This is a genomic window from Candidatus Phytoplasma solani (assembly GCF_040126175.1).
In the GTDB taxonomy this organism is placed as follows: Bacteria; Bacillota_I; Bacilli_A; order Acholeplasmatales; family Acholeplasmataceae; genus Phytoplasma; species Phytoplasma solani_A.
Window position 1 is genome coordinate 1 of sequence record NZ_CP155828.1, and the last position, 57,671, is coordinate 57,671.

Genomic DNA, 57,671 nt, shown 5'->3' on the forward strand with positions numbered 1-57,671 from the left:
TTATAATAATAAAATAATAAAATAATAAAATAATAAAATAATAAAATAATAAAGGATTTAAAATGAAAATAAATTCTTATATTAAAATATGGGAAATAATTTTAGAAAATTTATCTAAAATTTATAGTGATGAAGTTTTTAAAGAAACATTTTCTAATATTGAAAAAATTTATAACGAAAACAAAAAAATCATTATTTTAGTAGAAACAGATTTTATAAAAAATAAAATTTATAAAATGTATTTTAAAAAAATAAAAGAAATAATTAAAAATGAAATAAAAGAAAAAATTGAAATTGAATTTATTTCTAAAGAAAAAAACCAAAAAACAAATTTTGAAAAAAATGAAAACATAGAAATTGAAGATAGAAAAATAAATTTCAATAAATATAATTGTGGAAATATAAATTCTAAATATAATTTAGATAATTTTGTAATTGGTAAAAGTAACAAATTTGCATTTCAAATAGCTAAAAAAATAATAGAAGAAAATGAAATTTCAATAAATCCTTTCTATATTTTTGGAAAAACCGGAATTGGAAAAACTCATCTTATTCAAGGAATTGGAAATTATATAATAGAAAAAAAAGAAAAAAAAATTTTATATGTTAAAGCTGATGGTTTTATTGAAGAATTTACTAATCAATTAAGAAAAGCTAAAATGGAAGATTTTAATGAAAAATATCGCGATATTGATGTTTTATTAGTTGATGATATTCAAATTATGGCAGGTGCTACAAGAACCCAAATGGAATTTTTTAAACTTTTTGATTATCTTTATTTAAATCAAAAACAAATTATTATTACAAGTGATAAACCAGCTTCAGAATTAAAAAATATTATGAATAGATTAACTTCACGTTTTGAAGCAGGATTGATGGTTGATATTCAAAGTCCTGATTTTGAACATAGAATTAATATTTTAAAAAAGAAAATATTAGAATTTCAAAACAAAGACCCTTTAAAAGTCAAAAAAGAAGTTTTAGAATTAATTTCTTTTACTTTTGTAAATAATATAAGAGAGATGGAAGGGGCTTTATTAAGATTATTAAACTATGCTAAAACATTTGGTTATGAAATTAATTTAAAAGTAGCTAATGAGGCTTTAGAACCTTTAATAAAGAGTAAAAAAAATATTTCTTACGATGAAGATATTTTGGAAAAAATTAAATTAATAGTTAGTAAATTTTTTAACATTAGTATTCGTGATTTAATGGGGAAAAAAAAACAACATAAATATACTTTACCAAGGCATGTTGCAATGTATTTAATTAAAGAGTTAAAAGGAATACCTTATAACATTATTGGAAGTTTTTTTAAAAGAAATCATTCAGCTATTTTTAAAGCTTATCAAAAGATTAAAAAAACTTGTGAAAATGATTGTGAATTAAAAAGATCAATTGAACTTATTTTAAAGAAAATAAATTCTTAACCTTGAAGAAAAAAAATTAAAAAAATTAGGAAGGAAATAATTTGTTTTAATGTATTTAGAAATTAATAAAGATGTATTTTTACAACAACTTTTAAAAATACATAAAATTTTACCACAAAAAAGTTTTTTCCCTATTTTTAATGCATTAAAAATAACAGCCCAAAAAAATATTTTAACTTTAGAAGTTAATAATGGTAACATTGCAATTAAAATAACAATTCAAGATCAAAGTTTGAAAATCAAAAAAGAAGGTCAAATTGCTTGTTTGGGTAAATATTTTATTGAAATAATTAAAAAAATTAATGATTCTTTAATTAAAATAACAGTTACAGAAAATAATTTTCTAGTAATTCAAACTAGTTTTTGTGAATATAAATTAAAATTAATGGATGTTTTAGATTTTTTGTCGCTTAATTTTAATTTTCAAGAAATAGATTTTTTCAAGATCAAAGTTTTTTGTTTTAAAAAAATGATTAAAGAAGTAAATATTGCTAGCTCTAAAAGTGAAAAAAGACCTATTTTGATGGGTTCTAATTTAATTTATGAACAAAAAAACTTAAAAGCTTTGGCAACCGATTCTTTTAGAATAAGTCGCAAAAAGATTGAATTAGACGTTTTTTATCGTGATTTTGATATTGTTGTCCCTAACAAAAGTTTAGAAGAATTGATTAAAATATTAGAATATTATGAAAATGAAAATTTAAAATTTTATTCAAATAATAAAAAAATTTTTTTAGAAATTGATAATTTATGGTTTTGCACTTCTCTTTTAGAAGGTAATTATCCTAAAATTCAAGAATTTAATTTGCAAGCTTTTCCTTCTGTTATCCATTTGAATAAAGAAGAATTAATAAAGATTTTAGAAAGAATTTCCTTATTTTTTTCAAAAGAAGAAATAAATAATAATGTTATTTTATTTGAATTAACTAAAGAAAAAATAATTGAAATATCGATTTCAAATGAAAATTTAGGGACAGCTTTAGAAAAAATTATTCCTTTAAAAGTGGTTTCCAAAAGTTTTGGGATAACCTTTAATGCTAAATATTTAGAAGATATTTTAAAAGTTTTAACGGTTTGCGAAATTGTTTTTTATTTTGAAAACTCTTTAAAACCTTTTGTTGTAACTACTTTAGAAAAAGAATCTTCAATACATTTTATTTTCCCAATTCCAAAAGAAAATGATTAATGTTTTTTAAATTTTGTTTGGTAATCAAAAAGATTAAATTTTCAATGAATATTTTTTTATTTGTTTAATTATGTTCTTTTTTAAAATTTTTAATTTTGATATTTGCAATTAAATTTTGTAGGAAAATTAAATATTTCTTTTTTTCATATTTAGAAACTAATACATTTGTTTTAATTTGGTTTCATTTTTTTAAAATTTTTAATATCGGATTTAATTAATAGTTTTTATGATTTTTTTGTTTAATTGTTTAACTAAATTAATTCGATTTGTTTTGTTTTTGAATATTTTCAGTCATTGTTAAAAACAAAGTTTTTGTTGTGTTAAAATCGTTTATAATAATTTTATTTTTTAAAAAAATATTGTCATTACACTTGCAATAAAACTATCTTTTTAAAAAAAATATTTTTTTATGAAAAATTAATTTCAAAACAAACTCTTTTTAGTTATAATAAATATAGTGAAACTTTTCAGTTATTATTTTTTTATGTAATTTTTAAGAAAATGGGGATTTTAAATGTTTCAATGGTTTAAAAAGAAATTTTTCCAAAACAAAAATAATGATAAATATCAGTTAGGGTTAGGAAAAACAAAAGATATTTTTACTAATTTTGAAATTCTTTTGAAAGAATCTAAAAATATTGAACACTCTTTGTTATCCGCTTTAGAAAATATACTCATAACAAGTGATTTTGGTGTCAAAACAACTCTTTTTTTAATGCAAACTATCAAAGTTGAACTTAATCAATCAAACATTAAAGAAACTCATAAATTACCACCCATTATTATAGAAAAAATGCTGCAATTATATCAAGATAACTCAAAAGAATTTTTAAGTGAAAATATAGTAATTGATGATTCAAAAATTCATCAAAATTCCTTAAATCAAAAAATACCTCAAATGTATTTATTTGTTGGTATTAATGGAGTTGGAAAAACTACCACTATTGGCAAAATGGCTACTAAATTTAAACAAGAAGGAAAAAAAGTCCTTTTAATTGCAGGAGATACTTTTCGTGCAGGAGCAATTGAACAATTAAAAATTTGGGGAAAACGTTCCAAAACTCAAGTTTTTGAAAAAATTGGCTCAACTAGTCCATCAAGTGTTATTTTTGAAGGTTTACAATATGCTAAAAAAAATGATTATGATGTTATTTTATGTGATACTGCAGGTAGATTACAAAACAAAACTAACTTAATGCAAGAATTAGCTAAAATAAAAAGAGTTATTTTAAAGCATTTACCTTTAAAAAACTTGCAATCTTTTTTAGTTTTAGATGCTAATACAGGACAAAATGCCTTAAATCAAGTCGAATTATTTAATGCGGCAGTTCCTCTGATGGGGGCAATTCTAACTAAATTGGACGGCACTTCCAAAGGTGGTATTGTTTTTGCCATCAAGCATTTATATGGCTTATCAACTAAATATATTGGTTTAGGAGAACAACCAGAAGATTTAATTGCTTTTGATATTCAAAATTATCTTTTTCATTTATTTCAAAATTTTTTTCCTGAAAAATATTTACAATAAAATTATTTATCTTTAAATAATAGATATTATAAAAACAAAGGAGTAAAAGCTATCCCAAATGAGCATATTAGGAGATGGATTACAAAAAATTATTAATAAGATCCAAGGAAAAACAATCATCGAATCCAAAGATATTGAAACTATTATGCAAGAAATTCGCCTATCTTTAATACAAGCTGATGTTAATATAAAAGTAGTAGATAAATTTCATGATCTTATTAGTCAAAAAAGTTTAAAACAAGAAGTTTTAAAAGGTTTAAAACCGAAAGAACACATCATCAAAATCATTAATGAAACTTTAACTCAAATTTTAGGTTCGACCCGAGCTGATTTGATATTAAAACCCAAACCTAATTTAACTACTATTATGTTAATAGGATTGCAAGGCAGTGGCAAAACTACTACAGCGGGTAAATTAGCACTTTGGTTAAGAAAAAAAAACAATAGAAAAGTTTTGTTAATTGCTTGTGATGTTTATCGTCCAGGGGCTATCGAACAATTAAAAACCATCGGTAAACAAATTAAAATAGATGTTTTTTCAAATGAAAATCCTAAAGTTGTAAATATTGTTGATGAAGGTTTGCAATACGCTAAAAAAGAAGGATATGATGCAGTAATTATCGATACTGCAGGAAGATTAAACATTGATAAAAAAATGATGAATGAACTACAAGAAATTAAAACTAAATGCAATCCTTCGGAAGTTTTGTTAATTATCGATGCTTTAACAGGACAACAATCAGCTCATAATGCTCAATCTTTCCATCAACAAGTTGGTGCTACTGGTATTATTTTAACCAAAATGGACGCTGATACCAAAGGAGGTGCTTCATTATCTGTAAGAACAATGACTCAATTACCTTTAAAATTTATTTCCTCTTCGGAAACTATTGATTTTTTAGAATCTTTTAATCCTGATAGAATGGCATCACGACTTTTAGGAATGGGTGATGTTTTAACTTTAATTGAAACAGTTACTGACAAAATTGATCCTGTTCAAGGTAAAAAAATGATGGATCGCTTTTTTGATAATAATTATAATTATTATGATTTTCAAAAACAATTAAAAACTTTAAAAAAAATGGGTTCTTTTAGTAAAATATTAAGTTTTATTCCAGGATTAGGTAATAAAATAAAAAACCTTTCTGCAGATATTAATGATGAAAACTTAAAAAAATTTGAAGTTTTAATTCAAAGTATGACCAATAAAGAAAGAAAAAATCCCCAATTAATTTCTTTAAGTGGAAAAAGAAGAGTTCGCATTGCTGTAGGTTCTGGTAATAAATTAACTGATATTAACCAATTAATAACTCTATTAGAACAACAAAAAAAATTAGCCAAGCAAATGAAAAACTTTAATGACCAAGATTTTACCAAATTACAAGATGACCCTTTGTCCTTTTTCAATAATTTAAAATAAAGAAAAATATTTAAAACTAAAGACAAAATAATTAAAACAATATTCCAAGAAAGTTTTTTGTAACTTTCTTTTTTTAGCATTAAATCACCCCATCACTTAAAAAAATATTAATTTATCTAGGAGGAAAAGATGCAACATTTGGTTTTAGTTGATGGAAATTCGCTACTTTTTAGAGCATATCACGCAACAGCTAACAACGGTACAAAACTTTTACAAAATAAAAAAGGTGTTTATACTAACGCCCTTTTATCTTTTATTAAAATGTTTGAAAAAATTTTGCAAGAAACACAAGAATACATATTAGTAGCTTTTGATACACATCATCCAACCAAAAGACATCAAATATACAGTGATTATAAAAAAGGTAGACCTGCTACCCCATCCGAATTAATTAGTCAAATCCCCTTAATTAAACAATATTTAACTTTAATTGGGGTAAAACATTATTTTCAAGATGAATATGAAGCAGATGATATTATTGGTACTTTAGCTAAAAAAGCGAGTGACAACAAGATTAAAGTTTCTATTTATTCAAGTGATCAAGATTTATTACAATTAGTAGATGCAAACATCAGTGTTTATTTAATTAAAAAAGGTTTAAAAGTTATTAAAAATTATTGTCCTCAAACTTTATTAGAAGAATACGGCTTAAAAGAAAATCAAATGATTGATTATAAAGCTTTAGTTGGGGATCCTTCTGATAATATTAAAGGAGTTGCAGGCATTGGGCCTAAAACAGCGCAAAGATTATTACAAACTTACGATAGTTTAGATAATTTACTTAATTGTTTAGAAGAAATTAAACCTAGTTTAAAAACTAAAATTAATGATTCTATGGTAAATTTAGAATTATCTAAAATTTTGACAACCATTGATACTAAAATTCCTTTACCTTTTGAATTGTATCAAACTAAAATGCAAGAATGCTCATATTATCAAATTCAAACTTTTTATGAGGAAATGGATTTTAGAAGGTTAAAAATTACTAAATATGTTAATTTTAAATCAGAAAATTCATCTTTAGAAAATAGCAAAAACAATAATAATCAAGAATTAAAAGATCCCTTTGCTTATCAAATAATTAACCAAAATGAATCTTTAAATAAAATTATAAAAGAAATTAAACCTGATCAAACTTGGACTTGTTATTTTGAATTTGATGCTAATAGCATTAACATGTTAGGAATTGGTTTTTCCGATGGAACTAAAAAGTATAATTTTTTTCTAGAAGCAAATATCGCTTTCAATAATCACCTTTTTATCAATTACCTCAAAAATCCTCTTTTTCATAAAAATGTTTTTAATGCTTATCAAATACAGTTGTTTTTTAAAAAAAAAGGAAAAATAATTGATGGAATTAATTTTGATTTGTTAGCAGCAACTTATCTTCTTTTCCCTTTAGAAAGTTTTAAGATTGAATACATCTTTGCTAAAATAGATCTTTTAAATCAAACTAATTTTGCTAATCAATTGTCACAAAATGATAACTTAGAAAAAAGTTTATCTTTAAAAGCTTTTTTACTTGCAAATATTAAAGAACATGTTCAAAATCATCTCAATTTAGAAAAGCAATTATTTTTATTCTATGAAATAGAATTACCTTTAACTTCAGTTTTAGCTCAATTAGAACATCAAGAAAAACAACAAGAAAATGTTCATAGTCAAAAAATATCTCAAATAAAAAATTTAGAAGTTTTTTTAAGTCCAAAATATTATCTTGTAAATACAATTTTTAACAATAATATATATATTTTAAGCAATTTCCCTGTAATAACGTTAAAAACATTAGCTATTTTAGGTAATATTATCAAAATAAAAAATTTTTTTAAATTTTTAAACGATACAACACAAGACCAAGAAAAATTAGCTTTTTTTGGGATTGTTCCAAAAGTAAAAAATAGCAAGGAAATGATTGAAAAAAACAATGAAACTCATCATCTATCTTACAATATCGTAAACAATATTGCTCAAGAATTAAAGATTTCTCCTATTAATGCAACTATATTTGTCGATCAATATTTAAATGTTGATAGCCAGATATTAGATTATCTAAATAAGTTGTTGCAACAAATCAAAGAAAAGCAATATTTAGAAACTTTTTTAAAAAGAAAAGTCTTTTTACCTTCTTTATTGCTTTTAGAAAAAAAAGATCATCGTTTATCTTTTTTATTTTTCTTTTTACAAGAAAATATTTTAGATCTTCAAAAAATAACTCTTTTACAATTATTTCGTCATTTGAATAAAAGCGATAATACAAACAAAATCACTTACTCTTTCTTAAATCATTGTTTACAAAACGATATAGATTTAATGGCTAAATATTGCAATCCTTTTTTAAATATTTTTGTAAATAAAAAAACTCAAATTGAAAAATCATGATAAACTAATTTGTTATATTAACGATATAATTGCAAGGAGTCAATAATTATGCCAGAATTACCCGAAGTTCAAATTATTGTAAACATTTTAAAATCTCAACTAATTGGTAAAAAAATTATTGGAGTTAAAATTTTTTATGAACCAATTGTTAAAAATATTAAAGAATTTAAACAAATAAAAGGGGAAGTTATTTTAGATATCCAAAGAAAAGGAAAATTTTTATTATTTTTTCTAACTCAAAAACTCGTTTTAATCGGACATTTAAGGATGGAAGGAAAATTATTTATAAAACCATCTAACAATAATCATGAAAAAAACGAGCATTTTGTTTTATTTTTTGATAATGACAATTCTTTAAGATATTATGATATTCGTAAATTTGGAAGATTTGAAGTTCACCATCAATCATGTTTTTTAACCAAAACAACACTTCATCAATTAGCTTTAGATCCTTTTGAAATTAATCTTATGGATTTTTATCAAAAAATAATCAAAACCAAAACTGTTTTAAAAAAGGCTTTGTTGAATCAAAAAAATATTTCTGGTTTAGGTAATATTTATGTCAATGAAATTTTATTTTTAGCAAAATTACATCCTGAAACAAAAGCTTGCAATTTAACTCTAAACCAAGTTCAAAATATTTTACAAATTTCTAAAAAAGTTTTAAAAAGAGCAATTCATTTCGGAGGTTCTACCATTAGTACTTTTGAATCAGAAGAAGGAACAAAAGGTTCTTTTCAAAATTATCTTTTAGTTCACGGTAAACAAAATCATCCTTGTATTGAATGTATGTCTAAAATTATTAAAATTAAGGTTGGTGGTAGAGGGACTTATTTTTGTCCCTCATGTCAAAATCATATAAAAAATTAATTAAAGAAGAAAGGAGGTTTAAAATGATTAACAATCGTTTTAACTTGTTTAAAATAGAAAATCAAATCTCTTTATCGTTTGAAGATCATAAAAATCTTAATTTGCTTTATCAACCATTAATAGGCGCTCAAGCTTTAGGAATTTATTATATTTTGTTATCTTTAAAATCAAATTTCGAATATCAACATCAATTTTTATTTGATCTTGCTGGCATTTCTGAAGATATTTTTTCAGAAAGTAAAGAAAAACTAGAAGCACTCAATTTATTAGCTACTTATCAAAAAAATAATCAAAAAGAAAAGATTTATTTAGTTATTGCCCCTTATAAAGGTAATGATTTTTTACAAGATCCTCTTTTAAGTAACTTTTTATTAAGTGAAATCGGTGAAAAAAATTATTTTAATTTACAAAGCCATTTTTTAAGAGAAACTATGCATTTAGAAGGATTTCAAGATATTAGTAAAAAATTTGACGAGATATATCAATTTCAAAAAATTAATTTTAACAAAAATCTTGATCAAAAAAAATTTATTGGACTTTTTGATAAAAGTTTTCTAAAAAATAATTTTAATTATGAACTATTTTTAAAAAACTTACCAGAGCGTTTCAAAAAACCCTTTTTAGTGGAGTTCAAAACAATGGATTTTATTCAAAAATTAAGTTTAGTCTATGATTTATCACCTCAAATGATGGCAGAAATTTATCAAAAAAGCTTTCTTAACCCTGATGATATTGATTTGTCAAAATTGCGTTTAAATGTTAAAAAAAATCATCACCAAAACAATAAGAATAAAAAAATTGTTTCTTCTAAAAAAATAGAAGATGACGAAGAAAAAATGATTTCTTTTTTAAAAAAAGCTGATGCAACCCAAAGAATTATTAAAGATTATTGTCAAAAAAATAATCAAGCCATGGCAAGTGATGTTGTTTTTCAGTTATTAGAAAGAAATGATTTAGAATTAGGGTTAGTGAATGTATTATTAATTTATATTTTAAGGTATCGCGATGGTATTTTACCTTCGGTTGTTTATTTAGAAAAAACTTTAAAATCATGGGCACAAAAAGGCGTTGTAGATGTCGAAACAGCTTATGATTTTTTAACAGAAAATAAAACTCAAAATCAAAACAATTTTAAAAAATCTCAAGATAAACCGAAATGGATAGATGAAATTAAAAAAAAATGGCAATCATAAATTTAAATAAAATAAAAATCAAATATTATTAAAGGAGAAGTTAAAAATGGATTTATTAGATATCAAAACCAAAATAAGAAAAATAATTGCCCAAAATCCAGAAACTAAAGATTTAATTATTGCTGACGATGATTTATTAACTTACTATCACTATTATAAAAATAAAATGAAAGAAAATGAAGATGGTTATCGTCAAGAATTAAAAAAAACCCCTTTTATTAGGGTTGTTTGGGTGCCTACTTTACAATCTAGCAAAATTAAATTTCAAGAAAATTGCAAAAAAACAAATGCTTTGTTTGATAGTGAGTTTGAATTAGAACAATATTCTTTTAATAAATTAATTATTGATAGCGAAAGTAAAAAAAAAGTTTATAAAGAAATGCAAAAAATAATTAAAAATTTTAGAAAAACAGACAAAGGTTTTTATCTTTGTGGTTCTTTTAAAACAGGTAAAACCTTTTTTTTAAAGGCTTTAGCACAACAATTGATTAAAAAAGAAATACCTGTTATGTTTCTATTTATGCCTAATTTAACACGTAAATTTAAAAGCTTTTTATATAATAATTTATTAGAAATTAGATTTCAACAATTAAAAAAAATTGATTGTTTGATTTTGGATGATTTTGGAGCTGAAAACGTTAATCCTTGGTTTCGTGATGAAATTTTATTACCTCTTCTACATTATCGAGCTGAAAAAAAATTACCTCTTTTCGTTAGCAGTAATTATAATTTTTTGCAATTAGATAAACATTTAATGGGAAACACTAATGATAACAATTATGTTAAAATACATAAAATAATTGATAAAATTAATGAATTAACACAATTTTATGATTTTTCCAAAAAAGAAACTTCCTAGAAAAATTCTTTTTGGGAAAAATAATTACTATTTTTTTTTTTTTTGGTGGAGATGATGGGATTCGAACCCATGTACAAGACCATTTTAATTTATATGCTCTACATATTTAGTTTATTTTAAGATTTTTATAATTTATTTATAAACAAACACAAAAAATAAATTATTAGTCTTTGTTAAATTTGCTATCAATAGTCAAAGACAAACTAATGAAGCAAGCTTACTTTAAAAAATAGGATTAATAAAAATATGAATATATAAAAAAGAGTCTATAAAGTAATTATTTAATATAACTCACAAAACCAAATCAATCGATTTCAATTTCGGTGGCAAAACAATTAAAAAATGTTTGACTATACCACTCAAAAATTAGGAGCTATATATAACGCTCAAGAATTAAAATACCCAGTTTACTATTTTTTAAGCAAAAGCTAATTGTGAAGAGGTACTGAAAGAAGATGGAATCCAATTATTAATAATTGGTTCTGCGTTTGAATGTTTTCCGGTTATTATAAACCTCGACGTTTTTACTTGCGTAACCAAGATATGCCATATAAACTTTCATGATCCTGGCAAATCCAAGAACATCCCCATACTTTTATTTTAACTTATTAATGTTGATTTCAAAACATTAATAAGTTAAAAATGCGATTAACGCAATAAAAAAAGAATTAATTTTCTTTTTTTATTAGTTTAGTAATGTTATTCGTTAATTATGATAACATCTTTCGCTTGAGGTCCGCGGTCGCTTTCTTCAATACTGAATTCAACTTGATCGCCTTCGTTTAATGTTTTTCTTCCAAGCATTTCAGTTAGGATAGAACGCCAATGTACAAAGATTTCCTTTTGATCAGATGAAAGAATAAAACCAAAGCCTTTATCTTTGGCAAACCATTTACATGTTCCTCGGTGTTTTTTATCTTGCATTATTACTAATAACTCCTTTATTTAAAATATTTCGGTTTTAATAACCTACTAACTATTATAACTTATTTATCTTTTTAGTCAAGTTTTTTAATTAATTTTTTTGTTTTTTTAGTGATAAAATTATTTCAATAAAATTCTTTGTTTGAAATTAAAAACTTTATAATTATAAAATTAATGATATAATAAAATATGTTAAGCCCTTATAGTTTAATGGTAGAACGTAGCAATGGTAATGCTGAAATACAAGTTCAATTCTTGTTAAGGGCACCAAATTGTAAGTTTCTTAAAAAAAATGTGGGTGTCATATAGTGGTTATTATACGTGCTTGCCAAGCATGAAACGGGGGTTCGATTCCCCTCGCCCGCTCCAAATCAATATTATTTTTTTATAAAATTTATTTTATTTAAAAAAATATTTTATAAATTTATATAATAATCATTTAAAAACAAAAAGAACAATCTTTTATTTTTCAAAAGATTGTTCTTTTTGTTTTTAAAAATTTAAATTGGTGCGGATAATGAGATTCGAACTCACACAAGAAAATTCTTACATGCCCCTCAAGCATGCACGTCTACCATTCCGTCATATCCGCAAAAAACATAAAAATGATCTTTTTAAAACCATTTTTATTCTAAAGATAAAATATAAGGAGCACTATCGTTAGCATTTTCAATTATTTCTAATTCTAAATAATCATAATTTTTTTCTAAATATTGTTCAATTTTAGCTAATTCGTTAGTATCTGAAATAGAAGCATTATAAAAAATAGTTAAAAAACTTTGATAAGGTTTAATCATTTTAGTTAAAAGAGCGCTAATAGCTTCATATTTACTTGGTTTAATAGCTATTATTTTACCTTCACAAATTGATAGATAACTTTCTTTTTGAATATCGGTAATTCGTTTATCAATAATAAGATTTTTATTGATTTGATTAGCGGCAATAATTTCACCTGTTTGAATATTTTTAATTGTGTTTTCAATAATTTCTTTGTTTTGATTCCAATCCAATGATTGATCAAAAGATAAAAGAGCGCTGTATGTTTGAGCAATGTTTGTAGTTGGTAAAATAATAATTTTTTGTTCTTTATGGGCGGGAATAACGCTTTGAGATAACATATTTAATATTTCTAAGCTATTAGGAAAAATAATAATATATGGAGAATTAATATTGCCAATTAATTTAAAAAAATCTTGTTTTATAAAATTAATTTCCTTTATAATGTGGTTTATTTTAAAATCAACTAATAACTTTTCAATTTTAATATCTTTTGCAAAAACAATTAAATAATATTGAATTTGTTTTGACTTTCCTATTTCTAAAACTTCGTTTTTATGATCATAAATGTAATTTTCATTGATTATTTTTTGATGTTGTTCTTTCATGTTATCAATTTTACTAATTTGTAAATTACCATATTCTAAAAGTTTTTCTAAAATAGCACCAGGTTGATTAGTGTGAATATGTATTTTTAAAATTTCTTTGTCTTGCACTAAAACCAAAGAATCGCCTTTCGTTGAAAAATCACTTTTGATTTTTTCAATATTAAAGTGATTAATGTTTTTTAGTTGAAAAACATATTCAGTGCAATAAATATATTTAATATCAACTTCACCTAAATGATGAATATGATATGTATTTATTTGTGTTTGTAAAGATAAATCTTGCATTTCAATCATTTTGTCTTCTTTTAAAAATTGCAAAATTCCTTTTAAAATTTCAACAAAACCAGCTCCTCCGCTATCAACTACTCCAGCTTTTTGCAGAACTGCCAATAAGTTAGTAGTTTTAGCTAGTGTTGTTTTGGCGTTGGTTAAAAAACTTTCCATTACATCAATAATGGATTTAAATTTATCTTTTTGCTCTATTGTTTTTTCAACTGATTCACGAAAAACAGTTAAAATAGTTCCTTCTGTTGGTTTAATAATAGCTTGATAGGCTTTTTGATATCCGTTTTGCAAAGACTGAATAAATTCTTCAAGGTTAATGGAAGTTTTTTGTAATTTAGTAAAAGTTTCTGTCATTCCCGAAAAAAACTGCGACAATATAACTCCCGAATTCCCTTTAGCCCCAAACAATAAAGCTTTAGATAAAACTTGTGAAACTTCAACAATAGAATTACTTTTTAAAAATTTGATTGATGCGACTCCTGACATCATAGTAATTTTCATATTAGTTCCCGTATCTCTATCAGGAACAGGAAAAACATTTAAATTATCAATTTTATGATAGTTATTGTGTAAATTGATAGATCCATTGATAATCATGTTTTTGAACAATGTGCCATCAATGTTTGCAATGATTTTTTTTTTATACATAATTTTTTCGCCTTTCGTTAAAATTTTTCAATTTTCATTATTTTTTATTTAATTTATAATAAATTCAAATAAAGGTTTATGTATTTTTTTTTAGACAGTAATTTTTTTACGAAAAAGGTTTCTTGTTAAAGAAAAGAAAACATTAATAACCTCTTTTAATTATAACACATTTTATTTTTTTGACATTAAAACAAAAAGATAATTTTTTTATAATAAAATAAGATAGAAAAACAAAAATAAAAAACTTTTAAAAAATAATTAAGCTAACTATAAAACTTAAAAAATAGTATAATGAAAGCATTAAATTTATGTATTCAAGAGGAGTTCGAATTATTCCAAAACTCTAAAACTTAGATAAAAAAACTAAAATAATTTTTTATTCATAATTTTAACATTTTTTTTATTCATAAATATTTTAAATCCAAATAAAAACAATATAAAATAAAGAAATCTATCAAAAAATATCTAAGAACTATAAAAATATTGTAAATTATAACTTAGAAAAAAATGGATTCAAAAGAGTTTTATATAATATTGTTTCAACCAATTTATTTTATTCGTTTACAATGGACTTGTGTTCTTATAGTCAAAATTATTAAAAGAAATTAATTATACTTATAGGGTGTAAAAAGATTTTTATTTTACCGACAAAAAAAATAAAAGAAAAATTTGGAGCAAAAAAATGTATTTTTTATTTTAATTTTATCTTTAAATAGATAACCAAACACAAACAATCCTTTCATGCCATCCAAAAATAAAAAAATAAAACAATTAAAATATTTGATTTTATCATTAAAAATAGTTATAATAGTTAAGTAGTAAAGTTTTTTAAGATAGGAAACTAAATTTATGAATTTCAAAATTAAAAAAATATTTTTGATAGGAATATTTTTAAATATATTATATTTTAGCTTTTTAATCTTTTTTAATCTTTTTAATTTCACCACTGTGGTTTTTAAAAGTAAAAATGTAGTTTATGGTTCTTCAGAATGTGACACAACTGTTGAAATTGCAAAAGAAAAATATGAAGTAGAACAAGAAATGCAAACAATAGAGAAAATTAAAACTCAAATCAATAATTTAATTAATATTAATGAAAAAACAGAATTAACGAGTTTTTTAGAGAAAAACACAGCTTGGTTAGAAGCTGAAAAAACATATAAAAAAATCCAAGAATACCAAGAAAACAATGGATTTTCAAAAGCTTTAGAACTATTAAAACCTCATCAAAATTGGAAACAACATATTTTATCTTTTTTTGTTACAACTAATAATCTTAAATTAAAAGAAGTCTATCAAGCAATATTAAAGGATGCGCAAACAAAAATAAAGCAAATTCCAACATTAGTACAAGAACCAAACAACAAGATACTATCAAAAGAAACAAAAAGCTGGTATGATAAATTTAAAAATCAAATTAACAATTTATGGCCTTCAGTTGAAGCTCATTCTTCTTTGTCTGAAGATGATGATCGAAAAAACACAATTTCAGGAGTTAAAAAGTTTTTGGAAGAACACCCTTTTTTCACTAAAATATTAGCTATAGCTTTAGGTGAAAATTCTAGAGATTTAGATGCAATTATCTCTAAATTAGCTAGAAATATTTTTAATATCTCAGCAAATCAAGTTAAAAAGGAAGCAGAAAAAGCAAAAGAAGAGGTGCCTGAAAAAGCTAAAAAAGCTATTTCACGATTTATTACAGAAATTATTATCGCATCTGTGGCTGTGACTACTTTAGTTATTACAACAATTTATTACGTTATCTATAAAATAAAGAATAATAAAACTTCTATCAAAACTAAAAAATAAACTTATGGTTTTAAGAATTAACCATTTTTTTATTTTTGTGTTTTTTTGATTTTGATAATATAAAATTAAAATATTAAAAAAGAGAGATTTAAAATTAATTTATGCTAAAAGTTAACCATTTATCTAAAATATTTTCTAATATTTCTATTTTAAAAGATGTTTCTTTTGAGTTGCCTAAAAAAGGGTTAATTTTTCTGACTGGTAAGTCTGGTTCTGGTAAATCGATTTTATTAAATCTTTTAGGTGGTATAGATAAACCTAGTCGGGGAACTATTACAATTGGTAATCAAGAGATTCAAATATTATCGAATCAACATTTGGATATTTATCGTAATTATTTTTTAGGTTTTATTTTTCAAGAGTATAATTTATTAGAAAACTTAACTGTTTTTGAAAATATTAAAATTATTTGTGAATTACAGTCAAAAAAGTTTGATGATGAACAAATCTATCAAACCTTAAAACAAGTTGATTTACAAAATTTAGCAACAAGATACCCTTATCAACTTTCTCTGGAGGACAAAAACAAAGAGTAAGTATAGCCCGTGCTTTAATTAAACAATCTAAAATGATTTTAGCTGATGAACCAACCGGTAACCTTGATGAAAAAACGAGCGAAATTATTTTTGAATATTTAGAAAGAATTACCAAAGAAAAATTAGTTATCGTTGTTTCTCACGACACCCAAAGTGCTTTAAAATAATGGACTACGTATTATTGAATTACAAGAAGGTCAAATTATCAAAGATTGGACTAAAAAAACACCAACAAAAAATATTACTAAAGAAAAAAATCCTCTTTTAAAAATTTATACCGAAGTAGAAGTTAAAGTGTTATTACAACAAAAAACTAATTTTTTGATCCATAACTTTTTTCCTACTCCCGCTAATTTAACTTATGACAATAATTCTCAGATTTTAGATTTCAGCCACAATAATTCTTGCATCTCTAAACAATCCGCTCTTTTAATAACTAAAAATATTTTTCAAAATAATAAAAAACTTTACAAAAATTATCTTAAATACAAGTGTTGCTGTTTTTTTTACTAACTATTACTCTTTTGATTTGTTTAAATTTATTAATGTTTGCTGTTATTAAAAACAAGTTTGATTCTGGCATCATGACTGCATTAGGTTCACTTTTATTTATTCACCTTTATTATTTAAGTTTTGGTTTGTTTCAAATAATTATGCGGATGAAACATGTTATAGTTTTAAAAAACAAAGATATCGGTATTTTAAAATCCTTAGGAGCTTCAGACAAAGATATTGCCAAAATATTTTATTTGTTAAATTTTAAATTAAGCAAAATACAATTTTTAGCATCCCCAGTTTATGGATTATTTTTGCTTTTCCTTGTGTTTGTTTATTCTAAACTTGCTTCTCTTTATTCTAGTTATACTCCCCAGAATAAAACTTCGTTAAATTTTTTAAAAATATTTTACAATAAAAGCTCTCTAATATTTTGCTTAATTATTATTAATATAATTCTTTTTTTTGCATTAGTTTTGGGTTATCCTTTGTTTTTAAATTATATAGCCATAAAAAGACAATTAAAAAAAATTCTCAATAATAATCCTTTAAAGATTATTTCAAAACCAGAAAAATTATAATAAATTACTTTAACCCTATTTATCTTTTTAGAATAATTTAAACTAAAAGTAACAGTAATAATCAAAAAAAATCTTTTTTTACCACTTAAAAAAATTTACAAATAATATTTATAATTTTGAATTTTCTTAAAAAAATCAAATCCTAAAAAAACCATTTACTTAGATGAAAAATAAAAAAATTAACATTTATTTATTGACTTTTAAAAAATCATTTAAGAAAAGTCAATTGATATCAAAAAAATCCAAATTTATAAAATAAAAAAACCATCACTTTGTTTAAGTGATGGTTAATTTTTTAATTGTTTGTATTTTTGTTGCATTAATGCTTTGTTAATGTGTAAAAAATCTTCTGGATGAACATATAATATTTTATCATTTGAGTTGTAATGGGTTTTTTTTGTGTAATCTTGTAAAATTTCAAATTGCATTTCTTCGACATTTTTTAATTTTTCTAAAATTTGTCTTAAAGTGTTGGGAATTTCATCTAAAAAACCTTTTGTTTTTGGTTGAGTAATTTTAGTTTGTTTTTGCCCCTCTTCTAAGTCTTTAATTTTTTGTTTCATTTCTATTTCAAAAATTCTTTGATTAAAATATGTTTCTAACATTTTTTGTTTCATGTCTAAGAAATCAGTTTGCAAACGATTGTTATTATCTTTTTTTTCGATCATTTCCATTAATTTTAAATTAATTAGACAATTAGAATCAAAATCCTTATTATTGATTAAAATATTTGGTAAATTATCTTTATTATTGTTTTTTTTGGTTTTTTTAGAATTACTAAAAAAGTTAGCAATATGAAAATTTATATAATAAATCAATAATAATAATTTAATAAATGCTTTTATAAAAATAAATATAAAAACTGGAAAAACAATTAAAATAATTCCACAAATAATAGACGCGCAGTAAATGTTCTTATTAAAAAAATTAGTAATTGGAAGAAATATGTCCAAAAATAATTGCCTCCTATTTAAAAACGCTTATCATACTTACTTTATTTTAATAGATTAATTATCTTATAATCAAAATAAAACACATCTTTTCAAATAAATAAAAATTAATTATTTTCATTTTTTTTGACTAAAAAAACTTTCAATCTACAACCTTATTTAATCAAAAAAAAGTTAAAATGTCAATCATTTAATAAGATAATTTTTTTGTTGATTTTTTTATAAAAATCAAAAAGTTTCTACAAAAGAGAAACTTATCATATACAACTTTGTTATTTTATTGAGTTAATTCTTCGATAAAATAAAAAAATAATCCTGTCTTTTGTTAAAAAAACAAACAATTTAAAATGGCAGGGATATCAGGATTTGAACCCGAACGAGCGGTTTTGGAGACCGTTATGCTACCATTGACATCATATCCCTTGATATAATGGTTTCATTGGTACGGGTGACAGGATTTGAACCTGCACGCTAAAGCGCTAGATCCTAAATCTAGTGCGTCTACCATTCCGCCACACCCGCTTTTAAATTTTTTTTAGGGTTTAAAAAAAATGGCAGACCCAGCTGGATTTGAACCAACGAATCACGGAGTCAAAGTCCGTTGCCTTACCACTTGGCTATGGGCCTTAATCTTCAATTTATTGTTATTTTATTGGGGCGGCTGATGGGAATCGAACCCACGCATATCGGCGCCACAAGCCGCCGCGTTAACCACTTCGCCACAACCGCCAACTAATAATAATTTTAATAACACAAAATATTATACCTAGAAATTATGAATTTGTAAAGTAAAAAAATTTATTATAAAGTTTTTTCTAAAAAAAGAGCCATATTTAATTTAATTTACGGTTTTTATAATAAAATGCAAATTATTATTTTTTCTTAAATGTTGTAAAAAATTTATTTTTTAGTTATTTTTTGCTAGTTTTATTTTTTTTGTTTATAAAAAAGTATTGATTTTTTTGTTTTTTGGCGGTATTGTAATTTATTTAGGTTCTTTTTTTGAAGAAAGTTTTCTTATTTATTTTAATAGACTGCAAAAAATCATTAAAATTTTATTTTTTCTTAATAGTTGATATAATATTTTTCCTTAATAGCTGATATAATAAGAATAGTATATTAAAAATATCTTAAAATTTAAAAAAATATGTAAAAGAGAATTAAATATATATTTTTAATTTATATTTAGACAACTTTTTTATTTTTTCTTTTTATTTGTTTTGCAATTGATGCCAAAATTAATTTTTTTCTTCCAATTAAAATTGAAAAAATACTTATGATAATAAAAAAATATTGACATGAAAAAAATATTTGAAAGTAGGTTTTTTGTGTTTCCTTTGTTTGCTAATTTACTTACTATTTTTCGTATTTTATTAATTTTTGTTCTTGTGCCTTTGATGTGTTTTGATGATTATGATTGGGTTTTTGTTTTGACTTTTCAAATCATTTTTGTAGCAGCTGTGATCACTGATTATCTAGATGGTTACATCGCTAGAAAATACAAACAACAAACGGTTTTTGGTAAATTTTTTGATCCGATTGCTGATAAACTACTAGTGATTATTGCTCTTTTTTATCTTTGTCAATTTCGTTTTTGCTCTAAAAGCAAACCTGATGATTTTATCATTCCTAAACATTTTTTCCCTCCTATTTTGATGGTTATTGTTATTAGAGAGTTTTTAGTAACTGGTATTCGTTTATTATCTTCTAACAATGAAGTTGTTGTTGAAGCTTCTTTTTGGGGAAAAATCAAAACAGGTTCTACTTTTTTAGCTATTTTTTGTCTTTTTTTTGGTTTATATTTGCCTTATTTTCCTAAGGTGGAAAATCAATATGTTCACAACTTATTTATCCATATAAATCGCATTGGAGATGTTTTTTTATTTTTAGCCGTTTTTTTAACTATTACCTCAGGGATTGATTATTTTTTCAAAAATTATCAAATTATTGTTAAAAATTTTTCACCTAAATAAATTTAAAATTTATGAATTTTGGAACTAATTGCTTTATTTTTGATTTGATTTTTTGATAACTAACAAAATAAAAAAATTACCAACATCTAAAAATAATTGATTATCAATTTGTAAAAGCAATAAAAACTCTTAAAAAATTTAATTGAATGTTTTTTTCTTTTTCAAAATTATTATTAACGTTTAATTTTTGTATGTTAAAATTTATCAATAAAGTAATAATTTTTTGCAACATTTATGATTATTTTTTATGCTGAATTTTTATATTTTTTAAGTATAAGTATATATAATGTTTTTTTAAAAAAACATTGAAAACTATTGAAACAATTTTAAAAGTAAATATGATATTTATTATCAAAAACATCACAAATACAATTAAAAATCAAAAAAATCAAAGGAAAAAAGAGAAAATATGCAAAATTCATCAAATAAAAATACTTTAGAAGAAACTATTAAGGAAATTGAAAAAAAATTTGGTAAAGGCAGCATCATGAAACTCAATGATAAAGGAATTAAAGGGATTGAAGTGATTTCAACTGGTTCTTTATTGCTTGATATTGCTTTAGGTGTTGGAGGTTATGCTAAAGGTCGCATTATTGAACTTTTTGGTCCTGAAAGTTCTGGAAAAACAACTTTAGCCTTACATGCTATTGCAGAGGCTCAAAAAGCTGGTGGTAACGTTGCTTTCATTGATGCTGAACACGCCTTAGATCCTACTTATGCTAAAGCTATTGGGGTTGATATTAATAAGTTTTATTTATCGCAACCTAATTCAGGTGAACAAGCTTTAGATATCGCTTTAAAATTAATTTCGAGTGGTAATATTAGTTTATTGGTTATTGATTCTGTGGCAGCTTTGGTGCCTGAAGCGGAACTTGCAGGTGATATGGGAAGTAATTATATCGGTTTGCAAGCAAGAATGATGGGACAAGCAATGCGCAAACAATCAGGGATTATTTCCAAAACAAATACAATTGTAATTTATATTAATCAGTTAAGAGAAAAAACAGGAGTTATTTTTGGCAATCCTGAAGTTACTCCTGGAGGCAAAGCTTTAAAATTTTTTTCTTCTATCAGACTAGATATTCGCAAAACTGAAATCATTAAGGAAAATGGTGAAATGATTGGCATTCGTTCAAAAATCAAAATTCTTAAATCTAAATTAGCTCCTCCACTCCAAACAGCTGTAGTTGATATTGTTTATGGCAAAGGAATTTCTAAAGTAGGAGAAGTTTTAGAAATGGCGTCACAATTAAATTTAATTCAAAAAAATGGTTCTTGGTATAGTTATAAAGGTGAAAAAATTGGTCAGGGCAACGAAAATGCTAAAAAATATCTCGTTAATAATATCAAAATTTATCATTATTTGTTAAATGAAATTAAAAAACAATATCATATGAAAGATTAAATTTAAAAGTTAAAATATAGTTGTTTTTTTGATTTTTTATTAAATTAGTTTTTACTTTCTTTTAATATTTTATTATTACAAAAATAAAAAACTATTATTTAATGATTATGTTTTATGTTTTTTTGTATTTTTTATCTTTTTTCAAATTTTCATTCATAATAAGAACAATTATAAGTATTTCTTGGAGAAATCAACACTTGTTTTATCTTTTTTTGCTCTTTTTGGTTAGTTAAAACTTAACTTTTTTCAAATTTATACTTTCTTATAAAGAAAAACTCTTCATTTTAATTTAATCCAAAGTGATGGTAGCAAAAAATGATTTTAATGATTAAAAAATTCTTTCTTCTAATGTTTTCTTTTATTTTTAGTTGTTTTTTTATTTTTATGCTTTGGCGGTTAAAAAATAATGAATTTTTTTGCATAAAAAATAAAAAAGATTCTGTAATCTCATTTCATAATAATCCTTTATCTTCTTTAGTTGTCAAAAATACTTCTAATAGTAACAATAGAATTCAAAATAATGTCATTAATTCCACTGTTAAATTTGATCAAGTATCGGGGATGGAAACAGAAAAAGAATTATTAAAACGTTTTATTGGTTTTTTAAAAGAACCTCAAAAATATGAACAAAATGGCGCTTCTATCCCTAAAGGAATTTTATTTTATGGTCCTCCAGGAACCGGAAAAACTTTATTAGCTCAAGCTTTTGCAGGTGAGGCGGAACTCCCTTTGGTATTCTTTTGTTGGTACTGATTTTTTGCAAAAAATTCATGGTGATGGTGCTCAAAAAATTAAAGATTTATTTAATGAAGCTGGTAATAAAGACAAAAATACAAAAGGAAGTATTATCTTTATAGATGAAATTGATGCTTTTGGAGTAGCAAGAAATGAATTTAATCAGAAAGCAAAAGAAATTTTAACAACCCTTTTAACTGAACTAGATGGTATTAAAACTAAACAAAATATTCAAGAAGCAAAACCTCCTATTATTATCATTGCTGCCACTAATAGATTCGATGTTCTTGATGAAGCTTTGGTACGTCCCGGTAGATTTGATTATTTAGTTAAAGTGGATTTACCTGATTTTCAAACTCGTTACGATATTTTAAAATCATATGCCAAAAATAAACAATTTGATTCAACAATAGATTTTAAACAATTGGCACAAGAAACCCCAGGTGTTAGTGCTGCTCATTTAAAAGCAATTATTAATGAAGCTGTAATTTTGAATATCAATGAAAACACTAATAGCTATCATCTAATTGACATGAATACCATTGTTAAAGCTAAAGATAATGTTTTATTAGGTTTTGCTCAAAAAAATCATAAATATGATCAAAAAGACAAAGAAATCATTACTACTTATCAAGCTGCTAAAACGATTATCAGTCAAATTAAAAAGACTCATTTTCTTAGTTCTATTTCTTTATTGCCGCGTTTAAGTGATAATTTTTTATTTTTATCGCTTCAACCAAATTCCTCTTATTGGACATTTCAAAATGAGTTATTTCAAAGAATTATAGTTATTTTATCAGGCAAAGCAGCGGAAGAAGTTATTTTGGGAAAACTAATTAATCAAACTTGTTCTGATTTTAAAGAGGCTTTAGAACAAGCCCAAGAGTTAACTAACTTTTTTTCATATAAAACAATCTCAAATAAAGATAAAGAGGAACTTCAAAAAGAAATTTTACAAAGATGTTACAGCGATGCTAAATCTTTAGTAAAAATAAATCAAAATTTAATTAAAAATTTAGCAAAAAAGTTACAAACTAAGGATTTTTTTTCAGTTGCTGAAATAAAAACTTTTTTAAACGAGAACAAATTCCAAGAAGACATTTCCACTGAAAGGAATAACCAACCAAAGTTGCTTTTTTATTTTGCTTTTTCTTTTATCTTGGTTTTGTTTTTTTTATTATTGTTAATTATTATTATTAGAATTATTTTTTGGTTTTTAGACATTAAAATATTTGCTTTATTGTTTGCCAACAAATACTTGCTTTTTTTGGCTTTAAATATTCTAAGTTTAATTATTGTTTCCATAATTATTGTATTTTCTTGGCAATCATACTTGCCCTTTTTACCGTTGTTTCATCAGGAAGGTAAAAATCTTACGATAAATGAATTATTTTTTAAAATTGATCAATATGAAATTAAAAAAATGACTTATACCACTAAAAATAGTTGGTTAGAGGGTTTTTATCAATTGGTTAGTATAATGGATAAAAATGGGGATATTTTTTATTTCAAGTTAAAACCTTTGTTTCAAAACACTTTTGAACAAAAATTTTCTAATCTTAAAGTGAAGGATTTTGAAGTAATTGAAGAAATATATTTTGATTATTTTAATTTCTTTTTCAAATTAATTGTGTTTTTATCTTCTTTAGTTTTTTTGCTTTATGGATGTCTTAACATTAAACGGATTAGACAACAGTTAAAAAAACCAAAAGAAAATTCCTTTCCTTATTGTTCCGAAAATCACAAATAAAGATAAAAAAATGATAAAATTATTTATCAAATTATAACTTTTTTAAGTTATAATAAATTGTAGTCTTAAAAAAAGGTGTTTACCAAATGTCAACAAAAAATATTATTAATTACCAAGGACAAAATTTTTATGATTTTATTAATCACAAAGGATTAGTGCTTGTTGATTTTTTTGCTACATGGTGCTCTCCATGTCGCAAATTAGCTCCTATTTTACATGAAGTAGCACAAGAAACACAAGATATTTTTTTTGTTAAAATAGATATTGATTTATTTCGGCAATTAACTATAGAACAAAGAGTTTCTAGTTTCCCTACTCTTATTTTATACAAAGATCAAGAAGAAGTGGCGAGACGAATGGGTTTTTTAAATAAAGAAGAATTATTATCCTTTGTACAAGTTTATAAATAATGGAGTTATTTCCAAATAAAATAAATGGTTTCTTTTTGGTTGATAAAAAACCACAGATGACTTCACATGATATAGTTTGGCAAATTAAAAAAAAATTTCACTTTGATAAAGTTGGCCATACAGGAACACTAGATCCTTTAGCTTCTGGTCTTTTAATTGTTTGTGTGGGTAAAGCAACAAAGCTAGCTTTTTTGTTTAACCATTTGTGCAAAACTTACCAAGGCACTTTTGTTTTTAATCAAAAATATGACACTTTAGATGTTACCGGTAAATTAATGAATACCAAAAAGACTGTTTTAGATGAACAATTAATTCAAAAAAGTTTTGCTGTTTTTCATCAAAAAAGTTATTTGCAAACTCCACCAATATTTTCTGCCATTAAAGTAAATGGTCAAAAAATGTATTATTTAGCTCGCAAAAATCAAATTATACCCATCCCTCCGAAAGAAGTTATGATTTATCATTTAGAAGCAAAATCTTTACTAAAAAATGATCAAATTTCTTTTTTAACACGGGTTTCTAAAGGGACTTATGTTCGCAGTTTAGCTCAAGATATAGCTTCTCAAATGAATACTTATGGCGCTCTTTTATCTTTGGAACGACTTGCTATTGGTTCTTATTCGTTACAAAAGGCAAAAACAGTTGATAACTTAACTTTAAATGATTTAATTTTTGATTATTCTGTGTTTTTTGATTGTGATAAAATTATTTTAAATGATTATTTAATTAAATTAGTTAAAAATGGGATTTATTTAGATCAAAGACAATGCATCACACAAAAACCTTTTATTGTGCAAGATAGTCATAAGAATTTTATTGCTTATTATGATGTTTTAGAAAAAAATAAATACTATCCGCGATATTTTTTTTAAATTAGTATATGAATGATAAACAGTTTTTTTATTTTTTTTGAAATAACTAATTTAATTTTTTTTGTCAAAATTACAAAAGAAAGTTTTCAATATTTTTTTATGGAAAGATTACAAAAATTTCTTGCTGCTGCTAATTTAGTTTCTAGAAGAAAAGCAGAAGCCTTAATTTTGCAAAAAAGAGTTAAAGTAAATAACCAAATTGTTTGCCAATTAGGAATTAAAGTTATACCTTCTGATGTTATTACTTTAGATGATGTTTTAATTAAAAAGACCCCTTTATTTTATTATTTGCTGAACAAACCCCAAGGTTGTCTTTCTACAGCTAAAGATAACAAAAAAAGACCAACTGTTTTGGATTTAATAAAAGAGGCAAAAATTCAAAGATTATATCCTGTAGGTCGTTTGGATTTTAATACTACAGGATTACTTTTGATTACTAATGATGGCGATATGACTCAAAAATTAACTCATCCTTTTTTTGTTGTGCCTAAAGAATATCATGTCAAGATAAATGTTTTTTTAACTAACAAAGACCTTGCTTTTATTCGTAAAGGAGTTCTTATTAATAAAAATTATTTATCTATTCCTAAAGAAATTCATATTTTAAAACAACGTTATTTGCCAAAGCCTTCTACTTGGCTAAAAATCATTATCACTGAAGGAAAAAACCGTCAAATAAGAAAAATGATGAAAAATTTAGAATATCAAGTTTTAAAATTAAAACGTTATAGCTATGCTTTTCTAACTATTGAAGGGTTAAAAACTGGTGATTATCGTCTTTTAAAGATTCATGAAGTCAAAAAATTAAAAACTTTAACTAATGAAATCCAAAAATGATTTTTTAAGGAGTTAATTATTTTATATGCAAAGTTTTAAATTAGCAATTGATGGACCCGCTGGTGCCGGCAAAAGTACTGTTTGTCAAAAACTATCACAAGAACTAAATTGGAATCACATTGATACTGGAGCGATGTTTCGCGCTTTAACTTTATATTTATTAGAAAATAAAATTAAGTTACAAAATGAGCATATTTTGAATCAAGCTTTGACAAAAATTGAGATTACTTATTTGAATAATAAAATTTTTTTGAATCAAGAAGATGTTTCTTTAAAAATAAAAAATTATATTGTCGAAAAAGATGTCTCTTTAATTGCTACTTTGCCTGCAGTAAGGAATAAATTATTAATCTTACAAAAAGAAATTTGCAAACAATTACCTTATTTAATTATGGATGGTAGAGATATAGGAACTGTTGTGATTCCTGATGCAGATTTAAAAATTTTTTTAACAGCCAATATTACTGAAAGAGCCCTAAGAAAACAAGAAGAGTTAAAAAAAGAAGGTATAAAGATAGAAATACACGATATCATTGAACAATTAAAAAAACGTGATTATCAAGATTATCATCGTTTATTATCTCCTTTATTAAGAGCTTCTGATGCTATATTGTTAGATACTACTGCATTATCAATTGATGAAGTAGTTGATAAAATCAACTCTTTAATTCAAAAAAGAAGGCAAAAATGTCTTTTAAAGTAGCTATTTTAGGGCGTCCTAATGTGGGCAAATCAAGCCTTTTTAATCGTATTATTGGCAAAAGACAAGCAATTACTCATCACAAGGCAGGAATTACACGTGACCGCATTTATGCACAAACTCATTGGTTAACTCAAACTTTTGATGTAATTGATACTGGTGGGATTGAATTAAAAGCAATACCTTTTTTAGAACAAATCAAACAACAAGCTCAATTAGCTTTGGATGAAGCTGATGTGATTATTTTTGTTGTTGATGGACAAACTGGTTTAACTCAAAGTGATAGTTATTTAGCAAAAATTTTATATCAAACTAAAAAAAAAGTCCTTTTAGCTGTTAATAAAATTGATAATCATGATTTATTATCAAATACTTATGAATTTTATGCTTTAGGTTTTGATACTCCCTTTCCTATAAGTGCTTTACATGGGATTGGTGTCGGCGATCTTTTAGATCAAATTATTTTTCAATATCGTGCTTCTGTTGGGTTTATGAACGACAACAAAAATCAATTTTTAAAAGAAACATCAAATCCTTTGTCTAATTCATCGCTTACAACTCCAACAAACAATATTATTAAATTTTGTATTATTGGTCGTCCTAATGTTGGTAAATCTACTCTTACTAATTCTTTGTTAATTTCTCAAAGGATGGTAGTTTCTGATATTTCAGGAACTACTACTGATGCTGTTGATACTTTTTTCGAAAACCAAGAACAAAAATATCAAATTATTGACACTGCGGGAATTAAAAAAAGAGGCAAAATATATGAACAAGAAGATAAATATAGTGTTTTAAGGGCTTTACAAGCTTTAGCTAATTGTGATATTGCTTGTTTAATTTTAGATGCTCAAGTAGGAATTTTAGAACAAGACAAAAATATTGCTGGTCTTATTTTAGAACACCACAAGGCATGTATTATTATTATTAACAAATGGGATTTAATCCCCAAAGAAACTAACACCATAAAAGAATTTGAAGATAATATTCGTCAAGAGTTTAATTTTTTGTCATATGCTCCTATTATTTTTTTATCAGCTTTAAAAAACAACCGTATTCAATCAATATTTGCAACTTTAAAAAGAGTTTTTCATAATTATCAAAGTATTTTTAGTACTCACCTTTTAAACGATATTTTACAAGAAGCAACCCTTATAACCCCTCCTACTTTTTTTAACCAAGGAAAAGCTAAATTTCAATATATTTTCCAAATTAAAAGTAAGGCTCCAGAATTTCTTTGTTTTGTCAACGATACTAAATATGTACATTTTTCTTATGAAAGGTTTTTAAAAAACCAATTTCGCCAAAACCTTTCTTTAGAGGGGACCCCACTTAAAATTATTTTTCATAAAAAAAAATAATTTTTATTCTATTAAAGTAATATTTTATTATAGTTAATATTTAAGTAAAAAAATGATAATCTTTTGAAGATTAATTATATATTATTTTTTTATTTACAGGGTGCAGCGACTATATTTTTTTAAACTTTTTGAATGGTAAAGCTGGTAAAATATTTTTAATTCCATAAAGTGTGTTTTTTGTAATATAATGTTTAATGCTTTTTTTGTTTTGATTATTTTATCATTTTTTAAAGCAAGAATTACTTTAATATTTTATTGGTTTGTGATATAATAATAAAGAGAATTTATGATTCAATATGATTCAAAATATAAAATATTATTGTTTTAAAAACATCCGTAAAAACTATTTTTTGAATTTATACTTTATTGCGAAGAAGAGGTCGAAAAGTAATTATTAATATTAAAACTTTTGGTAAGAACTCTCGTATTATCTCTTTTTTAATTTATTGCTGTTTCTTTATTGTTAGTTTTTGTTTAATTTGCAGTGTTACTTATAAATTTCACTTACAAACCAAAAAAAGAATTGAACTTCAATTAATAAATGTAGAAAACCAAACAAAAGAAATATATAAAGAAAATCAAAAATTAAAAAATGAAATTTTGACTTTTAAATTAACACCTTATGAGTGTATACATGACAACGGTGATAAAGAATATTATTATTTTGTTAAACATAAACTAGTAAAAAATGTAAAAGCTGATGGTACTATTCAATGGCATAAACATAAAGAATGTAGTATCCAAGATTTTAAAAACTTAGGAGCAACATTAAAAGATATGGTTAATGCTGGTTTTACATGGCAAGATTTCGAAGTTGCTGGTTATAAAACTAAACAATTAAAAACTGATAATTGTACAGCTAAAGAATTAAAAGAAGCCGGATTTACCATCCAAGAATTAAAAAAGGTAGATTTTACGTTAGTAGAATTAAAAGAAGCTGGTTATGAAATCAAAGATATGAAAACTGTTGGTTATGACATCCGAGATTTAAGAGGGGTGGGTTATACAGCTAAAGAATTAAAAGATGCAGGTTGTAAAACTCAAGAACTAAAAATCGGTGGTTTTACAACAAAAGAATTAAAAGAAGCTGGTTATACAATCAAAGATATGATCAGTGCTAGTTATACAACTCAAGAATTAAAAGCCGAATTTACCATCCAAGAATTAAAAAAGGTAGGTTTTACGTTAGTAGAATTAAAAGAAGCTGGTTATACAATCAAAGATATGATCAGCGCTAGTTATACAACTCAAGAATTAAAAGCTGCTGGTTATACAGCTAAAGATTTAAAGGATGAAGGTTTAAAATTGGACGATATTATAAAAGCTAATTATACATTACAAGAATTAAAATCAGCTGGATTTCTTCTTTGTGAATTAAAAAATCGTTACTATGTATATTCTTTAAAAGAAGCTGGTTATACGTTGCAAGAATTAAAAGAAGCTTATTTTTCACTTGAAAAGATGAAAGAATTTAAAGATGTTGGTTATACGTTGCAAGAATTAAAAGCTGTTGGATTTACATCAGAAGAATTAAAAGCTGCTGGTTATACAGCTAAAGAATTAACAGAAGCCGGATTTACCATCCAAGAATTAAAAAAGGTAGATTTTACGTTAGTAGAATTAAAAGAAGCTGGTTATGAAATCAAAGATATGAAAACTGTTGGTTATGACATCCGAGATTTAAGAGGGGTGGGTTATACAGCTAAAGAATTAAAAGATGCAGGTTGTAAAACTCAAGAACTAAAAATCGGTGGTTTTACAACAAAAGAATTAAAAGAAGCTGGTTATACAATCAAAGATATGATCAGTGCTAGTTATACAACTCAAGAATTAAAAGCTGCTGGTTATACAGCTAAAGATTTAAAGGATGAAGGTTTAAAATTGGACGATATTATAAAAGCTAATTATACATTACAAGAATTAAAATCAGCTGGATTTCTTCTTCGTGAATTAAAAAAACATTACTATGTATATTCTTTAAAAGCAGCTGGTTATACGTTGCAAGAATTAAAAGCAGCTGGTTATACAGCTAAAGATTTAAAGGATGAAGGTTTAAAATTGGACGATATCATAAAAGCTAATTATACATTACAAGAATTAAAATCAGCTGGATTTCTTCTTCGTGAATTAAAAAAACGTTACTATGTATATTCTTTAAAAGCAGCTGGTTATACGTTACAAGAATTAAAAGAAGCTGATTTTTCAATTGAAGAGATGAAAGAATTTAAAGATGCTGGTTATACGTTGCAAGAATTAAAAGCTGTTGGATTTACATCAGAAGAATTAAAAGCTGCTGGTTTTTAGCAAATAAAGTCATACTTAAGTTGTTAACATAATACGGATAGATTAATTGCGTTTTATTCAGCGATTTGTTTTTGCCGTTTTATTTACAATCAACCTTGTTAAACCGTGCGAGCAAGTTTCCAAGCACACGGCTTTCCATAATCTTCGCTGATTTTCATCAGTCTGTTATTGAAATCTTCAGGGTTTAGGGTTAATGGAATCACTCTGTTTCATCCCCCAGATAACAGTTTAATCTATTGTATTTCTCGTTTCTAAGTTTGCTTTACATTCTCTCTAGATCTTTCTCCTCTTTGTGAGTCTGTTTTGTTGGGATAACCTGCTTTCCCTTCTATTGTGTTTGATGTGAAAGAAATTACTAGCTATTTTCGCCTTGTAAAGGTCGTTAACCTTCGCCCAGGTAGGTCAGTGCATTAATTTATTCCAAAATTAACTTTGAACTTTTTACGACTACTACGGTTCTGCTTTTCCCTTGAATCTACCAACTTAATGATATTTTAACTATTACCTAGTGATTTTTAGGGAGATAGAAGTTACTCTAATTTACTACCAATTACTTTAGGTGAGATGACCTTAGTTTAGGTAAATACCGTTAAGCCAGGTGAATAATTAGCTTTTTAATTGATAATTTTAGATATCGATTATCATAATATCCAAATATCTAATTCCAGAGTATTTTGCTATTATCTCTGAGCTAAAGAATTGCATTTCTTTATTCTCTTAGGTTCATTTCAGAACTTATCCGTAGGAATATCATCTTGCGGGATCATCTTAGGTAATAGCTTCCCTTCAATCCGCTTTCGATCTCTGCTATAATTTTTGGTTCTTTCGTTCCGAAAACTGAGATCGTGATGTCACATATTATCTTGTGTGTGGGGAGTGGTTAAATCCCTAGTAAGTTAGGCATCTTTCTCGCCCAACACGATAATTAGTCATCTTTTGGCGCCCGTTCTTTTTCAATTGTGTTATTTTGTTCAAAATATTTTTTGAATTTGTTCCCAAATGAAATTTCTGAAGTTATAAGTTGATTTTGAAAATCAAATAATTGTGAATTTAATTTTTGAAAATCAAATTCATTTGAGTTAAAAATATCAATTTTATTAACGTTATTTTTGAAACTTGTTAAAAAATTTAGTTTCATTTTAGTTAATAAGGTATTTTGGAAAGCTGTGTTAAATTGATTTTCAGAAATTGCTTGTGAATTTAATTTTTCTAATATTTCGAAATTGATGCTAGTTTTTGGATTTTTGAGTTTGATAATTTCAAATAAAGTTTTTGTTAACTTTGACAAGTTGTTTAATCGATTAAAAGATTAGAATATTATTTTGATTTAGGAAAATACAGTCATTAATTAATTTGATTCTATTTTTTTTAATTGTTTAAAATCGTTTTCTTTATTAATTGTAAAAATTGATAAAATTAATGTTAATTCATGATTTATTCATATTTTTTTCCTTTTTTCGGTTTTGTTTTCCAAACTACTTTTTTATTTAAAAAAATTATTTTGATTTTATTATTATCAAAATAATAATATTTTTTTCCGTTTTTTGTGACATATATTCTTGTTAGCGTTTTTTTAACTCCTTTTTTTGGTTTTATATTTGGATTAAATATTAAAATTTGATTAGAATGAACAAAACCATTCTCAATAAGTTGGTTTGAGTTGGTAAAATTGTTTCACAATTTTGGATTTTGAATTAAGGGCAAAAAAAAGACTTTATTTAATAGAGTCTTGAGGTTTTTTTGGTTTTTTGGAAAGAAAAAGACGCTAGTTGTGAGTGTCTTAAGGTTGATAAAAAGATTGTTTGAAAGAATTTTTAACAAACTGGCTTGTTATTGATTTGGTTGATTTTGAAAAATTTATTTTTGATTATATTTTTTAATAATATATAATTACCATCTTTATTTTTTTGTTTTTGGGAGGTTGCCATTTTTGGTCCGGTGCCTTTATTTTAATTTTTAAGTTTAGTTTATGGATAAAAGTAATAAAATATAATTGTAATGTTAAAAATTACGAATATTTATATTTAGAAAATAGGCCTTTTGACATTGAAAAAATTTATTTATATAGTGGTTGTAATAATAATTTTTTTTATGTCAGTGTTTTTTGTATACAAGAAAATACAAAAAATTCCTGTAAAATTAATTAATTATCCAGTAACTGCCAACTCTTTTGATAACAAAAAAAGATTTACTTTTACAAAAAGTAAAAGTAATTTATCGTTAAAACAAAATATTTTTGTTTATGAACCTTTTCAAAATCTTAATTTGAAGTTTTATGATGAAAATAATCAAGAAATTGGTAAAATAGTTGATTTTGAATCTCTTAAAAAACGTTTTCTTTTTTTGAATAGACAAAAATCTGTTTATAACAACAACCAAAATATATTATCTTCTAGATTTTTTAATCAAAATGATGAAATTAAGTGGAATGATGAGCTTACTTTTAATATAACTTACGACAACAATAACTATCCGTTAACTGTAAGATATTTTAATAATGATGGCACAGTTAATTGGCAAAATAACAAAACTTTAGATACAATTTATGATGCTAATAGAAACTTATTACAATCAAGACATTTTACAGCTGAGAAAAAAATTGATTGGGAACATCAAAATAGTTATGATGCCATTTATGATGAATTTAATGGTAGAATATCTTCTAAAAAAATGTTTAATTTTGATGGTACAGTTAATTGGTTGCATCCCGATACTTTTGAACGTGCTTTTAATTCACAAGGCTTTCGAATTAAAGAAAGACATTTTAATTCAGATGCAACCATTAATTGGACACACACAGAAACCTTTGATATTCAACGCAATTCTGAAAACCAATTTATTAAAATAATTTATTTTAATATTGATGGAAAGCCTTTAAAATAAAATATTTTTAAATTGACTAGAGTTTTTTTTATATTAAATAATTTTTTAAAGTTTTTCGAAATAAGTAACCTAATCATTTTTATAATAAAGGTTATTTTTTGTTTGTTAAAAAGTTATACCATCTTTTATTATTTGGAATTTTTTTTAGGAAAACAAAAAAATATTTTTTATATTATAATAATAATTATATTGGTTAATATATTTTGATAAATGGCAATATTTTCAAACATTAAAGGGGGATGGATGTGTCATGGGAAAAAAGTCTGAAAAAATTTATCAAGGCGCTAATTGGAATCATTTAGAAGACGGATACACTCATTTTTTTTATGAACAAAACTTAAGTCAATTTTGGCGTCCTGAAGATATTAGTTTGCAAGGAGATCTTGCTTCTTGGAATAATTTGTCTGCTGAAGAAAAAACTACATACTCTCGTAATCTTTTAGTATTAACTTTTTTAGATACTTATCAGGGTGATTTAGGAATTCCTGTGATTACGCGCTCCATAGATGAAAATCAACATCAAAAAAAAGCCACTCTTAATTTTATGGGAGCAATGGAAAACGCGGTTCACGCCAAAAGTTATTCTAATATTTTTATGAGTTATTTAAGCAATAAAGACATTAATCAACTTTTTTTATGGGGCGAACAACAAGTTAATTTACAAAATATCATGCAAATTATTTTCCCAGTATATGAAGATTTAGAATGTAATATTTATCTTAAAAAATACCAATCACCTGAATTTAATGAATTAACATATCAAAAAAAACAATGGAAAGCAATGGCAATATCGGTTTTTTTAGAAACATGGCTTTTTTACAGTGGTTTTTATTATCCTTTATATTTTTATGGTCAAGGTCGCTTAATGCAATCAGGTGAAATCATTAATTTAATTATTCGCGATGAAAGTGTTCATGGTATTTATATTGGTCGTTTAGCTATAGAATTATATCGCGTTTTTGATGTTCAAATTAAAAAAAAATTAAAAAAATGGCTAGATGATGTAATGCATACATTGTACAAAGAACAACTTTTATTAGTTAAAGAAATTTATAATAAATTAAATTATTTAGAAGAAGACGTTCAAAAATTTGTCCGTTATAACGCTAACAAAGCTTTAATGAATTTAGGTTTTGACTCTTTCTTTCCAGAAGAAATTATTAATCCCGTTATTCTTAATGGACTTAACACTGAAACTAAAACTATGGATAATTTTTCTATGAAAGGTAACGGCTATCAAAAAATGCGTGGCGAAGCTTTAAAAGATGAAGATTTTTATTTTTAATTTGATTAAAGGATGATTTTAAGTCTTGTTTTAAGTATTTTTTTATTTCTATTTTTATAAATAACAAAATAATTTGATTTTTCTTAAAAAAATGTTATAATAAAATTGTCAAAATACAATTTATTTAAAAAAACATTTGCTGTTTGGTTTTTTTGTTTTTTCATTTTTTGAGACATTTTTATTATTTTATTCATTGTTAAGGGTAAAAATGTGTTAAACAAATTGCAACAAAGTGATATTTAAACAAAATTAATGATAAAACATTTTAAAAAACTAAGAACTTGGATTTAACCTTTATGTTTTTGATGTTTAAAATTTGACAGTAATTTTATCCAATTTAAAGGAGGCTTTTTTTGGTTAATACTCAGAGTTTAGCTACAAAATCTTTAACATTCGCTCAAGGTTTTAAAAATTTTATCACTCGTGGTAATGTCATTAATTTAGCGGTTGCAGTTATTATAGGACAATTGTTTTCGAAAATAGTTAGTTCTTTAGCGGTCGATATTATTATGCCTCCTTTTTCTTTGTTGTTTAATAAGACTAAATCTTTAAAAGATTTCAAATGGCATATTAAAGAAGACATTTATATGAATTATGGTATTTTTTTACAAAATATTTTAGAATTTATAATTCTTGCTTTTGCTATTTATACTATTTTAACTATTTTTTTACGTTTCCAAAATAAAAAACAAATAAAGTCGAAAAGCGAATTGATGCTCATTTTAGAAGGTTTAAACAAAGAAATTGATTTATTACGAGAAATAAAAATCACTTTAAAACAAAACCATAATAACAAACAATAAAATAATTTCAAAAAATAAAGTTTTTGCTAGTGTTAAACTAAATAAAACAAATGAAAGGACTATTATTTAATAGTCTTTTTATTATTATATTATTTTTTATTTTGGAGATTCTACTTTTTTATGTGGTTAAATTTTTTAAAAAAAATACAAAATAGAATGAAAACATCAAAAAACTTAAAAAATTAATTTAATAAAGGAAATTATAACTTTAAATTTATGAAAATTATTTGGAAATATTTAATAAAATATAAAAACTTGCTTTTATTAAATTTAATAGCTGTTTTATTTGTTTGTTGTAGTGGATTAGGGATCCCTTTTGTTATTGGTAGATTTATTATTGATAAAAAAAAAAATTACTTGGAACCACCACGTCTTTTTCTTATTTTAATTATTTTGGCTTTTTGTGGATTTATTGGTAATTTAATTCTTAATTATTGTTCTTCCCGAGTTTCTTCTCTTTTATTTCGTGATATAAGTGTTGATATTTTTAGTAAAATACAAACTTTTTCCCCCACTGAAATACAACAATTTGGGATTGCTTCTATTTTGAGTCGTACTACTTCTGATGTTTCTCAAATTATGAATTTTATTGCTGTTTTTTACCGGACAGCTGTTGTTTCTCCGATTATGCTTATTATTAGTTTAATTGCTATTTGTTGTGTCGCTCCTTTTTTGATTTTTGGAATTCTTTTTATTTCCCCTTTTTTAATTTTGGTTTTGATCATCATTATTAAAAAATCTTATCGTCTTTCCCGAGAACAACAAAAAAAGTTAGATGAATTAAACATTATGACACGGGAAAATTTAATTGGAATTAAATCGATTAGAGCTTTTAGACAAAGTGAATATGAAACTTTTCGTTTTGCTAAAGTGAATAAAAAATATAGTTCTTTTTCCATCAAACTTTTTAATTTGATGGTTTCCATTGATCCTATTTTTTATTTTTTTCTTAATTTTACTGTTTTAATTAATTTTGGCGTTGGAACTTATATACTTATTCAAAAAAATCCTTATTACCCAGACTTTACTATTGGTAAATTATTATCTTGTATTGATTATCAATTGTATGCCTTATTTTCTATTTTAGAGTGTTTACTTCTTTTTATAATGTTTCCTAAAACTTTAGTTGCTATTAAAAGAATTGAAGAAATTTTAACTACGCATCCCGTCGTTAAAAACATTACTAATCCTTTGAGTTTGTCTCAACCCTTTCATAAAATATCTTTTGAAAACGTCACTTTTTTTTATCCTAACACCACTAAACCTGTATTAGAAAACATAAGTTTTACTGTTAAACAAGGAGAAATTGTTGCCTTTATTGGTGCCACTGGTTCTGGCAAAAGCACCTTAATCAGTTTAATACCTCGTTTTTATGACGTCAATGAAGGGGTTATTAAAATTAATGATATTGATATTAAAGAATACGAACTTAATTTTTTAAGAAACAAAATTAGTTTTATTTCTCAAAAAAATGTTTTATTTAAAGGAACAATTAAAAGTAATTTATCGTTTGGCAAGAATAACCCTCAAACAGAACAAATTTTAGAAGCTTTACAATTAGCTCAAGCGCAAAACATCATTAAAAATAAAGATTACCAATTTCAGGAAAATATTGTTGAATTTGGAGCAAATTTATCGGGAGGTCAAAAACAAAGACTTTCGATGGCGCGTGCTTTTATCAAAAAACCAGATATTTATATTTTTGATGATTCTTTTTCAGCCTTAGATTATAAGACTGAATATGAAATTAGAAAGGCTTTTTTTCAAATGAAAGAAAAAGCTTTGGTTTTGATTGTCGCCCAAAGATTAACTTCAATTTTAACTGCTGATAAAATTGTGGTTTTAGATGATGGTAAAATAATTGCATCGGGGACACATGATCAACTTATGGAAAGTTGTCCTCTTTACCAAGAAATCGCTAAATCACAAAATTTAGAGGTGACCTTATGAAACGGATTTTTAGATATTTAAAACCTTTTAAAACTAAAATTATAATTAGTATTTTTTTAGTTTTTGTGGTATCTATTTTAAGTTGTCTCATTCCTCTTTTACAAGCTAAAAATATTACTGATAAACTTCATAAGTTTCAACAAGAAAGTGACCCTTACTACTCAAATGTAAGACGCGAAATATTTATTTTTTTAGGATTTAATTTATTTCTTTGTTGTTTTATGGTTTTGTGTCGTTTAATTTTTAATAAATTCTTAATTCAATCGATTCATCAAGCAATGAGAAATTTACGACAAGATGTTCAAAACAAGATTCATTATTTACCGATAAGTTATTTTGATAGAAATACTTTAGGAAATATTATGAGTCGCTTAACTCATGATATTGAAGTGATTTCTAACTATTTGCAACAATCTTTCGCGATTATGATTGATGCTTTTTTAAAAATATTTATGATTGTTATTTTTATGTTTTATTTACATTGGTTTTTGGCTTTAATAGTGTTTATAATGATCCCTTTGTCTTTTTATAGTACTTATTGTGTTTTTAAGAGCTCAGAAAAAATTTTTATTCAAAGATTTGAAAGCTCAGGTAATTATAATGGCTTTTTGCAAGAACAATATACAGGATATAAAGAAATTACTCTTTATAATCAACAACAAAATACTATTAAAGAATTTCAAAAACATAACACTGATTTGCAAAAATTAGTTTTTAAATCTAATTTTTTATCTGGATTATCATCTCCTATTGTTAGTTTTTTTACTTATTTAACTTTTGTTGCAGTAAGTATGACAGGTTTTTATTTAATACAAAAAACAGATTCATCTCTTCCTAGATTTTTATTTAATTTAGGGTTTGGTGTTATTCAAATTGGTCTTTTTCATACTTTTGTTAAATATATTTGGCGTTTAGAAAACCCTATCATGGAGTTGGGACATATGTCAGTTCTCTTTCAATCAGCCAGTGCTGCTTCGAAAAGAGTTTTTACTTTTTTGAATGAAATCGAAGAAGCTCCTGAATTAAATAACCCGATAGTTTTAACAAATCCCAAAGGACAAGTTATTTTTGAAAAGGTCTTTTTTAGTTACAACAATAAAGATATGCTTTTAAAAAATATTAATTTTACTGTTCAAGAAGGCCAAACTATAGCTATTGTTGGTCCTACTGGTTCTGGTAAATCAACTTTAATCAACCTTTTAATGAGGTTTTATGATGTTAATTCAGGTTCTATTAAGGTTGATGATGTTGATATTCGAGATTTAAAAAAAAATAATTTAAGAAAAATTTTTGGGATGGTTTTACAAGAAACTTGGTTTTTCAAAGATACCATTTGGAATAATATTAAGTATGGTGATAAAAACGCTTCTGATGAACAAATTTTAAAAGCTTGTCAACAAGCTCAAATTAATTATTTTATCAAAAGCAAACCTTCAGAATATCAAATGGTGATTAACGAGGAATCCGATAATTTATCACAAGGAGAAAAACAACTTATTACTATTGCCCGCGCTGTTTTAAGCAATCCTAAAATTTTAATTTTAGATGAAGCCACTTCTAATGTTGATACTAGAGTCGAAATATTATTGCAAAAAGCCATTAAAGAATTAATACAAAATAAAACAGCTTTCATCATTGCTCATCGTTTATCCACTATCGTTAATGCTGATAAAATTTTAGTTTTAAATCACGGTGTTATTGTGGAACAAGGGACACATCAACAACTTTTAGCTAATAAAAACCTTTATTATCGACTTTATCAAAGTCAATTTCAAAAATAATTTAATTTTTAAATATTGAAATAAAATAGATTTTAAAATTAAAAAATCTATTACCAAAATAATCATTATTCATTTGTATTTCTTTATAAAATAATAATAAATCAAATACCCCTTTTAAAATCTTATTAAAGGGCAATATTTTTAGTTTTTAATAAACTATAGTGTTTATATATAATAATGGACTGTCAACGATTTTTTGAATTTTTTGAATTTAATTTTTTTGAAATCAAAAAGATCATCAAATACATACTTAAAATAATATTTTAAATTTTAAATCTAAAAGTTTTGTAGAAAAATAGGGTGCAGCTCGAAAATTTCTAAGTTTTTAAAAAAACAATTTGCGTTAAATAAAAATGAATCATTTTTTTGATATAAAAAAAGAAATATTTGACATTATTTTTTTTATATGCTATAATAAAAGAGCTTTGTGAATTGTTTTTAATTTTTTAATCACTTTTTAAGGAGTTTAAAAAATAGTATTTTTAGTTATTTGAAAAATTCTATAAAAAAATTTATTAAAATTATGAATTAAAATATTTATTAAGCTAATTTTCTTTCTATTTTAATTTTTTTAATCTTTGAAAACTGAAGATGATGCTTAAATTATTATTTTATTTTAATTAAAAGTCTTTTTAATTAACTAGTTTGATTGAAAAGCAAAAAAACGAAGAGTTTGATCCTGGCTCAGGATTAACGCTGGCGGCATGCCTAATACATGCAAGTCGAACGGAAGTTTAAGCAATTAAACTTTAGTGGCGAACGGGTGAGTAACGCGTAAGCAATCTGCCCCTAAGACGAGAATAACAGTTGGAAACGACTGCTAAGACTGGATAGGAGATAAGAAGGCATCTTCTTGTTTTTAAAAGACCTAGCAATAGGTATGCTTAGGGAAGAGCTTGCGTCACATTAGTTAGTTGGTGGGGTAAAAGCCTACCAAGACGATGATGTGTAGCCGGGCTGAGAGGTCAAACGGCCACATTGGGACTGAGACACGGCCCAAACTCCTACGGGAGGCAGCAGTAAGGAATTTTCGGCAATGGAGGAAACTCTGACCGAGCAATGCCGCGTGAACGATGAAGTATTTCGGTACGTAAAGTTCTTTTATTAGGGAAGAAAAAATGGTGGAAAAACCATTATGACGGTACCTAATGAATAAGCCCCGGCTAACTATGTGCCAGCAGCCGCGGTAATACATAGGGGGCAAGCGTTATCCGGAATTATTGGGCGTAAAGGGTGCGTAGGCGGTTAAATAAGTTTATGGTCTAAGTGCAATGCTTAACGTTGTGATGCTATAAAAACTGTTTAGCTAGAGTTGGATAGAGGCAAGTGGAATTCCATGTGTAGTGGTAAAATGCGTAAATATATGGAGGAACACCAGGAGCGAAGGCGGCTTGCTGGGTCTTAACTGACGCTGAGGCACGAAAGCGTGGGGAGCAAACAGGATTAGATACCCTGGTAGTCCACGCCCTAAACGATGAGTACTAAACGTTGGGTAAAACCAGTGTTGAAGTTAACACATTAAGTACTCCGCCTGAGTAGTACGTACGCAAGTATGAAACTTAAAGGAATTGACGGGACTCCGCACAAGCGGTGGATCATGTTGTTTAATTCGAAGGTACCCGAAAAACCTCACCAGGTCTTGACATGCTTTTGCAAAGTTGTAGAAATACAGTGGAGGTTATCAGAAGCACAGGTGGTGCATGGTTGTCGTCAGCTCGTGTCGTGAGATGTTGGGTTAAGTCCCGCAACGAGCGCAACCCTTGTTGTTAATTGCCATCATTAAGTTGGGGACTTTAGCAAGACTGCCAGTGATAAATTGGAGGAAGGTGGGGACGACGTCAAATCATCATGCCCCTTATGACCTGGGCTACAAACGTGATACAATGGCTGTTACAAAGGGTAGCTAAAGCGTAAGCTTCTGGCGAATCTCAAAAAAGCAGTCTCAGTTCGGATTGAAGTCTGCAACTCGACTTCATGAAGTTGGAATCGCTAGTAATCGCGAATCAGCATGTCGCGGTGAATACGTTCTCGGGGTTTGTACACACCGCCCGTCAAACCACGAAAGTTGGCAATACCCAAAGCCGGTGGCCTAACTTGAGCAATCAAGAGGGAGCCGTCTAAGGTAGGGTTGATGATTGGGGTTAAGTCGTAACAAGGTATCCCTACCGGAAGGTGGGGATGGATCACCTCCTTTCTAAGGATTAAAGTTATCATCTTCAGTTTTGAGAGACTTAAGAAAGTTTTTCATTTTTTTAAGATTCGGGCCTATAGCTCAGTTGGTTAGAGCACACGCCTGATAAGCGTGAGGTCGGTGGTTCAAGTCCATTTAGGCCCACCAAAATAGGTCATATCTTAAAAAAAGCTCTTTGAAAAGTAGATAAACAATAAAGGTTAAAAAAATCAAAGGAACTAAGGGCGCACAGTGGATGCCTTGGCACTAAGAGCTGATGAAGGACGCAATTAACGGCGATACGCCACGGGAAGCTGTAAATAAGTGGAGATCCGTGGATTTCCGAATGGGGCAACCCGTTGCATTGAAGATGCATCATCCTTGAAAAAGGAAGGAAACGCAGCGAACTGAAATATCTAAGTAACTGCAGGAAAAGAAAGTAATAACGATTCTGGTAGTAGTGACGAGCGAACCCGGAAAAGCCAGATACCATTTCTAGTTACCAAGTTTTTGTCAAGTAGAAGCTTTTGGAAAGAAGCACCAAAGAAGGTGACAGTCCCGTAAACGTAAGCAAAGACCTAGGGTATCAATAAGTACGGCGAGACACGAGAAATCTTGTTGGAAGATGGGAGGACCATCTCCTAAGGCTAAATACTACTTAGTGACCGATAGTGAACTAGTACCGTGAGGGAAAGGTGAAAAGAACCCCGAAAGGGGAGTGAAATAGATCCTGAAACTGTGTGCCTACAATTAGTCAAAGCTCGTTAATGAGTAATGGCTTGCCTTTTGCAGAATGAACCGGCGAGTTATGATATGGAGCAAGGTTAAGTTTGAAGGAACGGAGCCGTAGTGAAAGCGAGTCTTAATAGGGCGTTAAGTTGCATGTCATAGACCCGAAACTGAAGTGAGCTAGCCATGAGCAGGTTGAAGTTTAGGTAAAACTAAATGGAGGACCGAACCAGGACACGTTGAAAAGTGTTTGGATGACTTGTGGCTAGGGGTGAAATTCCAATCGAACTCAGAGATAGCTGGTTCTCCCCGAAATAGCTTTAGGGCTAGCGTTGATTTGGTTATTTGGTGAAGGTAGAGCACTGAATGAGTAAGGGCTCCACCTCGGGGTACCGAACTCAATCAAACTCCGAATGTTATCAAATAAAATCAGCAGTCAGACTGTGGGTGATAAGGTCCATGGTCAAAAGGGAAAGAGCCCAGACCGTCAGCTAAGGTCCCAAAATTGATGTTAAGTGGCAAAGGAAGTGAAGACGTTTAAACAACTAGGAGGTTGGCTTAGAAGCAGCCATCCTTTAAAGAGTGCGTAATAGCTCACTAGTCGAATGACTCTGCGCCGAAAATGTACCGGGGCTAAAACATCATACCGAAGCTACGGATTGAAATAACTTTCGAGTTAATTTGATGGTAGGGGAAGCGTTCTGACATCAGTGAAGCCATAGCGGAAGCAGTGGTGGAGAGGTCAGAAGTGAGAATGCCGGTGTAAGTAACGAAAAGATAGGTGAGAATCCTATCCGTCAAAAACCCAAGGTTTCCAGGGCCAGGTTCGTCCTCCCTGGGTTAGTCGGGTCCTAAGGTGAGGGAGAAATCCGTAGCCGATGGCAAACAGGCTGAAATTCCTGTACTAGTTAATCAACTGATGGAGGGACAAAGCAGGCTAAACACGCCCTTAATCGGATTAGGGTAGAAAAACTAAGTCTGAGAAAATAGGTAAATCCGTTTTCTCATTCAAAGATGAGGTTTAAAAGTAAAGTGATTGATGTCATACTTTCAAGAAAAGCTTCTAGGGTTAATTGATTAACTACCCGTACCGTAAACCGACACAGGTGGGAAGGTAGAGTATACTAAGACGCGCGAGCAAACTCTTGTTAAGGAACTCGGCAAAATGACTCCGTAACTTCGGGATAAGGAGAGCTTTTATTAAAACTAAAAGCCGCAGAGAATAGGCCCAAGCGACTGTTTATCAAAAACATAGGTCTCTGCTAAACCGTAAGGTGATGTATAGGGGCTGATGCCTGCCCGGTGCTGGAAGATTAAAAGGAGATGTCAGGTAACGAAGCATTGAATTGAAGTCCCAGTAAACGGCGGCCGTAACTATAACGGTCCTAAGGTAGCGAAATTCCTTGTCGGGTAAATTCCGACCCGCACGAAAGGCATAACGATTTGGGCGCTGTCTCAACAAGAGCCTCGGTGAAATCAAATTACCGGTGAAAATGCCGGTTACCCGCGACAGGACGAAAAGACCCCATGGAGCTTTACTGCAACTTAATATTGAAATTGAAAATAGGATGTACAGGATAGGTGGGAGACTGTGAACAAAAGACGTTAGTTTTTTGGGAGTCACCCTTGGGATACCACCCTTGCTATTTTTAGTTTCTAACCTGTGCAAGTGGATTGCAAGGGACAGTGTTTGGTGGGCAGTTTGACTGGGGCGGTCGCCTCCTAAAGAGTAACGGAGGCGTTCGAAGGTTCCCTCAAAATGGTTGGAAATCATTTGTAGAGCATAAAGGCATAAGGGAGCTTGACTGCGAGACTTACAAGTCGAGCAGGGACGAAAGTCGGACTTAGTGATCTTACGGTACCGAATGGAAGGGCCGTGACTCAACGGATAAAAGCTACCCTGGGGATAACAGGCTTATCGCTTCCAAGCGTTCACAGCGACGAAGCGGTTTGGCACCTCGATGTCGGCTCATCACATCCTGGAGCTGAAGAAGGTTCCAAGGGTTGGGCTGTTCGCCCATTAAAGTGGAACGCGAGCTGGGTTCAGAACGTCGTGAGACAGTTCGGTCTCTATCCGTCGTGGGCGTTGGAAATTTGAAAGGAACTGTCCCTAGTATGAGAAGACCGGGATGGATATACCGCTGGTGTTTCAGTTGGTTCGCCAGAGCCACAGCTGAGTAGCTATGTATAGAAGGGATAAACACTGAAAGCATCTAAGTGTGAAGCCTCCCTTAAGATGAGATTTCCCTATGAGATCCCTGAAAGACGATCAGGTTGATAGGCTAGGGGTGTAAGAAGAGTGATCTTTTTAGCTGACTAGTACTAATAGATCCATTGACTTTGATTTTTTAACCTGTTTATCTAGTTTTGAAAGATCCTTGGTGCATAAAACTAAGGGGCAACACCTGTTTCCATCCCGAACACAGCAGTTAAGTCCTTAGTACTGACAATAGTTTTTACGAACGAAGATAGGGAGTGCCAAGGTTTGCTTTAATAAAAAAAAGAATAAAAAAAGAGGATTAGCTCAGCTGGGAGAGCGTCTGCCTTACAAGCAGAATGTCGGGGGTTCGAGTCCCTCATCCTCTACCATCTTTTTTTATTGTTTTTTTGCCAAAATAGCTCAATCGGTAGAGCAACTGATTTGTAATCAGTAGGTTACGGGTTCGATTCCTGTTTTTGGCACCAATTGTCCCGTTAGCTCAGCTGGTAGAGCACTTGACTTTTAATCAAGGTGTCGAAGGTTCGAATCCTTCACGGGATACCATACAACCAATGACTGCCTGGATGGTGGAATCGGTAGACACGTGGGACTTAAAATCCCATGGTTTATAGCCGTGTCGGTTCAAGTCCGACTCCAGGTACCATTTTAGGGGCTTTAGCTCAGCTGGAAGAGCATCTGTCTTGCACACAGAAGGTCAGCGGTTCGATCCCGCTAAGCTCCACCAATATAAAATAAATATTAATATTCATTTTCTTTGTTAATTAATGGCGGTGTAGCTCAGCTGGCAAGAGTACACGGTTCATACCCGTGGGGTCGAGGGTTCGAATCCCTCTGCCGCTACCAACGGACCTGTAGCTCAGTCGGCAGAGCTACCGGCTCATAACCGGTTGGTCGTAGGTTCGAATCCTACCGGGTCCACCATTTTTTGGAGGAATACCCAAGTCCGGTTGAAGGGGTCAGTCTTGAAAACTGAGAGGTCCGCAAGGGCGCGGGGGTTCGAATCCCTCTTCCTCCGCCATTAAAAAAATTATATTTATATATATCGCGGGATAGAGCAGTTTGGTAGCTCGTCGGGCTCATAATCCGAAGGTCGTAGGTTCAAATCCTTCTCCCGCAACCAAAAAAAAGGTCCGGTGGTGTAGTGGTTAACATGTTTGCCTGTCACGCAGGAGATCGCGGGTTCAAGTCCCGTCCGGACCGCCAATATAATTCAGGCTCTGTAGCTCAGTCGGTAGAGCAGTGGCCTGAAGAGCCTCGTGTCGGCAGTTCGATTCTGCCCGGAGCCACCATATTATTTTCTGATTTTGTTTTTTAACTATATCTTTCTTAAGCCAACAAACAAGTAGCCTTTGGGCTACTTTTATTTTTTTTATTATATTTTATATGTTGTAAATAAAGTAATTACAATTTCAATTAGTGATAAAATTTATTTTACTTTTTTTCTTTAAATAAAATCATTTTCATTTTTTTTGTAATGTTAAAGTTAAAAAAATATTTATTTGTAATTATTATGTTAATAGCGATAGATTAATTGCGTTTTATTCAGCGATTTGTCTTTGCTGTTTTATTTATACAATTAGCCCCCGTCCAAACCGTGCGAGCAAGTTTCCAAGCATACGGTTTTCCCTATTTATCCCTCTGCACTGTTCCAAAACTTTAGACACTTTTTATTTTTTAAAAAATCTTTAAGACTAACTATTAAGTTAGTCTTTTTTTGTTTTAAAGACTAAAAAATAATTTCATATCTTTTCTAAAAACGTTTTTAGAAAGGATTAAAATGTTAAGACAAAAATTATTTAAAGATTTTTTAAAAAATAAAAAGAATTTAGAGGCCCGCAATCAATTAATTGAACTTCATTATCCGTTAGCAAAAAAATTATCAAACAAATTTAATTTCTATCCGCGAGTTTTGACTAAAGAGGATTTATACCAGGAAGGGATTTTAGGTTTAATCAAAGCCCTAAATAATTACCATGACTTAGGTTACGACTTTTATCGCCTACGCTACTCCCACCATCAAATCGGAAATCCGCGAATTAATAAGAAAAAGCCATTCCCCTTCAATCCCCCAAAAAACCACCAAACCAAGAAATATCAGTTTTAACGAAAACCAACACTCACAACAAACAATTTACGACAAAATCCCCAATCCGCATCAATTATGGTTAAAACAAGTAAAACACGAATTATTAATAAAAAAATTAAAAACCAAACTAAGTAAAAATGAATTCAACGTTATTTGTTTGAGTTTTGGCGTTACTACAAAAAACATTAACGACACACATCAACCAACATATACAAATCAAGAAATAGCTACAAAATTAAATTTAACTTTAAAACAAATAGAAAAATTAAAAGAACACGCCATTCAAAAACTAACCCCAAATAATAAAAAAAATAAGGAGAAAATATAAAAAAATGTTAAACAAAGTTCAATTAATCGGCAATATCGCCCATAACTTAGAAAAACAATACATTAATAGTAACAACGAACAAATACCAAAAATAGATTTCAATTTAGCAATCAACAACAAGGATAAAGTACAATACACCCCTTGTGTGGTTTTTAGAACTCAGGCCGAAAACTGCCACAAATACCTACATAAAGGTTCAAAAATATATGTCGAAGGCACCCTATCAATCCAAAAATATACCACCCTCGAAGGCCAAACACGAACTACCACCAAAATAATTATCCAAAACGTTATCTTTTTAGATAATAAATCCAAATAATATTTACAAAACCAAGTCCCTAAAAGGACTTTTTTTATACCCAAATCAAAGATAAGTAATTTAACAAATTAATTTAAGGAGTAAGTAAATGAACTTAAAACCAAAAAATATTTTAATTATTTTAACTTTTACATATATCGGTTTTATAATTACAAACCTTATGATTTTATTTTTTGATTTTAATTTAGGGATCAAAGCCAACACAACAATAAGCCTTGTTTCTGATGTTGTTTTTTTAATTTATATTTGGTTAAAGGAGCAACGAAAAAATGAAAATTAATTGGATAGGGTGTAAAAAGAAAATGATTCCTCAATTATTAACCAAAATACCCTCAAATTACAACACCTATTACGAACCCTTTTTAGGAAGTGGGATATTATTTCAAACTTTAAACCCTAAAAAAAGCCATTTTAAACGATAATGATATTAATTTAATTCAACTTTGGCAAAACGCATTAAACGAACCAGTTTTATTTTGTAATAATGTTATTAATTTTGAAACCCAATTATATAAAACCAACAATCAACATTCACAAAAAGAAAACTATAAACTTTTATTAAATATTTTTAACAAAATGAATCCCTGCGTTGTTAAAAATTCATTTTTTTATGTATTATTGAAATATGCTTTTCGCGGCATTTTTAGATATCAAAAAAACGGAAAAATATATATGAGTTTTGGTTACAAAAACAAATTTAAAAGCCCAATTATTGATTTAGAAGAATTACAAAAAAATAAAAATAATTCCACCAATTCAAAAATTTTAAATATAGATTTTGAAAGCGTAATCAACCAATCACAAAGCAATGATTTTATATTTGTCGATCCACCATATTTTCGGAAAGACATCAAAGATAAAGCTTTTTATCAAAAAGCATTTACATTTGACAACCATATAAGACTTTATAAAACGTTAAAAAGCGCCCATCACCGTAATGTAAAATGGTTATACACCAATTATAATTCACCTGAAATAATCGAATTATTTAAAGATTTTAATATCACAACCGTCAAAACAACCACCTCACATTGTTTAACAAAAAGCAATATTTTAGAAGAAATTATTATCAGTAATTATTAAATTCCAAAGGAGAAATAATATGAAATTAAAAAACTCTTCATTTCCTATTTTTGCAACCACTATATACTCCTTATTAAGTACATTTTTTGTTTTCAAAATAATTGATTATTTTGAATTAAGTGCAAAAGCTGTATTTCACATTACAACATTTGGAATTTTGTTGCAAAATATTTTATTTTTAATATTAATTTCAATAAACCCAAAGGAGGAAAAAATATGAGCGATGGAATGTCAGAAGCGTATCATGGAACTTACTTTAAAGACCGATCAAAAAAACCAAAAAATCCAACTAAAAAGAAAAAAATTATGAATAATCAAAATAACGAAATCACTATTTTTGATGTCGCCAATTATATTATTAAAAAAAATAAGAGTGCCATCACAAATATGAAATTACAAAAATTAACTTATTATTGTTACGCTAAATATTTAGTTGAAAATAATCAACCAATTTTTAAAGAACCAATCGAAGCGTGGCTTCACGGTCCTGTTTTCCCTAATTTATATAATGAATTTAAACGTTATACCTACAAACCAATTTGTCACGGAACTAAAAAAGGAGAAGAAAAACACTTAACAAACGATCATCGTGTTTTAATCGATAGAATAATAGAATTATATGGAAATAAAGCGCCTACTAGTTTAACTAATGTGACGCATCAAGAAGCTCCTTGGCAATCAGCTTGGGATAATAACGAAGATTGGTCTAAAAACGTTATTAAAGATGAAATAATAAAAAATTATTTTATAAAAAATCTCAAAAAAATATAATAAATCAGATAAATAGGAGAAATAAAATAAAATGAATATAATTAAAGAAACAACCGATGAATATGGTTACAAAGTAATCCAAGAACTAGACCCCCAAACACGTAAACTAATCAAATCAACCACATTCCAACCTGACGGAAAATCAATTTGGATCATTTTGACGAATTTGACCCCCAAACAGGAACCAAAACCAAAATAATTTGGTTCCAACCCGACGGAAAATCAGTTTGGCGCATCCACGAATTCGACCCACAAACAGGAAAACACATAAAAATCCACTATTCAGACAGCGAATTTGTCAAAACCGAACAACAAAAATATAATAAAAATTAAACAAAAAGGAGAAAAAAATGGAAAAATACCAATCATTAACAAAAGAAGGGAAAAACTTAAACAAAATTAAATACGAATTACTAAAAAATGAAATAAATTCAACTATCATATGTTTAAAAGCATTACTTCCAATTAGTAAAGACGCGCAAGTTGTATTTTCTTTTAATTATGATAAAATGTATCAACAATTTAAAAATTTATATTTAATTCAAAAAGAAAGCGATGAATTAAAAATCCAATTTAATAAATTAAAAGAAATACTAAAAATAAAAGGAGAACCCAAAAAATGAATAAAAAAGAATTAATTAAAAAAATCGCCGAAATTAATAAAACCTCAATCACAAAAACTGAGGAATTTTATAACTCATTTGAATTTGCTTTGAATGAGGCAATAACATCCACCGCTGAAGTAGTTTTATCACCTTCTATCGGTAAATTTATTTTAAAATCAAGAAAAGCCTACATAGGAAGAAACCCTCAAACAGGTAAAAAACTAAAAATTCCTGCTAAAACAGTAGTAACTTTCAAACTTTCTAAAACCATCAAAGATTTAGTTAAAGAATTGGAATTAAATTAACAAAGAAAGCCACCGAAAATACCCAATTATCACAAAAGGCAAGAAAGAGAATAAATTATGAAAAACCCCATACCTAGCAACTCACTCTCTCCCACACGGTCGGAATGTGGTTAACTGTAAATAAAAGGATGACACAAAACATCTAATAAAACGCAATTGATCTATCCGTATTATTCTAAACAAAAAATAAGGAGAAATAAAATAAAATGAATAATAAAAAAATATTATTAGAGTTTTTGCCGTCCGTTACTTATTTGACAGGAGACGCACAATATTTAGATTATCACGAATTTGTAGAAGCTGTAAATGGTACTGTTTGGAATGTAGATGTTTCAGATGAAATTGAATATTCAAAAAATTTAACCGACAACAACAAACAAATAATCAACTCCTTTTTATCATCAATTCACGATTATTTTTATGAACTTCAAAACGACATTAGTAAAAATACGCTTGAATCACTTGATGATGAAATCAATAATTTATTTGATTATTGTAAAGATGAAAACATTGAAATTATCGATTTCATTGACGAAGACGATGCCAACGATGCCAACGATCATAAATAAAAAGCTAGTTTAAAACTAGCTTTTTTATTAAAAAAACTAAAAATATTGCCCTAAACAAGTCATAAAACTGTTTTAATTAAATAAATCATTAGAAAGGAGAAATAAAAAATGGAAAATAAACAAATATACGCATTCACAGCGGCTATTGTTGTGTCAGTAATCGTAGCTGTTTCAATTTGGTTTTTCCAACCATTTAAATCAGCAAAAGTGTCACAAACCAATTCAAATCCAACAGTTGAAAAATCAGACTCAACTAAAAAAGATGAAAAATCTAACGAAAACAAACAAAACAAATAAAAATAATGTCACCAAAACCAAACCAAGAAAGGAGGTGATTTGGTGCAAACTCAAGAAAACCAACCAACCAAACCCCACTTTACATTTATTTCTAATTTTATAGAAACAATTTATCTAATTTCAATCCAAGTTTTTATAATTTATTTAACAAAAATAACTTATCCAAATTTCAAAATAGAGGAATTAAAAAAGTTAAAATTAGAAATCATTCCTTTTGTTTCAATTATCGCGATCGTTTATTTCCAATTAAATGTTTTTTTAAAACTTACTAAATTATTCCAAGTTTCAAAAACCAAATCAGAAGCATTCAAAGAAATAAGAAAACAATATTTTAATCAATTAATCAAAAAATTTGAAAATAACGAAGCTCATAAAAAGCAAATAGCAAGTGAAGAAATGGAAAAAGTTAATAAAATATTATTACAAAAAAATAACGAACTAAATGAAAATTATAAAAAAATAACTAAATTAAACGAAGAAATAGCAAAATCAAAACTTCAATTAGAAACCAAAAAGAAATAAAACAAAAAATGAAACCAATCAAAAAAGAAACAACCAACCACTACGGTGAAAAAATAACCTCAATAAAACCTTCAAATACCTAACTAACTAAATAATTTTTTAACCAAAAAAAGAAAGGAAAAATCAAAAAAAATGAATAAACAAGAATTAAAAAAAACAAAAGAAAGAAATAAAAAATGTCAAAAACACAATTCAAAAACTTAAGTCAATTTTTTTTTAAATGGATTTTTTTTATAACAGTCCTATCAATTCCAATTATTATATTTTTTTACTCCCCAAAAAGTGATAAAACATGTTTAATTGGTTAATTAAATTCATAAATTATATTGAAACAATATTAAAATTAATTGTTGAATTTTGGCATCGCGAATCAAATTTCATAATTAGATTTATTTTAATTTATGTCATCATTTTACCAGTATTGTGGTCTATTCCAATTTTTGATGTAATTATAAATTTTTGTTTAAGATTTTTTGAAATATTTTTTAATTTTTTCACCTTTATTTTGAAAGGAATATCAAATTTCATTAAATTCATTTTTGGAATCAAACCAAAAACATTTTATTTAAAGCAAGGAAACATAAAAATTATTTTCGAAAGTGATATAAACGGAAAATTAAAAATCATAAAAAAAGAAATACTCCCAATAAATCAAACCAACGAAATAAAAGAATATGAAGAAATCACATTAAACTAACCGATGAACCAAACTAAAAATAAAAGGAGAATTAAAAAAATGCAAACAATAAAAAAAGAAACAACCAACGAATATGGTTACAAAGGAATCCAAGAACTAGACCCCCAATCAAATAAAGTAATCAAACAAACCACATTCCATTCCGACAATACAACAATTTGGTACATCGAAGAATTCGATCCTCAAACAGAATACCAAACCAAACAAACCTGGTACGGTTCTGATGGTAAAATCGAAGCCATCGCCAACTATAATCCTCAAACAGGATACCAAACCAAAGAAACCTATTACGGCTCCAATGGTAAAACAATTAGTTCCATCGACGAATATGACCCCAAAACAGGATACCAAACCAAAAAAACCGAATACAACTCCAATAGCACAACAATCGACTACATCATCGAATACAATCCTAAAACAAATAAACCAATCAAACAAACCACATTCCGCCCCAACGGCACAACAATTTGGTACATCACCGAATACAACCCCCAAACAGGAAACGAAACCAAATCAACCTACTACAAATCCGACGGCACAATTGAAGAGGTTGAAAATTTTCCCGAAGATGATGACGACCACGAATGCAATTGCGAATATTGTGGTTATTAAAATCAAAAATTAAATAAAGAAAGTGAGAAAATATTATGTCAAAAACGCCCCCTATAAAAAACAAACTCAAACCAAAAAAATCACCAATTATAAAAACAACTAAACAATCAACACAAACTATAACAAATCCAAAGGAGAACAAAAATATGAAATCACCAATAATAAATTATTTAAAAATTATCGCTTATGTAACTATCATTTTGCATTTTGTTTTCATTGTAGCAATAAACTACCACGACAACAAAATTCCCTTTTTACCAAAGTCCCAACCAAACGATATAAAAACTAGCCAAAAAGAAAATGATCCTAACCCAACCGAACAAACGAAAAAAAATAAAAATAATAATGAAAATTGAGGTCAAAAAAATTATGAAAAAAACAAATCAAAATATATTTAGTGTTTTGGTTGTTTTTTTGTTTATTTTAGGAATGCTTGGATGTGGGTTTATGCTATGGCAATATATTATAATAAAACCACCTCAAGAAAAGCAACTAAATACAACAAAAGAACTACCAAAACCAACAGAAGATAACCAAACCCAAGAAAACATTAATACTCAAGAAAACAACGATACTGATGAAACAAAATTGTTAAAAGATATTTTAGCCATGAAAATACCACAAGAAAAATTAAATAAAAAACCATCTTTAAATGATACTATCATTAGTCAAACAGCTGTTAGAGCTTTAAAAAGCTTGCAAAGTAAAATCATCGATCCACAAAGATTTTTAAATGCAGGCATTAAGTTCGAAAGTAATGGAGTATGTTTGTATGGTCCTCCTGGAAATGGTAAAACAATTGCTGTAGAATCTTTGGGAAAAGATTGTGGAATGCCTTTTTTCTTATGTAATGGTGGTGATTTTGCCGCCAAATATAAAGGGGTTGCACCTAAAAAAGTAAGGTTATTATGGCAACATTTAAGAAAAGAGGCACAAGAACACGGAGCATGCATTTTATTTGTAGATGAATCAGAAGATATTTTTACAGACATTTCCCAAATAGGAGAATCGTCATCTGACAATGCAGTTGTTGTAAATGAGTTTAAAACTGAAATGACATCGTTAGATAATGACCCAAAAAAACCTATTTTTGTGCTTTGCGCCACTAACCACGTTGACAAATTAGATAAAGCCATTTTATCACGTTTAGGAACTAAAATTGAAATCCCTAATTTGGATGTAGATTTAAGAGTTAAAATGTTGCAATTATTAGTTAAGTTTGGGGCTAAAATTAGTCCAACAGCTCAAAATCAATTTAAACAAATAGCACAAAGAATAGAAGGTTTAAAACATAATGATTTAATTAAAAGTGCTCGTGGCTGTAAAAACTTTGTTAATGATGTTAAAATATACGCTTTAGAAGCACACAACCGCGAAGTGGCAATAATAGAAGATTTTAACGTTATTTTAAATCGTTTATTTGAAGATGATGCGGCTCAAGAGGCAAAAGTTCAAAAAGCCCAAGAAGAAGAAGAAAAAAAAAGTATTGAATCTTTAAGAAAACAAAAAAGAATCAATGAGTTAATTTATCCACCAACACCACAACAGCCACAAGATGACCCATTTTTAAAGGCATTACAAAATATAAAACCAGAATAAGAAAGGAAAGTAATTTATGAAAATAATCGGTAAAATAATTAGCATTATCGTTATATTGATTGTTTTTTTGCTAGTGGGAGGCTATCTTTGGAGCAAATATGATTTTTGGAAAGAGATGAAATGGTGTGATGAGGAAAAAGATAACACCAAAAAAAATATTGTAAAAGTAGAGCAATTAAAAGATGATGCTAAAGAATTGTTAGAAAACAAAAAACAAGAATTAGCATCTAAAGAACAAGAAAAAAAAGATAAAGAAAAGGAAAAAGAAGATTTAGAAAAAAAAGATAAAGATGTAGAAGATGAGATTAAAGTAATCAAAACAAAAATAGATGAGAACCAAAAAATCATTGATGACCCTAAAACTCCACCAAAAGTAAAACAACAATTAATTGATAAAAATATTGATTTAAGAAACCAAGAGGCAATTAAGGAGAAAAGAAGAAGGGCAATTAAAGAAAAAATTATTGAAATAGATGCACGTATTGCTGAATTAAATAGTGAAATGGCTTTGATTCAAGAGGAAATTAAAGAACTTGAAACTTATATTACCCAATTAGAAAAAACCCTTTCACAAATGCGATCATATTTAACACAATTAGAAAATTATCAAGAGGAAGTAAGAGAAAGAGAAAAGAGACCTTGGTATGACAATTTATGGAGGAATACCTTTAAAGGGATATTTAATTTTGGCACTGGTGGATATTGGGCGAAAGAAATTAATAACCATTTAGGGGTTGGAACAATTAAAAGACCAACTGACGGCATTGTATGCACTCCCGAACAGTTAACAGCACAAATGCAAAATATACAAGAAAAGAGAAACCAAAAAAGTACATTAAATAAAAATATAAGAACAAATAAAAGTAAACTTGTTAAAAATCAAACAACGCAAAATAAATTAAATAATTTAAACGTTAATTAATTTGTCTTTTAAACTATCAAAATAAGTATAATATATACTATATATTAATTTTTTTACATAAGTATTTTTTTATGAAAGGAGGCTTTTTTAATGAATAAGCTACAACAGTTTTGGCAAAAACTAAATAAACTAATTAATAAAAATAAACTAATTACTATTTTAGGACTTCTTTTTACGTTCTTACTGATTACAACTATCATTGTTTTTAATTATACCCCTTCCGAAAACAAAGTAACTAATAATAATCAAGATGAATCAAAGTCTCACGAAAAACCTAATAATTTACAAAAAACTAATGAAAACAGCCACTCTAACACTGGTGTTGTTGAAGTTGATGTTTTACCAAGTAGTAGTCCTAGCAACGCTTTACAATCGCAAAATACAGCCTTACAAAATAATTTAAACCAACAACAAAGACAAATTCAACAACAAATAATTATGCTACAAGAATCACAAGCTGCTAAAGAATATTTGAAACAAAAACACACACAATACACAAAAATTGTTGAAGTATTAGTACAAAAAATGAATAATACAACACAAAATAAACAAAATTTACAAAAAGAAATAAACGAATACAAAACCATAATAAAGGATTATGAAGATAAAAAACTTAAAATTACGCAGTTAGAAGAAACTATTAAAAGTTTAACTCAAACTTTAGAAAAAAATCAAAATCAAGAAAAAGAAATTAACGAACTTAAAAATATTATATTGCAATTACAAAATGAATTACAAAATTACAAAGATAAAGACAATCAATTATCAACAACTATCAGTCAAGGTAATGCAACTATTGAAAACCTGAAAAATGAATTAGCAAGAGTTAAAAATGAATTAGAAGCTAAAACAAAAGCGGTCAATGATGCAATAACAGCCAAAAATAAAGCTGAAAGTGAATTAGAAGCTAAAAATAATGAATTAGCAAGAGTTAAAAATGAATTAGAAGATAAAATAAAAGCTAAAAATGAATTAAAAGCTAAAATAGCCCAAATGGTTCCAGGTAACGAAAAAACGAAATTAGAAAATGAATTAACGAAATTAGAAAATGAATTAACAGCTAAAAATAATGAATTAGCAAGAGTTAAAAATGAATTAGAAGCTAAAGTAAAAGCGGTCAATGATGCAATAACAGCCAAAAATAAAGCTGAAAGTGAATTGGAAGCTAAAAATAATGAATTAGCAAGACTTAAAAATGAATTAGAAGATAAAAATAAGGAATTAGAAACAAAGGTTAAAACGTTAACTGATGAAAAAAATGCTTTAGAAACTAATTCTACTCAAACAATTACTGCTTTAAATAAACAATCAAAAAAATTACAACAAGATAGCGAACAAAAAATTAATAATAGCTTGTCCTCAATTGATACTTTAAATCAAAAATTAACTGATTTATATAATGAATTAAAGTACAAAGAAACAAATATCCATAATTTGAATAAGCAATTAACAACAGTCAAATCACAAAACGAATATTTTTTGAATCAATTAAACACAAAATTACAAGAATTAAAACAATTAGCACAAGATAAAGATAATGTTAAATATAGATTACTAGATGAAATACAAGAGTTAAAAAGGAAACTTTACGAACAAAACCAAAACAATTTAAAAACTTTAAAAAATAAAGACGATGAAATAAATAAATTAAAATCAGCAGTATTTTCAAAACGTCTTTTAGAACCTTACAATATTTTTAGCGACCACGAAGGAAATATAATTCGTGAATATAAATTATTTGATACAATGCAACCAAAAGCAAAAAGTCACAGCGGATATAATGTTTATTTTGAACGCAAAGATTTTGATGAGATAATGAATAAATACGAGCTTGAATCATTTCTAACAAGATGGACTACAAATAGAGAAAATTTATGTAATTATGAATACGAAAATAGTGGTAGGATTGCGAAAAAACACGGTTGGGGCATTTCCAAAGCAAATTATCAAATCATCCAAACAAATAAACCAAATAATACAGCTTACAATATGACACAAGATAGAGAAGGTAATAGTGGTTTTTGGAACAAATCAAATTGTTTTTTGAATAGCATTAACAATCAAGATTTAAAAGATGTTTTAGTTTTTGAAAATGACAAAACTCCTTATATTAGGTTTTGTACTAAAAACTTAGAAGTTGAGTTTGATTGGTTTAATTTAATTGCAACTGAATTTAGAGATTATATGCCACAAACAAAAGAGGTGCAAGAATACACAGTGAAGGCGCAAGAAAACACAGTGAAGGCGCAAGAATACACATCGGATGCGCAAGTATACACAGCGTTGGCGCAAGAATGCACAGCGGAGGC

General features: G+C 27.1%; 50 protein-coding genes, 19 tRNA genes, 3 rRNA genes and 1 pseudogene (1 of these 73 running past the window's edge). 64 read left to right on the forward strand and 9 right to left on the reverse strand.

Features of this window, described 5'->3' with window-relative positions:
- Positions 1-68: 68 nt before the first annotated feature.
- From dnaA to PSOL_RS00040, 8 genes are all read left to right on the forward strand, one after another.
- Positions 69-1,430, forward strand: coding sequence for a chromosomal replication initiator protein DnaA (dnaA, locus tag PSOL_RS00005; protein WP_434062269.1), 1,362 nt, complete (start codon positions 69-71; stop codon positions 1,428-1,430).
- Between the two features lie 49 nt (positions 1,431-1,479).
- A complete protein-coding gene (gene dnaN / locus PSOL_RS00010; protein ID WP_349401951.1) occupies positions 1,480-2,616 on the forward strand; it encodes a DNA polymerase III subunit beta in 1,137 nt (378 codons plus the stop codon).
- 514 nt (positions 2,617-3,130) lie between these two features.
- Positions 3,131-4,144, forward strand: a complete 1,014-nt coding sequence (ftsY, locus tag PSOL_RS00015; RefSeq protein ID WP_349401952.1) for a signal recognition particle-docking protein FtsY — start codon at positions 3,131-3,133, stop codon at positions 4,142-4,144.
- A gap of 58 nt (positions 4,145-4,202) precedes the next feature.
- Positions 4,203-5,564, forward strand: a complete 1,362-nt coding sequence (gene ffh / locus PSOL_RS00020; protein WP_349401953.1) for a signal recognition particle protein — start codon at positions 4,203-4,205, stop codon at positions 5,562-5,564.
- 129 nt (positions 5,565-5,693) lie between these two features.
- Entirely contained in the window at positions 5,694-7,943 is a 2,250-nt protein-coding gene (locus tag PSOL_RS00025; protein ID WP_349401954.1) for a 5'-3' exonuclease H3TH domain-containing protein, read from the forward strand.
- A 48-nt stretch (positions 7,944-7,991) separates the two neighbouring features.
- Positions 7,992-8,813 (forward strand): DNA-formamidopyrimidine glycosylase, encoded by an 822-nt coding sequence (gene mutM / locus PSOL_RS00030; RefSeq protein ID WP_349401955.1) that lies wholly within the window; start codon positions 7,992-7,994, stop codon positions 8,811-8,813.
- A gap of 23 nt (positions 8,814-8,836) precedes the next feature.
- The gene (locus PSOL_RS00035) at positions 8,837-10,006 is read left to right on the forward strand and encodes a replication initiation protein (RefSeq protein ID WP_349401956.1); all 1,170 of its coding nucleotides are present in this window, start codon (positions 8,837-8,839) and stop codon (positions 10,004-10,006) included.
- Between the two features lie 46 nt (positions 10,007-10,052).
- Positions 10,053-10,865, forward strand: coding sequence for an ATP-binding protein (locus tag PSOL_RS00040; protein ID WP_349401957.1), 813 nt, complete (start codon positions 10,053-10,055; stop codon positions 10,863-10,865).
- 699 nt (positions 10,866-11,564) lie between these two features.
- On the opposite strand, the gene PSOL_RS00045 is transcribed toward PSOL_RS00040, so the two are convergent.
- Complete coding sequence (locus PSOL_RS00045; RefSeq protein ID WP_349401958.1) at positions 11,565-11,789, reverse strand: cold-shock protein; 225 nt, start codon at positions 11,787-11,789, stop codon at positions 11,565-11,567.
- Positions 11,790-11,985: 196 nt separating this feature from the next.
- On the opposite strand from PSOL_RS00045, the gene PSOL_RS00050 reads away from it, so the two are divergent.
- Together PSOL_RS00050 and PSOL_RS00055 are read left to right on the forward strand one after the other, a co-directional pair.
- A tRNA-Thr gene (locus PSOL_RS00050) sits at positions 11,986-12,059 on the forward strand.
- A 24-nt stretch (positions 12,060-12,083) separates the two neighbouring features.
- Positions 12,084-12,158, forward strand: a tRNA-Gly gene (locus tag PSOL_RS00055).
- 137 nt (positions 12,159-12,295) lie between these two features.
- Here the strand turns inward: PSOL_RS00055 and PSOL_RS00060 are convergent.
- Positions 12,296-12,381, reverse strand: a tRNA-Leu gene (locus PSOL_RS00060).
- 34 nt (positions 12,382-12,415) lie between these two features.
- Positions 12,416-14,107, reverse strand: coding sequence for a DAK2 domain-containing protein (locus PSOL_RS00065; protein WP_349401959.1), 1,692 nt, complete (start codon positions 14,105-14,107; stop codon positions 12,416-12,418).
- An 849-nt stretch (positions 14,108-14,956) separates the two neighbouring features.
- On the opposite strand from PSOL_RS00065, the gene PSOL_RS00070 reads away from it, so the two are divergent.
- The 4 genes from PSOL_RS00070 (at position 14,957) to PSOL_RS00085 (ending at position 17,528) form a co-directional block, all read left to right on the forward strand.
- Positions 14,957-15,916 carry a hypothetical protein gene (locus tag PSOL_RS00070; protein ID WP_349401960.1) on the forward strand — a complete coding sequence of 320 codons (960 nt, stop codon included), beginning with the start codon at positions 14,957-14,959 and terminating at the stop codon, positions 15,914-15,916.
- 101 nt (positions 15,917-16,017) lie between these two features.
- Positions 16,018-16,452, forward strand: a complete 435-nt coding sequence (locus tag PSOL_RS00075; RefSeq protein ID WP_349401961.1) for an ATP-binding cassette domain-containing protein — start codon at positions 16,018-16,020, stop codon at positions 16,450-16,452.
- Positions 16,453-16,484: 32 nt separating this feature from the next.
- Complete coding sequence (locus tag PSOL_RS00080) at positions 16,485-16,619, forward strand: hypothetical protein (RefSeq protein WP_349401962.1); 135 nt, start codon at positions 16,485-16,487, stop codon at positions 16,617-16,619.
- Positions 16,620-16,976: 357 nt separating this feature from the next.
- Positions 16,977-17,528 carry a hypothetical protein gene (locus PSOL_RS00085; protein ID WP_349401963.1) on the forward strand — a complete coding sequence of 184 codons (552 nt, stop codon included), beginning with the start codon at positions 16,977-16,979 and terminating at the stop codon, positions 17,526-17,528.
- Positions 17,529-17,815: 287 nt separating this feature from the next.
- Here PSOL_RS00085 and PSOL_RS00090 read toward each other — a convergent pair whose 3' ends face one another.
- From PSOL_RS00090 to PSOL_RS00110, 5 genes are all read right to left on the reverse strand, one after another.
- Positions 17,816-18,346: a hypothetical protein gene (locus PSOL_RS00090; protein ID WP_349401964.1), complete on the reverse strand. Its 531-nt coding sequence runs from the start codon at positions 18,344-18,346 to the stop codon at positions 17,816-17,818.
- A 480-nt stretch (positions 18,347-18,826) separates the two neighbouring features.
- Positions 18,827-18,901: transfer RNA gene (locus tag PSOL_RS00095), tRNA-Trp, on the reverse strand.
- 17 nt (positions 18,902-18,918) lie between these two features.
- Positions 18,919-19,000: transfer RNA gene (locus PSOL_RS00100), tRNA-Leu, on the reverse strand.
- A 30-nt stretch (positions 19,001-19,030) separates the two neighbouring features.
- Positions 19,031-19,105, reverse strand: a tRNA-Gln gene (locus tag PSOL_RS00105).
- 26 nt (positions 19,106-19,131) lie between these two features.
- Positions 19,132-19,207, reverse strand: a tRNA-His gene (locus tag PSOL_RS00110).
- 569 nt (positions 19,208-19,776) lie between these two features.
- Here PSOL_RS00110 and pgsA point away from each other — a divergent pair.
- The 10 genes from pgsA to PSOL_RS00160 all read left to right on the forward strand — a co-directional run bounded on the left by pgsA (position 19,777) and on the right by PSOL_RS00160 (position 30,825).
- Positions 19,777-20,451, forward strand: coding sequence for a CDP-diacylglycerol--glycerol-3-phosphate 3-phosphatidyltransferase (pgsA, locus tag PSOL_RS00115; RefSeq protein ID WP_349401965.1), 675 nt, complete (start codon positions 19,777-19,779; stop codon positions 20,449-20,451).
- 409 nt (positions 20,452-20,860) lie between these two features.
- A complete protein-coding gene (recA, locus tag PSOL_RS00120) occupies positions 20,861-21,856 on the forward strand; it encodes a recombinase RecA (protein ID WP_349401966.1) in 996 nt (331 codons plus the stop codon).
- 384 nt (positions 21,857-22,240) lie between these two features.
- Positions 22,241-22,609 (forward strand): AAA family ATPase, encoded by a 369-nt coding sequence (locus PSOL_RS00125; RefSeq protein ID WP_349401967.1) that lies wholly within the window; start codon positions 22,241-22,243, stop codon positions 22,607-22,609.
- Positions 22,569-24,341 (forward strand): AAA family ATPase, encoded by a 1,773-nt coding sequence (locus PSOL_RS00130; protein WP_349401968.1) that lies wholly within the window; start codon positions 22,569-22,571, stop codon positions 24,339-24,341. Before PSOL_RS00125 ends, PSOL_RS00130 begins: the two co-directional genes overlap by 41 nt.
- Before the next feature lie 86 nt (positions 24,342-24,427).
- Positions 24,428-24,751 (forward strand): thioredoxin family protein, encoded by a 324-nt coding sequence (locus PSOL_RS00135; RefSeq protein WP_349401969.1) that lies wholly within the window; start codon positions 24,428-24,430, stop codon positions 24,749-24,751.
- A gap of 20 nt (positions 24,752-24,771) precedes the next feature.
- Positions 24,772-25,623: a tRNA pseudouridine(55) synthase TruB gene (gene truB, locus PSOL_RS00140; RefSeq protein WP_349402228.1), complete on the forward strand. Its 852-nt coding sequence runs from the start codon at positions 24,772-24,774 to the stop codon at positions 25,621-25,623.
- Between the two features lie 99 nt (positions 25,624-25,722).
- Positions 25,723-26,460 (forward strand): pseudouridine synthase, encoded by a 738-nt coding sequence (locus PSOL_RS00145; protein ID WP_349401970.1) that lies wholly within the window; start codon positions 25,723-25,725, stop codon positions 26,458-26,460.
- Positions 26,461-26,485: 25 nt separating this feature from the next.
- Positions 26,486-27,163 (forward strand): (d)CMP kinase, encoded by a 678-nt coding sequence (cmk, locus tag PSOL_RS00150; protein ID WP_349401971.1) that lies wholly within the window; start codon positions 26,486-26,488, stop codon positions 27,161-27,163.
- On the forward strand, positions 27,148-28,521 hold the full coding sequence (der, locus tag PSOL_RS00155; protein WP_349401972.1) for a ribosome biogenesis GTPase Der: 1,374 nt from the start codon (positions 27,148-27,150) through the stop codon (positions 28,519-28,521). Before cmk ends, der begins: the two co-directional genes overlap by 16 nt.
- Positions 28,522-28,887: 366 nt before the next feature.
- Positions 28,888-30,825 (forward strand): hypothetical protein, encoded by a 1,938-nt coding sequence (locus PSOL_RS00160; protein ID WP_349401973.1) that lies wholly within the window; start codon positions 28,888-28,890, stop codon positions 30,823-30,825.
- 925 nt (positions 30,826-31,750) lie between these two features.
- Here the strand turns inward: PSOL_RS00160 and PSOL_RS00165 are convergent.
- Positions 31,751-32,113, reverse strand: coding sequence for a hypothetical protein (locus PSOL_RS00165; protein WP_349401974.1), 363 nt, complete (start codon positions 32,111-32,113; stop codon positions 31,751-31,753).
- A gap of 803 nt (positions 32,114-32,916) precedes the next feature.
- Here PSOL_RS00165 and PSOL_RS00170 point away from each other — a divergent pair.
- From PSOL_RS00170 to PSOL_RS00365, 40 genes and pseudogenes are all read left to right on the forward strand, one after another.
- Positions 32,917-33,708 (forward strand): hypothetical protein, encoded by a 792-nt coding sequence (locus PSOL_RS00170; RefSeq protein ID WP_349401975.1) that lies wholly within the window; start codon positions 32,917-32,919, stop codon positions 33,706-33,708.
- 250 nt (positions 33,709-33,958) lie between these two features.
- Positions 33,959-34,993 carry a class 1b ribonucleoside-diphosphate reductase subunit beta gene (gene nrdF / locus PSOL_RS00175; protein WP_349401976.1) on the forward strand — a complete coding sequence of 345 codons (1,035 nt, stop codon included), beginning with the start codon at positions 33,959-33,961 and terminating at the stop codon, positions 34,991-34,993.
- Between the two features lie 353 nt (positions 34,994-35,346).
- Positions 35,347-35,796, forward strand: coding sequence for a large conductance mechanosensitive channel protein MscL (gene mscL / locus PSOL_RS00180; RefSeq protein WP_349401977.1), 450 nt, complete (start codon positions 35,347-35,349; stop codon positions 35,794-35,796).
- Between the two features lie 216 nt (positions 35,797-36,012).
- Complete coding sequence (locus PSOL_RS00185) at positions 36,013-37,746, forward strand: ABC transporter ATP-binding protein (RefSeq protein ID WP_349401978.1); 1,734 nt, start codon at positions 36,013-36,015, stop codon at positions 37,744-37,746.
- Positions 37,743-39,527 carry an ABC transporter ATP-binding protein gene (locus tag PSOL_RS00190; protein WP_349401979.1) on the forward strand — a complete coding sequence of 595 codons (1,785 nt, stop codon included), beginning with the start codon at positions 37,743-37,745 and terminating at the stop codon, positions 39,525-39,527. Before PSOL_RS00185 ends, PSOL_RS00190 begins: the two co-directional genes overlap by 4 nt.
- A 661-nt stretch (positions 39,528-40,188) precedes the next feature.
- Positions 40,189-41,721: ribosomal RNA gene (locus PSOL_RS00195) — 16S ribosomal RNA — on the forward strand.
- A 67-nt stretch (positions 41,722-41,788) separates the two neighbouring features.
- A tRNA-Ile gene (locus PSOL_RS00200) sits at positions 41,789-41,865 on the forward strand.
- Between the two features lie 61 nt (positions 41,866-41,926).
- Positions 41,927-44,773: ribosomal RNA gene (locus PSOL_RS00205) — 23S ribosomal RNA — on the forward strand.
- A gap of 30 nt (positions 44,774-44,803) precedes the next feature.
- Positions 44,804-44,910 (forward strand): 5S ribosomal RNA (rrf, locus tag PSOL_RS00210).
- The 16S, 23S and 5S rRNA genes sit together here with 12 tRNA genes alongside, the layout of an rRNA operon.
- Before the next feature lie 29 nt (positions 44,911-44,939).
- A tRNA-Val gene (locus PSOL_RS00215) sits at positions 44,940-45,015 on the forward strand.
- 20 nt (positions 45,016-45,035) lie between these two features.
- Positions 45,036-45,111 (forward strand) — tRNA-Thr (locus tag PSOL_RS00220).
- A gap of 3 nt (positions 45,112-45,114) precedes the next feature.
- A tRNA-Lys gene (locus PSOL_RS00225) sits at positions 45,115-45,190 on the forward strand.
- Between the two features lie 14 nt (positions 45,191-45,204).
- Positions 45,205-45,290 (forward strand) — tRNA-Leu (locus tag PSOL_RS00230).
- A gap of 5 nt (positions 45,291-45,295) precedes the next feature.
- Positions 45,296-45,371, forward strand: a tRNA-Ala gene (locus PSOL_RS00235).
- A gap of 42 nt (positions 45,372-45,413) precedes the next feature.
- Positions 45,414-45,490, forward strand: a tRNA-Met gene (locus tag PSOL_RS00240).
- A gap of 2 nt (positions 45,491-45,492) precedes the next feature.
- Positions 45,493-45,568 (forward strand) — tRNA-Ile (locus PSOL_RS00245).
- A 6-nt stretch (positions 45,569-45,574) separates the two neighbouring features.
- Positions 45,575-45,665: transfer RNA gene (locus PSOL_RS00250), tRNA-Ser, on the forward strand.
- A 25-nt stretch (positions 45,666-45,690) separates the two neighbouring features.
- Positions 45,691-45,767: transfer RNA gene (locus PSOL_RS00255), tRNA-Met, on the forward strand.
- 7 nt (positions 45,768-45,774) lie between these two features.
- Positions 45,775-45,850 (forward strand) — tRNA-Asp (locus tag PSOL_RS00260).
- A 10-nt stretch (positions 45,851-45,860) separates the two neighbouring features.
- Positions 45,861-45,936, forward strand: a tRNA-Phe gene (locus PSOL_RS00265).
- A 488-nt stretch (positions 45,937-46,424) separates the two neighbouring features.
- Positions 46,425-47,061, forward strand: a pseudogene (locus tag PSOL_RS00270) (sigma-70 family RNA polymerase sigma factor).
- Between the two features lie 4 nt (positions 47,062-47,065).
- Positions 47,066-47,380, forward strand: a complete 315-nt coding sequence (locus tag PSOL_RS00275; RefSeq protein WP_349401980.1) for a single-stranded DNA-binding protein — start codon at positions 47,066-47,068, stop codon at positions 47,378-47,380.
- Between the two features lie 88 nt (positions 47,381-47,468).
- Complete coding sequence (locus PSOL_RS00280; protein ID WP_349401981.1) at positions 47,469-47,660, forward strand: hypothetical protein; 192 nt, start codon at positions 47,469-47,471, stop codon at positions 47,658-47,660.
- Positions 47,650-47,802 carry a DNA adenine methylase gene (locus PSOL_RS00285; RefSeq protein WP_349401982.1) on the forward strand — a complete coding sequence of 51 codons (153 nt, stop codon included), beginning with the start codon at positions 47,650-47,652 and terminating at the stop codon, positions 47,800-47,802. The genes PSOL_RS00280 and PSOL_RS00285 overlap by 11 nt, the downstream gene beginning before the upstream one ends.
- 13 nt (positions 47,803-47,815) lie before the next feature.
- Positions 47,816-48,463, forward strand: coding sequence for a DNA adenine methylase (locus PSOL_RS00290; protein WP_349402206.1), 648 nt, complete (start codon positions 47,816-47,818; stop codon positions 48,461-48,463).
- A gap of 19 nt (positions 48,464-48,482) precedes the next feature.
- Positions 48,483-48,683, forward strand: coding sequence for a hypothetical protein (locus tag PSOL_RS00295; RefSeq protein WP_349401983.1), 201 nt, complete (start codon positions 48,483-48,485; stop codon positions 48,681-48,683).
- Positions 48,680-49,234, forward strand: coding sequence for a Panacea domain-containing protein (locus tag PSOL_RS00300; RefSeq protein ID WP_349401984.1), 555 nt, complete (start codon positions 48,680-48,682; stop codon positions 49,232-49,234). Before PSOL_RS00295 ends, PSOL_RS00300 begins: the two co-directional genes overlap by 4 nt.
- 31 nt (positions 49,235-49,265) lie before the next feature.
- Complete coding sequence (locus PSOL_RS00305; RefSeq protein ID WP_349401985.1) at positions 49,266-49,433, forward strand: DUF2963 domain-containing protein; 168 nt, start codon at positions 49,266-49,268, stop codon at positions 49,431-49,433.
- Complete coding sequence (locus PSOL_RS00310; protein WP_349401986.1) at positions 49,382-49,567, forward strand: DUF2963 domain-containing protein; 186 nt, start codon at positions 49,382-49,384, stop codon at positions 49,565-49,567. The genes PSOL_RS00305 and PSOL_RS00310 overlap by 52 nt, the downstream gene beginning before the upstream one ends.
- A gap of 17 nt (positions 49,568-49,584) precedes the next feature.
- Positions 49,585-49,857: a hypothetical protein gene (locus PSOL_RS00315; RefSeq protein WP_349401987.1), complete on the forward strand. Its 273-nt coding sequence runs from the start codon at positions 49,585-49,587 to the stop codon at positions 49,855-49,857.
- On the forward strand, positions 49,854-50,144 hold the full coding sequence (locus PSOL_RS00320) for an HU family DNA-binding protein (protein ID WP_349401988.1): 291 nt from the start codon (positions 49,854-49,856) through the stop codon (positions 50,142-50,144). The genes PSOL_RS00315 and PSOL_RS00320 overlap by 4 nt, the downstream gene beginning before the upstream one ends.
- A 206-nt stretch (positions 50,145-50,350) precedes the next feature.
- Complete coding sequence (locus PSOL_RS00325; RefSeq protein ID WP_349401989.1) at positions 50,351-50,713, forward strand: hypothetical protein; 363 nt, start codon at positions 50,351-50,353, stop codon at positions 50,711-50,713.
- A gap of 108 nt (positions 50,714-50,821) precedes the next feature.
- Positions 50,822-51,010, forward strand: coding sequence for a hypothetical protein (locus tag PSOL_RS00330; RefSeq protein ID WP_349401990.1), 189 nt, complete (start codon positions 50,822-50,824; stop codon positions 51,008-51,010).
- Between the two features lie 42 nt (positions 51,011-51,052).
- Positions 51,053-51,532, forward strand: coding sequence for a hypothetical protein (locus tag PSOL_RS00335; RefSeq protein ID WP_349401991.1), 480 nt, complete (start codon positions 51,053-51,055; stop codon positions 51,530-51,532).
- A 292-nt stretch (positions 51,533-51,824) separates the two neighbouring features.
- Positions 51,825-52,229 (forward strand): hypothetical protein, encoded by a 405-nt coding sequence (locus PSOL_RS00340; RefSeq protein ID WP_349401992.1) that lies wholly within the window; start codon positions 51,825-51,827, stop codon positions 52,227-52,229.
- A 39-nt stretch (positions 52,230-52,268) separates the two neighbouring features.
- On the forward strand, positions 52,269-52,841 hold the full coding sequence (locus tag PSOL_RS00345) for a DUF2963 domain-containing protein (protein ID WP_349401993.1): 573 nt from the start codon (positions 52,269-52,271) through the stop codon (positions 52,839-52,841).
- 35 nt (positions 52,842-52,876) lie between these two features.
- Positions 52,877-53,197, forward strand: coding sequence for a hypothetical protein (locus PSOL_RS00350; protein WP_349401994.1), 321 nt, complete (start codon positions 52,877-52,879; stop codon positions 53,195-53,197).
- A gap of 13 nt (positions 53,198-53,210) precedes the next feature.
- On the forward strand, positions 53,211-54,440 hold the full coding sequence (locus PSOL_RS00355) for an ATP-binding protein (protein ID WP_349401995.1): 1,230 nt from the start codon (positions 53,211-53,213) through the stop codon (positions 54,438-54,440).
- Between the two features lie 16 nt (positions 54,441-54,456).
- Positions 54,457-55,362: a hypothetical protein gene (locus PSOL_RS00360; RefSeq protein ID WP_349401996.1), complete on the forward strand. Its 906-nt coding sequence runs from the start codon at positions 54,457-54,459 to the stop codon at positions 55,360-55,362.
- A 90-nt stretch (positions 55,363-55,452) separates the two neighbouring features.
- Positions 55,453-57,671 carry the 5' portion of a hypothetical protein gene (locus PSOL_RS00365; RefSeq protein WP_349401997.1) on the forward strand. Its footprint extends 355 nt past the window's final position, so only the first 2,219 of its 2,574 coding nucleotides appear in the window; the start codon lies at positions 55,453-55,455; the stop codon falls past the right edge of the window.

What these genes read in the sequence shown, in the direction of transcription:
- dnaN (WP_349401951.1), top strand. Translation starts at nt 1,480, where the DNA reads ATGTATTTAGAAATTAATAAAGATGTATTTTTACAACAACTTTTAAAA.
- ftsY (WP_349401952.1), top strand. Translation starts at nt 3,131, where the DNA reads ATGTTTCAATGGTTTAAAAAGAAATTTTTCCAAAACAAAAATAATGAT.
- ffh (WP_349401953.1), top strand. Translation starts at nt 4,203, where the DNA reads ATGAGCATATTAGGAGATGGATTACAAAAAATTATTAATAAGATCCAA.
- PSOL_RS00025 (WP_349401954.1), top strand. Translation starts at nt 5,694, where the DNA reads ATGCAACATTTGGTTTTAGTTGATGGAAATTCGCTACTTTTTAGAGCA.
- mutM (WP_349401955.1), top strand. Translation starts at nt 7,992, where the DNA reads ATGCCAGAATTACCCGAAGTTCAAATTATTGTAAACATTTTAAAATCT.
- PSOL_RS00035 (WP_349401956.1), top strand. Translation starts at nt 8,837, where the DNA reads ATGATTAACAATCGTTTTAACTTGTTTAAAATAGAAAATCAAATCTCT.
- PSOL_RS00040 (WP_349401957.1), top strand. Translation starts at nt 10,053, where the DNA reads ATGGATTTATTAGATATCAAAACCAAAATAAGAAAAATAATTGCCCAA.
- PSOL_RS00045 (WP_349401958.1), bottom strand. Translation starts at nt 11,789, where the DNA reads ATGCAAGATAAAAAACACCGAGGAACATGTAAATGGTTTGCCAAAGAT.
- PSOL_RS00065 (WP_349401959.1), bottom strand. Translation starts at nt 14,107, where the DNA reads ATGTATAAAAAAAAAATCATTGCAAACATTGATGGCACATTGTTCAAA.
- PSOL_RS00070 (WP_349401960.1), top strand. Translation starts at nt 14,957, where the DNA reads ATGAATTTCAAAATTAAAAAAATATTTTTGATAGGAATATTTTTAAAT.
- PSOL_RS00075 (WP_349401961.1), top strand. Translation starts at nt 16,018, where the DNA reads ATGCTAAAAGTTAACCATTTATCTAAAATATTTTCTAATATTTCTATT.
- PSOL_RS00080 (WP_349401962.1), top strand. Translation starts at nt 16,485, where the DNA reads ATGATTTTAGCTGATGAACCAACCGGTAACCTTGATGAAAAAACGAGC.
- pgsA (WP_349401965.1), top strand. Translation starts at nt 19,777, where the DNA reads ATGAAAAAAATATTTGAAAGTAGGTTTTTTGTGTTTCCTTTGTTTGCT.
- recA (WP_349401966.1), top strand. Translation starts at nt 20,861, where the DNA reads ATGCAAAATTCATCAAATAAAAATACTTTAGAAGAAACTATTAAGGAA.
- PSOL_RS00125 (WP_349401967.1), top strand. Translation starts at nt 22,241, where the DNA reads ATGCTTTGGCGGTTAAAAAATAATGAATTTTTTTGCATAAAAAATAAA.
- PSOL_RS00135 (WP_349401969.1), top strand. Translation starts at nt 24,428, where the DNA reads ATGTCAACAAAAAATATTATTAATTACCAAGGACAAAATTTTTATGAT.
- PSOL_RS00145 (WP_349401970.1), top strand. Translation starts at nt 25,723, where the DNA reads ATGGAAAGATTACAAAAATTTCTTGCTGCTGCTAATTTAGTTTCTAGA.
- cmk (WP_349401971.1), top strand. Translation starts at nt 26,486, where the DNA reads ATGCAAAGTTTTAAATTAGCAATTGATGGACCCGCTGGTGCCGGCAAA.
- der (WP_349401972.1), top strand. Translation starts at nt 27,148, where the DNA reads ATGTCTTTTAAAGTAGCTATTTTAGGGCGTCCTAATGTGGGCAAATCA.
- PSOL_RS00170 (WP_349401975.1), top strand. Translation starts at nt 32,917, where the DNA reads ATGTCAGTGTTTTTTGTATACAAGAAAATACAAAAAATTCCTGTAAAA.
- nrdF (WP_349401976.1), top strand. Translation starts at nt 33,959, where the DNA reads ATGGGAAAAAAGTCTGAAAAAATTTATCAAGGCGCTAATTGGAATCAT.
- PSOL_RS00185 (WP_349401978.1), top strand. Translation starts at nt 36,013, where the DNA reads ATGAAAATTATTTGGAAATATTTAATAAAATATAAAAACTTGCTTTTA.
- PSOL_RS00190 (WP_349401979.1), top strand. Translation starts at nt 37,743, where the DNA reads ATGAAACGGATTTTTAGATATTTAAAACCTTTTAAAACTAAAATTATA.
- PSOL_RS00275 (WP_349401980.1), top strand. Translation starts at nt 47,066, where the DNA reads ATGTTAAACAAAGTTCAATTAATCGGCAATATCGCCCATAACTTAGAA.
- PSOL_RS00280 (WP_349401981.1), top strand. Translation starts at nt 47,469, where the DNA reads ATGAACTTAAAACCAAAAAATATTTTAATTATTTTAACTTTTACATAT.
- PSOL_RS00285 (WP_349401982.1), top strand. Translation starts at nt 47,650, where the DNA reads ATGAAAATTAATTGGATAGGGTGTAAAAAGAAAATGATTCCTCAATTA.
- PSOL_RS00295 (WP_349401983.1), top strand. Translation starts at nt 48,483, where the DNA reads ATGAAATTAAAAAACTCTTCATTTCCTATTTTTGCAACCACTATATAC.
- PSOL_RS00300 (WP_349401984.1), top strand. Translation starts at nt 48,680, where the DNA reads ATGAGCGATGGAATGTCAGAAGCGTATCATGGAACTTACTTTAAAGAC.
- PSOL_RS00305 (WP_349401985.1), top strand. Translation starts at nt 49,266, where the DNA reads ATGAATATAATTAAAGAAACAACCGATGAATATGGTTACAAAGTAATC.
- PSOL_RS00315 (WP_349401987.1), top strand. Translation starts at nt 49,585, where the DNA reads ATGGAAAAATACCAATCATTAACAAAAGAAGGGAAAAACTTAAACAAA.
- PSOL_RS00320 (WP_349401988.1), top strand. Translation starts at nt 49,854, where the DNA reads ATGAATAAAAAAGAATTAATTAAAAAAATCGCCGAAATTAATAAAACC.
- PSOL_RS00325 (WP_349401989.1), top strand. Translation starts at nt 50,351, where the DNA reads ATGAATAATAAAAAAATATTATTAGAGTTTTTGCCGTCCGTTACTTAT.
- PSOL_RS00330 (WP_349401990.1), top strand. Translation starts at nt 50,822, where the DNA reads ATGGAAAATAAACAAATATACGCATTCACAGCGGCTATTGTTGTGTCA.
- PSOL_RS00340 (WP_349401992.1), top strand. Translation starts at nt 51,825, where the DNA reads ATGTTTAATTGGTTAATTAAATTCATAAATTATATTGAAACAATATTA.
- PSOL_RS00345 (WP_349401993.1), top strand. Translation starts at nt 52,269, where the DNA reads ATGCAAACAATAAAAAAAGAAACAACCAACGAATATGGTTACAAAGGA.
- PSOL_RS00350 (WP_349401994.1), top strand. Translation starts at nt 52,877, where the DNA reads ATGTCAAAAACGCCCCCTATAAAAAACAAACTCAAACCAAAAAAATCA.
- PSOL_RS00355 (WP_349401995.1), top strand. Translation starts at nt 53,211, where the DNA reads ATGAAAAAAACAAATCAAAATATATTTAGTGTTTTGGTTGTTTTTTTG.
- PSOL_RS00360 (WP_349401996.1), top strand. Translation starts at nt 54,457, where the DNA reads ATGAAAATAATCGGTAAAATAATTAGCATTATCGTTATATTGATTGTT.